This window comes from Klebsiella sp. GN_Kp190, assembly GCF_040061795.1.
GTDB classification, from domain to species: domain Bacteria; phylum Pseudomonadota; class Gammaproteobacteria; order Enterobacterales; family Enterobacteriaceae; genus Klebsiella; species Klebsiella michiganensis.
Map to the genome: position 1 here is coordinate 115,344 of NZ_JBEAFN010000012.1, position 56,968 is coordinate 172,311.

Consider the following 56,968-nt stretch of genomic DNA (forward strand, 5'->3'; position numbering starts at 1 on the left):
CAGCAGCAGGTAGAGCAGAACCCGGAAGACGCGGCGCTGGCCTCCCAGCTGGCATTACAGCTGCATCAGGTTGGGCGTAACGAAGAGGCGCTGGCGCTGCTGTTCAGCCATCTGCAAAAAGATTTAGGCGCCGGAAACGGCGAGGTTCGCAAGCTGCTGCAGGAGATCCTCTCCGCCCTCGGCACCGGTGACGCGCTGGCCGCGAAGTACCGCCGCCAGCTCTACTCTCTGCTTTATTAATCGTAAAAAACCCGGCTCGCGCTGCGCTTAGCCGGGCTACAGGTTACCCGCCGTCAGCGGGACGGTAGCCCGGACAGGCGCGTTCAGCGCCGCCTCCGGGGAAAAAACTTACGCGCGTTTTTTCAGCTGAGTCACCACCAGCTGATGGCGAGCATTAAAGAACTTCAGGTAGGTCAGATACCCGGCGATAATCGTTGACAGGCTGGCAGTCGACAGCAGCATAAACGTCACCATAATCTGGTACTTAATCGCTTTTACCGGATCAATCCCGGCGAAAATCAGCCCCGACATCATCCCCGGCAGGCTCACCAGCCCCACCGTTTTCGCCGAATCTACCGTCGGGATCAGCGCGGCGCGAATGCTATCGCGGATAAGCCTTGCGGAAGCCATCTTCGGCGTCGCGCCCAGGCTCAGCTTCTCCTGGATCTGCTGCTGCTCGCTGCTGAAACGCTGCCCCATGTTGTTGTAGCACAGCCCGACCGCCACCATCGCGTTACCGGCCACCATCCCGGCAATCGGAATCACCTGCATCGGCACAAACGCAATCGATCCGGAAAAAACCAGCACCGCCAGGGTTAATCCGGCGCCGGTGGTTATCGCGATAAACGAAGAAACAAAGGCTTTATCGATATATTTGCTGCGCTTTTTCGCATTCCACGCCGCGTTAAAGCAGATAAACAGCACCATCAGCAGCGTCAGCACGGCGTGATTAACGTTAAAGATATATTTCAGCACGTAGCCGACGATAATCAGTTGCACAATCGCCCGGCAGATACTCCAGATAATATCTTTTTCCAGCGCCAGCTTTTCCCGGTAGCTGACCACGATCGCCACCAGCACCAGAACCATGGAGAGCGCCAGCGATTCGTTAGTAATATTATGCCCGTTCATTTTTTTTCTCCTCCTGCGCTTTTCCGCCGGCAGGCTCGAGCGTGATCACTTCATCCGCATGGGCAATTTCATTGCTATCGTGAGTGACCCACAGAACGGCGATATTTTTTTCGGTCGTGTAGCGATGGATAATCTCATTCACGTTTTTTTTATTGCTCTCGTCCAGCGCGCTGGTAATTTCATCGAGCAGCAGCACCTGCGGTAAAAACTGCAGATTGCGAATCAACGAAACGCGCTGCTTTTCCCCGCCCGAAAGTTCATTGATTGACTTTTCCAGCGTATTCTCCGCCAGCCCGAAGCGCAGCAGATCGGCCACCAGCGCCTTAGGATCCGGCTGTTGATGACGGATCTGCCACGGGAAGACCAGGTTGTCATACACTGAATCGCCGAACAGCGCCGGGGTTTGCGCGCAGTAGGAAACCTGCTGACGATAGGTTTCCGGCGTTAAGTCATTAATGTTTTTACCGGCGAAGAAAATGCTTCCCGCGGTGGGGCTCAGCAGCGAAGCGATTATTTTTAATAACGTGCTTTTTCCGCAGCCGGAAGGGCCGGTAATCAGCTTAAATTCCCCTGCCCTGAGCTGAAAACTCATCTCATTAAGGATGGTCACTCCATCGGCCTGAAAACCCACATTGTCCAGGCGCAAAATAGCGTTACTTTCGGTCATTATTATTCCCAGTTTTTCGACAACGCCTCTAGTTTACTCCACTTTTCTTTCACCCGGATGCGCGGAAAGATATACTCTGGTTAAACGCGCGCCACTCTCCCGGCGCATCAACAGGCAACAAGACAGGAGGTTTTTGATGCTGATTTTTATCCCCATTCTTATTTTCGTCGCGCTGGTTATCGTCGGAGCGGCGGTAAAAATCGTTCCTCAGGGCTACCAGTGGACGGTAGAGCGCTTTGGCCGCTATACGCAAACGCTGCAGCCGGGGATGAGCCTGGTGGTGCCCTTTATGGATCGTATCGGGCGCAAAATTAATATGATGGAGCAGGTGCTCGATATCCCTTCGCAGGAGGTGATTTCGCGCGATAACGCCAACGTCACCATTGATGCGGTGTGCTTTATTCAGGTTATCGACGCGCCGAAAGCCGCCTATGAAGTCAGCAACCTCGAGCTGGCGATTATCAACCTGACTATGACCAACATTCGTACCGTGCTGGGCTCCATGGAGCTGGACGAAATGCTCTCCCAGCGCGACAGCATCAACACCCGCCTGCTGCATATTGTCGATGAAGCGACCAACCCGTGGGGCATCAAAATCACCCGCGTTGAGATCCGCGACGTACGCCCGCCGGCGGAGCTTATCGCCTCAATGAACGCCCAGATGAAAGCCGAGCGCACCAAGCGCGCCTATATTCTTGAGGCCGAAGGGATACGTCAGGCGGAAATTTTAAAAGCCGAGGGCGAGAAGCAGTCGCAGATCCTCAAAGCCGAAGGCGAGCGTCAGTCGGCGTTTTTACAGGCAGAGGCGCGCGAACGTTCCGCGGAAGCCGAAGCGCGCGCTACGCAGATGGTCTCATCCGCTATCGCTTCCGGCGACATTCAGGCCATCAACTACTTTGTCGCGCAGAAATATACCGATGCGCTGCAGCAAATTGGCGCGGCCAACAACAGTAAAGTGGTGCTGATGCCGCTCGACGCCAGCAGCCTGATGGGCTCCATCGCCGGGATCGGCGAGCTGCTTAAAGAAGGCGCTGGCGCGCAGAAAAAATCATGATCGCGCTGATTCTCGCCCACCCGCATATTTTCTGGCTCAGCCTCGGCGGGCTGCTGCTGGCGGCGGAAATGCTCGGCGGCAACGGTTATCTGCTGTGGAGCGGCATTGCCGGCGTCGTAACCGGGCTGCTGGTCTGGATGCTGCCGTTGAGCTGGGAGTGGCAGGGTACGCTGTTTGCCGTCCTGACTCTGCTGGCGGCCTGGCTGTGGTCGCGCTGGCTACGTAACCGCGTTAAGCGCCAGAAGCCGGCGGACGCTCAGCTTAATCAGCGCGGGCAGCAGCTGCTTGGCCGCCGCTTTACGCTGGAAACGGCGCTGGTTAACGGCCGCGGACACGTCCGCGTGGGCGACAGTTCATGGCCGGTTATTGCCGATGACGACCTCGCGGCGGGCAGCAAGGTTGAAGTGGTCGCCGTCGAGGGGATTACGCTGCGGATCAGGGAGCTCCCTAACGGCCGCTAGGCCTGCACCTTGCGGTGACAGCAGCCCGAGAGATTATCGATGATCGGGCAATCCGCGCTGTCATCGCCGGGACAGGAGTCCGCCAGCGCCAGCAGCTGTGCACGCATGCCCTGCAGCTCGCTGATGTGGCGCTCAATCTCCGCGACTTTCTCCAGCGTCCGGCGTTTCACGTCGGCGCTGTGCCGCGAGGGATCGTTGAACAGGAATATCAGCTCGCGACACTCTTCCAGATTAAACCCCACCTGGCGCGCCTGGCGCAGCAGGGTCAGTTCATCCAGATGCTGCTGGCTGTAGCTGCGGTAGCCGTTTTCGCTACGCAGCGGCGGCGTCACCAGCCCCTTCTCCTCGTAAAAACGGATCGCTTTGCTGGTTAAGCCGGTCTTTTTCGCCACATCGCTAATATTCATCTTTCCCCCTTGACCTTCCCCTTGCTGGAAGGTTTAACCTTGCTAATACTCGATGAAAGAGTGTGTTCGGTCAATCATTAACCGGAAATTTATTCAGGAGTTATTTATGTCTAACACTATCGACCTCGCGCTTGATGGCCTCTCCTGCGGCCACTGCGTTAAACGGGTGAAAGAGAGCCTGGAGCAGCGTCCCGACGTTGAGCAAGCGGAAGTCACCGTTACCGAAGCCCACGTCACGGGCAGCGCCAGCGCGGAAGCGCTGATTGAGACCATTAAACAGGCCGGATACGGCGCGGAGCTCAGCCACCCAAAGGCTAAACCGCTGGCAGAATCATCAATCCCGCCGGAAGCGCTGACAGCGGCCACCACTGAGCTTCCGGCAGCCCGTGACGAAGATGACAGCCAGCAGCTGTTAATCAACGGCATGAGCTGCGCCAGCTGCGTATCCCGGGTACAACACGCGCTCGCCGCGGTGCCGGGCGTCTCGCAGGCGCGGGTCAACCTGGCGGAACGCACTGCGCTGGTGATGGGCAGCGCGTCCGCCGCAGAATTAGTCCAGGCCGTAGAGAAAGCGGGCTACGGCGCGGAAGCTATCGAAGACGACCTCGAACGCCGCGAGCGCCAGCAGGAAACCGCCGTCGCCACAATGAAGCGCTTCCGCTGGCAGGCTATCGTCGCCCTGCTGGTCGGTATCCCGGTCATGGGCTGGGGAATGATCGGCGACAATATGATGGTCAGCGATGATAACCGCTCCCTGTGGCTGGCTATCGGTGTTGTCACCCTGGCGGTGATGGTCTTTGCCGGCGGCCATTTCTACCGCAGCGCGTGGAAAAGCCTGAAAAACGGCACCGCGACCATGGATACGCTGGTGGCGCTGGGTACCGGCGTCGCCTGGCTCTATTCAATGAGCGTCAACCTGTGGCCGCAGTGGTTTCCGATGGAAGCCCGCCACCTTTATTATGAAGCCAGCGCGATGATTATCGGTCTGATTAACCTGGGCCATATGCTGGAAGCCCGCGCGCGCCAGCGCTCTTCGAAAGCGCTGGAAAAACTGCTCGATTTAACCCCGCCGTCAGCGAGGGTGGTCACCGACGAAGGCGAAAAAGATCTGCCGCTGGCTGAGGTTCAGGCGGGAATGATCCTGCGTCTGACCACCGGCGATCGCGTACCGGTCGACGGCGTCATTAGCCAGGGCGAAGCCTGGTTCGATGAAGCGATGCTCACCGGCGAGCCGGTGCCGCAGCAAAAAGGCGACGGTGACGCCGTTCATGCCGGGACCGTAGTGCAGGACGGCAGCGTACTGTTTACCGCCAGCGCCGTCGGCAGTCAAACCACCCTGGCGCGCATTATCCGCATGGTGCGCCAGGCGCAGAGCAGTAAACCTGAAATCGGCCAGCTGGCGGACAAAATCTCCGCCGTGTTCGTCCCGGCGGTTGTGGCGATAGCCCTGTTCAGCGCCGCGATCTGGTACTTTTTTGGCCCGGCGCCGCAAATTGTCTATACCCTGGTGATCGCCACCACGGTGCTGATTATCGCCTGTCCGTGCGCCCTGGGGCTGGCAACGCCGATGTCGATTATCTCCGGCGTGGGCCGCGCGGCGGAGTACGGCGTACTGGTGCGCGACGCCGATGCGCTGCAGCGCGCCAGCACTCTCGATACGCTGGTCTTTGATAAAACCGGTACCCTGACCGAGGGTAAACCGCAGGTGGTGGCGATAAAAACCTTTACCGCCATGGATGAGTCCACCGCTCTACGTCTGGCGGCGTCTCTGGAGCAAGGTTCCAGCCACCCGCTGGCGCGAGCCATTCTCGACAAAGCCGCGGACCAACGCCTGCCTGCGGTAGAAAACTTCCGCACGCTGCGCGGGCTGGGGGTCAGCGGCGAAGCCGAAGGCCGCCGTCTGCTGCTCGGCAACCAGGCGCTGCTTAATGAGCACAAGATTGCAACGGCTGAAATAGAAGACGACATGACCGCCCAGGCGTCACAGGGTGCCACGCCGGTGCTGCTGGCGGTAGATGGTCAGGCGGCGGCGCTGTTCGCCATCCGCGATCCGCTGCGCGAAGATAGCGTGGCGGCATTAGCCAGGCTGCACCGCCAGGGCTATCGTCTGGTGATGCTGACCGGAGATAACCCCACCACCGCCAACGCTATCGCCAAAGAGGCGGGCATTGATGAGGTGATTGCCGGGGTGCTGCCGGACGGGAAAGCCGATGCGATTAAGCGCCTGCAAAGCGAAGGGCATCAGGTGGCGATGATCGGCGACGGTATCAACGATGCGCCCGCGCTGGCGCAGGCCGATGTGGGGATCGCCATGGGCGGCGGCAGCGATGTCGCCATTGAGACGGCGGCGATTACCCTGATGCGCCATAGCCTGAACGGCGTTGCCGATGCGCTGGACATCGCCAAAGCCACGCTGCGTAATATGAAGCAGAACCTGCTGGGGGCATTTGTTTATAACTCGCTGGGCATTCCGATTGCCGCCGGGATTCTGTGGCCGCTGACCGGAACGCTGCTCAACCCGGTGGTAGCGGGCGCGGCCATGGCGCTCTCTTCGATTACCGTCGTGAGTAACGCCAACCGCCTGCTGCGCTATAAGCCCAAAGCATAAAGCAGCCTCTGGCGAGGGCAAAACAGGCTTCCCCTCGCCCCCTTAGGGAGAGGGGAAGCCTCAGCCGATTTATCTATTCGAACTCACGGCCAGGATGCGGAACCGGATAATCAAAATCAACCTTGATCGGCGCCGCATAGCGGCTATTCCACAGCTGGCTGTAAAGCGCGTCCACGCGCGCGGCCATCGACGCATTATTCAGCACCAGCTCAAGGTTGCGTGAGTTATCGAAATAGCCTCCGCTCCAGTTGCTGGTTCCGACCCACGCCGTCGTACCGTCGATGGTCATCAGCTTACTGTGTACCACCCTGGCAAAGGGGATAAACCCTCGGCTGGCGGGAGGTATGGTCACCACTTTTAGCTGAACGTTTGGCACCAGAGAGAGACTCTTCAGCCAGAATACCTCCGGCTTTTTCAGGTTCCAGTTCGCCACCATCAGCTCCACCTGTACGCCGCGGGCCGCCGCGCTGCGCAGGGCGTTATCAATGGGCGCATAAAAGGGCCGGCTCCCCTTTTCTCCCCACGCCAGCGGCGCATAGTCCATCACCTGCACCCGGATCCGCGATTTGGCGCTCGCCAGCAGCCGCGGCAGCGCCACCTGCGAATCAATCCCCCCGCCCGGGTTATAATCGCGCGGGCTGGCAACCAGATAATTGCCCTGCGGGGCCGACGCTACCGCCTGCCTCGCCGGCTTCGGTACCGGCTTACTCTCCGCCAGCAGAGCTTGCGCCTGCCAGTCCTGATCGAAAATAGCCTGAATCTGCTGCACCGTTTGCGGATCGCTGATGCGCAGACCGGTCTCCTGGATCTGTTCCAGCGCGCGCCAGTCAAAATTCTGGCTACCGACAAAAGCCTCTTTGCCATCCACCAGCAGATACTTGGCGTGAACAATACCGCCGGTCAGCCGATGGAACGGGATCACCCGCAATTCCAGGTTGGGGATCGCTTTCAGCGCCGTCAGCGTTTCCGGCGTTGAAAGGCCCACGCCCTTCTCCTCCATCAGAAAACGAATTTTTACTCCACGCTCCCCGGCGGCCCGCAGATGTGCCAGAACCCCATCCAGCAGAGAGCCTTTTTCATTCGCCACATAAAACTGCGCCAGATCGATATGGCTGCGCGCCGCATCGAACATCTGCTGCCAGACTTCGGCGGCATGACGTAAATCGTTATCCTGTAAGGTGGTTTCCTGCGGCGCGTTATACACCAGCTCGTAGCCAGGTATAGAGAACGCCGCCCATACCGGCTGGCTTAACAGCATCCAGCTCCCCGCCAGCGCGCTCATCAGGCGGCCTGCCGGCCACCCGCATTGACCATGTTCAGGCATAGCGCTGCGCCTCGTGGCCTTCCCAGCGTTTGCCGCCCTGCTCCGGACGGCTGACCGGGCTGCCGGCGCGGATCAGCAGCACCTTCAGCAGTTCGTTGATTCGCTCCATGCGGCTTTGCAAATAGTTATTGCCCACCAGGCACAGCAGCGCAATCGCAATGCCCAGGCCGGTGGCATACAGGGCGGTCCCCATACCCGCAGAAACCATGCTGGCATCGGAGACGCCTGAGGCGGAAAGGGCCTTAAAGGTATCCATAATACCGAGGATCGTCCCCAGCAGGCCCAGCAGCGGCGCGGCGGTGACAACGGTTTCAAGCATCCACAGCCCACGCGACATCTGCGGTTTGCTGAGCAGATACTGAGCGTCGATCAGATCGCTCATCGCCTCACGGTCTTCCGCCGTCTGCTTTTTCTCCAGCACCGGCAGAATGAGGGTCAGCGGGAGGCTACTGCGGCCGGTCAGCGATTCCGGCAGATCCGACGCGCGGCGAACGTCCGGCGTCAGCGCTTTTTCAAAGCGCAAAGCCTGACGCTGGGCCCACGAAAAATAGAGGCCGCGATCAACCAGTATCACCACGGCGATCGCCAGCGCGGCGTACATAACGTAGAAAATAATATCGTGAATCAGATTGGCATCCATCAGAGTGCCCTCCGGTTAATTAAAAGGTTGCTTCCAGCGAGACGCTAAAGGTGCGCTCTTCGCCAACGTTGTAGTACGGGGTACTGGCCTTCACGCCGTCGTAAGCCGCCGCGTTAAAAGTCGTCGAGCGGACGGAGGTCAGGTACTGTTTATCGAACAGGTTATCGATGCCAAAGCGCAGGGTGGCGCTTTTGACAATCTTTTTATCCACCGGCAGATGCACGCCCGCGGCGACATCAAAGACCGTGCGCCCGCCGATTTTTTCGTCGTTGGTCAAATCGCCGTAGAACGAACTGACGTATTTGCCGCCGAAGCTGCCGTAGTAGAGACCATCGTCATAGCCCAGCGACGCGTTAAGCATGTTTTTCGGTACGTTTGGCACCGTTTTGCCCGCCGTTGGCAGCGGATGTCCGCCGTTGCTCACAATGTCGTCTTTTTGTTCGGAATGGGTGTAGGTATAAGAGGTGTAGTAGTTGAAGTTGTACGGCAGCTTACCGCTCCACTCCAGCTCCAGACCTTTACTCTCCACGCTGCCGATGTTCATCATTTCGTAGTCACCATCCGCATTGGTGGTCGAAATCTGCCGGTCGGTATAGCGCATATAGAAGAGCGTCGCGCTCAGCAGCATATCTTCGCGCTGAAAACGCCAGCCCAGCTCGTGGTTCCAGCTCAGCTCAGGTTTGGTGCTGATCGAATCGCCGACGTTGTAGAGCACGTAGTTGGGAGGCGTACGCATGTTGCGCGTCAGGTTATAGAACAGCTGATTTTCGCTATCCGGCTTATAGCTGATGCTAAAGTTCGGCAGGAATTCATGGTAGGTCGCCTGGCGTTTTTCCGCAGCGCTATACAGGCTGCCTTTATTATCGCCTTTACGTTCAACATACTGATAAGCCAGCCCGCCCACCAGCGTCCAGTCCGGCGTCACGAACCAGCTGTCCTGAAGCCATACTTTGTGCGCAGGAGTCACCGTGTACTGGTTACGCCCCTGTACCGTATTGCCGTTCGCATCTTTAACCTGATCGGAACCGCCCGGTTTGCCGGAAACGTTCGCCGGGTTGCCATCGTCCTGAATGCTAATAAACGGCTGGGTCTGCGACTGACGCGCGCGCTCGTACCAGTAGCCAATATCCAGGCTGTGTTCGTCGTTAATATCCCACTTCAATTTCGTGGTAACGCCCGGCCGCCAGGTCTGGGTCCACGAAGGCCGGTAATAGGTATTAGAAGTCAGGTTGCTGAGATCGTACTGTCCGGCGGTATCAGACGTATTGGACAGCACCGAGGCCGTTTGTCCGGTAAAGCTGCCGCCGTTACCCCAGTAGTAATAGGGCTGAACGGTCAACGCGAGGTTATCGCGCAGCTGTAAGCGCTGGGCAAAAGAGAGGGTGAAGGTTTCAAACGGATTACGGTTCAGCTTGTAATATTTGCTCAGTTGACCTTTGCTGTTGTAGACCGGGGTGGTCGAGTAGTCCTGACGCGGGTCTTCTTCGAACTGCGCTTTACTCAGGGTGTTATAGTTGCTGTTATCCTGACGGTTATACTTCATGATCAGGTTGCTGCTGTTGCCGTTGCCATCCTCGTACAGCGAGTTCATTTCGAACTTATCGGAATAATTACGCCCCTCCCCGCGCCATTTTTTGGCTTCAGTATGCGAGTACGAGAGCCAGTTGCTAAAACCGTTGTACTCCCCGGTCTCCAGACGAGCGAAAGTTTTGCTGAGGTTATGGCTGCCGAGCGTTTGTTTGACGAAGCCGCCAAACTCCTTTGAGGGACGCTTTGTCACAAGGCCAATATTACCGCCGCTGGAACCAATATGCGGGCCGTCAGCCTCGGAAGAGCCCTGGGTGACAAAGATCTGCTCAAGGTTTTCCGCGTCGCCCAGCAGGTTGGGGTAGACCGCATAGTTGCCCGAGTCGTTAATCGGGATGCCGTCCATCGACAGGCCGATCTGATCCGAGTTCATCCCGCGCATGGTGTAGTCGATACCGCTCAGGCCGCTGGCGTCATTGCTGTTGACGTTCATTCCCGGCGTATATTTCAGCATGTCGATAGCATTGCTGGCGCCGGGGGCTTTTTCCATCGCCTCTTTGGTCAGGGTGGAACGCGCTTTGCCGCTGTCTTCCTGCACCATCAGACCGCCGCCGAGCGATTGCCCCTTAACGTTAATCTCCCCCACGTCGCTGCTTTCCGCCGCCAGTGAGGCCCCCGATAACAGGGCCGACACCACGGCTAACGCAATCCCAGAATAATTAAAGTTTTTCATTTCTTTTCCTGTAAAAACAAATGATTAATTAGGCTTATGGCGCCTGGTAATTAAACGTCGCGGTAAATTTTTTGCTGCTTTGTCCGGCAAAAGCCTCTTCAGGAAAGGGCTTCAGCTGGCTGATGCTTTGCAGGGAACTAAGCGCAGCGCGATTGAGCAGCATGTTCGGCGCCCTGCTGGCAATACCGGAAGCCAGCACTCTGCCGCTGCGGTCAACCTCCAGCCAGACCTCCACGTTGCCCTGCGGACGTTCCAGCGAAGCCTGACGGCCGCTCGGGTAGCGCTTGCGCTGCTCCAGCTCCCGGCGCAGCGCCTGCAGATAGCCGTTTTCCACCGCCTGCGCGTTCGCCTTCGGCGCCGGGGGAGAAGGCGGCGGGGCCGGTTTACTCACCGGACTACGAACGGCGGCGGGCTGCGGAGCCGCGATCGCCTGCGGTTTCGGCGCTTTTTCCTTCACAACCGGTTTGGGCCTGGGTTTGGCTTTCGGTTTAACAACCGGTTTGGCCTGGATAATGGGTTCTGGCGCAGGAACGACGGGTTCAGCGACCGCCTCCGGTTCCGGCTCAGGTTGAATTTGCGGCGGTATTTCCGGCTGCGGTTCCGGGACAGGCTCCGGCTGCGGCGGTTCGGGTTCAGCCAGCGACAGTTCCATGACCGTATCGTCGTAATGCGGTTTGACCTGCAGCACTGCCTGCTGGCTGACAAACAGTAAACATCCGGCGACGACAAGGGCGGGTAGCCAGCTAACAACGTGACGTGAGCGATAAAGCAGATACATATCACTGCTTCCGTGTGGCAATGGAAATGGAGAAGAAACCACCCTGACGCAGGGTATCCATCACGGCGATCAGGCGTTCCACCGCAACCTCTTTATCGCTGTTCACGATAATGGTGGTGGTTTGGTTTTCCTGCTGCTGTTGCTTCAGGGTATTGACCAGCGCATTCAGGGGCAGCGGCTGGCCATCAAGCTGCAGCTGGTCGCCGGCGCCGAGGGTGATAATGGCTTTTTTTTGCGGTTTAAGCTGTTGGGCGCTGCCGGCCGACGGCAGCTGCGTTTTCAAGCCCAGAGCCGGGATCACATTCAGGCTAATCAGGACAAAGAAAACCAGTAGAAACATCATCACATCGATCATCGGGATCAGCTCGATATGGGCTTTATTCTTTTTAGGCTCACTCCAGTTACGCATGTCACTCCCCCCAAAAATTGAAGGGGCCAATATAGAAGCGTTTTGTTTATTTTTTGTTACAGATTTTTTATTTTATTATCACAACAGAGGAATATTTGAGAAAAAAACACCATAGTCATTCACGTTATAAATAGCCATTCCATTGTTTTTTAAGTGATAATTAATTTCAAAACGCCATTACAGAAATGACGAAAAAGAGAACATCAAATTTTTTTGTTATTTTCGTGACATTGCAAAACGCCTCTTCCGTCGCGCACGTTGAGTCCCCTTGCGCCCCAGCCCCCCGCGCGCTAGCATGGCTTCCTCACACTACGGAGCACGTATGGGCCTGTTAAACCGAATAAAAATGCTGTGGCAAGCCGCCGTCGGCTCGTCTTATTCCTGGCCCGCGCTGGATATCACGCTTCCCGGCGAGCGCTATCTGCACCTGGTCGGCAGTATTCATATGGGCACCCGCGACATGTCGCCGCCGCCCGCCAGGTTATTAAAAAAGATCCGCCAGGCCGATGCGCTGATTGTGGAAGCGGATATTAGCGGCAGCGAAACGCCGTTCAGCAACCTCCCCTCCTGTCCGCCGCTGGCGGAACGCCTGAGCGCCTCCCTGCTTGCTGAACTGCAAGAGCGGGCGGGAGAAATGGGGCTGTCCATCGCGCTGTTCGACAGCCAGCCGCTGTGGCAGGTGGCGATGGTATTGCAGGCGACACAGGCGCAAAAACTGGGCCTAAGGGCGGATTACGGCATTGATTATCAACTGCTGATGGCGGCGCGCGAGAGCAATATCCGCGTGATGGAGCTGGAGGGAGCCGACAGCCAGATAGCGCTGCTGCGGGATCTGCCCGACGGCGGCCTGGCGCTGCTGGAGGATACCCTCACCCACTGGCGCACGAATGCGCGTCTGCTGCAGGTGATGATCGGCTGGTGGCTGGAGCAGCCGCCGTCAACGGGCGCAACCTCGCTGCCGACAACGTTTAGCCAGTCGCTGTATGATGTGCTGATGCATCAGCGCAATCTCGCCTGGCGCGAAACGCTGCTGGCGCTGCCGCCGGGGCGCTACGTGGTTGCCGTAGGGGCGCTTCATTTGTACGGGGAAGGAAATCTGCCGGACATGCTGACGTAAAAAAATGGCCAATATTGCTATTGGCCCGTCAAAGAGGAATTTCATCATTATTATTATTCCGGGGTTCGCGCCCCGGATCGTCTGATTGTCGCTCAAAGTGACCATCACTGCCAATACTATTGCGCAAGATGATACTATTTTTTAGACAGCCGTCGGGCGTATGCTTATGTCACATTAAATCGGTTGGTAAGAAGGATAACGATGACTCCCGCCGTAAAATTACTCGAAAAAAACAAAATTAGTTTTCACATTCACAGCTACGATCACGATCCGAACGAAACCAATTTTGGCGATGAGGTGGTGCGTAAGCTGGGGCTCAACGCGGACCAGGTCTATAAAACGCTGCTGGTCGCCGTCAACGGCGACATGAAGCATCTGGCCGTCGCGGTGACGCCGGTAGCGGGTCAGCTGGATTTGAAAAAGGTGGCGAGGGCTTTAGGCGCTAAGAAAGTCGATATGGCAGACCCGATGGTCGCACAGCGGGTCACCGGCTATCTGGTGGGCGGGATCAGCCCGCTTGGACAGAAAAAACGCCTGCCGACGGTGATTGACGCGCCGGCCCAGTCGTTTGCCACCATCTATATTTCCGGCGGCAAACGCGGGCTGGATATTGAGCTGGCGGCCAGCGATCTGGCGAAGATCCTTGAGGCAAAATTCGCCGATATCGCGCGTCGCGATTAATTGACGGTTTTTCGTCTGAGGACACTCCCGGAGGCGGCGCTGACGCGCCTTGTCCGGGCTATAAAATCCAAAACCGCTCAGACCTGTCGCCCCGGTAAGCGCAGCGCCACCGGGGCGCTGCTCTGACGTTACTGCCAGCTTACCTCGCCTTTCGGTTCATAAGCTGCCGCGTCCAGCGGTGAGTTTTTCTGGATATACTCTTTCAGCACCTCCGCGTCGATGAAGCCGGTATTCACATAGCCGGGCCTGGTATCAATATGCGGGTAGCCATCGCCGCCGGTGGCGTTAAAGCTCAGGGTCGCCATACGGTAGGTCTTCGCCGGATCGACCGGTTCGCCTTTGATAGTCAAATTATTAAGCTTACCGTCTTTGGCCACAAAACCGACGTTGGCAAACTGCGGATAGGCGCCAGAATCGGGCTTCATCTGCGCCACGGCGGTCAGATACTCCGTCACTTCCTTACCGCTCATATCGACATACACCAGCACGTTGCCGAAAGGCTGTACCTTCATCACGTCTTTATAGGTGATATCGCCCGCTTCAATCGAATCACGCACGCCGCCGCCGCTCATCACCGCGAAATCGGCATTGCTGCGCGCCATCTGCGCCGCCAGCAGCAGACGTCCCATATTGGTTTGCACAAAACGCACTTTGCTGCGATCGCCCTCCAGGTGCGCGTTTACGCTACCGATTTTGACCTGCAGCTGCGCTTTGCCCTTATTCTGGAACGGCGTCAGCAGGGAGAGCATCTGCGGATTTTCGGCGATTTGCGGCGTATAGAGCACGCGCTCGCTCTCGCCGTTGTCGTAAGTGACCTTTTTCTTCAGGTTGACCGGGATCAGCTGATAGTGCACCAGCTTCATTTCGCCGTTGCGGAATTCGAAGTCGGCGCGGCCCACATATTTGCCCCACTCATGGGCCTGGACGATCCAGATACCGTTCTGCTTGTCCGGCGCGCACGGGCTGCCCGGAACGTAATCCACCTGTTTTTTATTCTCAGAGGCCATGCATACCGGGTCCTGCGAGTGGCCGCCGACGATCATCGCCAGCGAACCTGCCGGCAGGCTGCGCGCCATCTCGACGTCGCCCGGCGCATTCGAGCCGTGGGCGCCGTTGTCATAATGGCCCATGTGGGTGGTGGCCAGAATGACGTCCGGTTTTTCATTCTGCTGCAGCTCCTGGATAACGAGTTTGGCCTCTTCCGCCGGTTTGCGGAACTCGATATCCGTAAAAAACTCAGGGTTACCAATTTTGGCCGTATCGTCGGTCGTCAGGCCGATAACCGCAATATTCAGCCCGCCGCGTTTGAACAGCGCCCACGGCTTAAACAGACGCTCGCCGGTGCTTTTCTGGTAAATATTGGCGGAGAGGAACGGGAACTTCGCCCATTTTTCCTGCTGACGCAGTACGCTAAGGGGATTATCAAACTCGTGATTGCCCACCGCCATCGCATCATAGCCAATCAGGTTCATCCCGCGAAAATCGGGTTCCGCGTCCTGTAAGTCGGATTCCGGCACGCCGGTGTTGATATCGCCGCCGGATAACAGCAGCACGCTGCCGCCCTCTGCCGCCACCTCTTTGCGAATGCCGTCCACCAGCGTTTTTTGTGCCGACAGCCCGTATTCGCCGTAGTCGCTGCGCCAGAAGTGGCCATGATGATCGTTAGTATGCAGGATGGTAATTTTATAGGTTTTATCCTGCTCATAAGCCTGCGCAGACAGGCTCCCCAGCGATAACGCCGTGAATAGCGCCAGCGCAACGCCTTGCTTCATAAAGTGCATATTTCTCTCCCTGACGAAATGACAAGTGCCGAAAGTATAGCGAGTTAGCCGATTAGACAAATATGTTTTCAGAATTGCGACTTCCTTCAAACCTTAGGGGCAGGTATGTTAGGCAGATAATAATTCCACCTGCATCCTCTATAAAAAATACTTAAGCGAACCTATGGCAATGAATCAGACCGCACGACCCTTATCCGGCCCCGCTGCTGCGCCGCAAAAAGCACGCACCTCGTTTCGCATTCTCGGCGCTATCAGCCTCTCGCATTTGCTAAACGATATGATCCAATCGCTTATTCTGGCTATCTACCCGCTGCTGCAGGCCGAGTTTTCGCTGACCTTTGTGCAGATAGGGATGATTACCCTCACCTTCCAGCTGGCCTCATCGCTGCTGCAGCCGGTCGTCGGCTATCTGACCGACAAACACCCGATGCCGTGGTCGCTACCGATAGGCATGTGCTTTACCTTAAGCGGTCTGGTACTGCTGGCGATTTCCGGGAGCTTCGGGATGGTTCTGCTGGCTGCCGCGCTGGTCGGTACCGGCTCTTCGGTCTTTCACCCGGAGTCTTCACGCGTGGCGCGAATGGCCTCCGGCGGTCGCCATGGCCTGGCGCAGTCGATATTCCAGGTCGGCGGCAACTTTGGCAGTTCGTTAGGCCCGCTGCTTGCGGCCCTGATTATCGCGCCCTACGGCAAAGGTAACGTTGGCTGGTTTGTCCTGGCGGCGCTGCTGGCGATCGTCGTGCTGGCGCAGATCAGCCGCTGGTATGCCGCTCAGCACCGTATGAACAAAGGTAAACCCAAAGCGGTCATTGTCAATCCATTGCCGAAAAACAAAGTCATTCTGGCGGTTAGCATTCTTTTGCTGCTGATTTTCTCAAAATACTTCTATATGGCGAGCATCAGCAGCTATTACACCTTTTATCTGATGCAAAAGTTTGGATTATCGGTGCAAAACGCGCAGTTTCATCTGTTTGCTTTCCTTTTTGCCGTCGCGGCGGGAACGGTGATTGGCGGGCCTGTAGGCGATAAGATTGGGCGAAAATATGTTATTTGGGGATCTATCCTTGGCGTAGCGCCGTTTACTCTTGTTTTACCCTACGCATCGCTGGAATGGACCGGCATTTTAACGGTGATAATTGGTTTTATCCTCGCGTCGGCTTTTTCCGCCATTCTGGTCTACGCTCAGGAGCTATTGCCGGGGCGGATCGGCATGGTTTCTGGTTTGTTCTTCGGATTTGCTTTTGGCATGGGTGGCCTTGGCGCCGCGGTGCTGGGGCTATTAGCTGACCATACCAGTATCGAGCTGGTCTATAAAATCTGCGCTTTCCTGCCTCTTATCGGCATCCTGACGATATTTCTGCCTAACAACCACCAAAAGTCCTGATTCTTCGGCAGCCAAAGTGTAACTTTGGCTGCCTCAATCCCTTACTCCACCAGCATTACCCCGCATAAGCTGCTGCCATTTTGCGGTCCGTGCTTTTTTGCATGCCAATTCCATCTTTCTGCAAAATTCAACGATTATTCATAAACAAAACCGCTGAAATTGTCATAAACTATTATTCGGTTTTTTGGTTTTATACCCTAAATAATCCAAGTTGCAGGAAGGCGGCGACGCAGGGAATCCCCTGGAGCTTACTGAAGTAAGTGACTGGGGTGAGCGAGGAAAGCCAACGCCCATGCAAATTGAAGTATGACGGGTATATGCCGAAAATGGATCAGCTCACCACTGCAAGGAGACGGAATGCACCACGCAACACCGCTAATCACCACCATTGTCGGCGGCCTTGTGCTCGCCTTTATTCTCGGCATGATTGCCAATAAGCTACGTATTTCTCCTCTGGTGGGATATTTATTAGCGGGCGTGCTGGCCGGACCTTTTACCCCTGGTTTCGTTGCTGATACCAAGCTGGCGCCGGAGCTGGCAGAGCTTGGCGTGATCCTGCTGATGTTCGGCGTGGGTCTGCATTTCTCCTTAAAAGATTTGATGGCGGTCAAGGCCATCGCTATTCCGGGGGCTATCGCCCAGATCGCCGTGGCGACGCTGTTGGGTATGGCGCTCTCTGCCATGCTGGGCTGGTCGTTAATGACCGGGATCGTTTTTGGTCTGTGTCTTTCTACCGCCAGTACCGTGGTGCTGCTGCGCGCGCTGGAAGAACGACAGCTTATTGATAGCCAGCGGGGGCAAATCGCTATCGGCTGGCTGATTGTGGAAGATCTGGTGATGGTGCTGACGCTGGTGCTGCTGCCGGCGGTCGCCAGCATGACCGAGAAAGGTGACGTTGGCCTGGCTACCCTGGCCCTCGATATGGGCATAACCATCGGTAAAGTCGTTGCCTTTATCGCCATAATGATGCTGGTAGGCCGCCGCCTGGTGCCGTGGATTATGTCACGCAGCGCGGCAACCGGCTCGCGCGAGCTGTTTACGCTGTCGGTGCTGGCGTTAGCGCTCGGCATCGCCTTCGGCGCCGTTGAGCTGTTTGACGTCTCCTTCGCCCTCGGCGCCTTTTTCGCCGGTATGGTGCTCAATGAATCCGAGCTCAGCCATCGCGCGGCCCACGATACCCTGCCGCTGCGCGACGCCTTCGCCGTACTGTTCTTTGTTTCCGTGGGAATGCTGTTTGACCCAATGATCCTGATCGATCAGCCGCTGGCGGTGCTGGCGACGCTGGTCATCATTATTTTCGGTAAATCGGCCGCCGCTTTCTTTCTGGTACGAATGTTCGGCCACTCGCCGCGCACCGCGCTGACCATTGCCGCCAGCCTGGCGCAAATCGGTGAATTTGCCTTTATTCTCGCCGGGCTAGGAATGGCGCTGGATCTGCTGCCGCAGGCGGGGCAAAACCTGGTGCTTGCCGGCGCCATTATCTCCATCATGCTCAACCCGGTCCTGTTTACCCTGCTGGAAAAATATCTCGATAAAACGGAGACGCTGGACGAACAGACGCTGGAAGAAGTACTTGAAGATGAGAAACAGATCCCCGTCGATATCTGTAACCACGCGCTGCTGGTCGGTTTCGGTCGCGTCGGGAGCCTGCTCGGTGAAAAACTGATGGCGCAGGGCGTGCCGCTGGTGGTTATCGAAACCTCGCGTACCCGCGTTGACGAACTGCGCGCACGCGGTATTCGCGCGGTATTAGGCAACGCCGCCAATGAAGAGATTATGAATCTGGCGCATCTTGACTGCGCCCGCTGGCTGCTGCTGACCATCCCTAACGGCTATGAAGCCGGGGAAATCGTGGCTTCCGCGCGCGAGAAGTGCCCGAATATCGAGATCATCGCGCGCGCCCACTACGACGATGAAGTGGAGTATATCGTTGAACGCGGCGCCAACCAGGTGGTGATGGGCGAGCGGGAAATCGCCCGCGCCATGCTGCAGCTGCTCGAAACGCCGCCAGCAGGCGAGCTTATTACCGGTTAATGCTTCCGGCCCCGACTTCTCGGGGCCGGCTTTACTTACCGGCTTAGCGATCCCAGTAAGCCTCTTCCAGGCTATCTTCACGCTCCGGCAGGCCGCGGGTCAGACGCGGCGAGTGCTGGTTCAGCACCTGATAGCTCACGCGGTTAGCGTATTTACACACCTGCGCCAGCGAGGAATAGGTCAGCCACTTGCACTTGTGCTTGCTGGAGTTCGGCACGTTGTTGCGATGATAGTTATTGGCGGTGATATCGTGCAGCAGCGCCGCCAGCGCGCCGTCGCCCGCGCCGTTGGTATTCATGATCTTCTCCGGCCCGCCCATATAGGGTGCGATATGCGAATAAATACGCAGCGGATTTTCGCAATCCTGATGGCGCATCGCGCGGCTGAATTCATACTGGTTAAACTCGGCAATCGCGCCCGGCAGCAGCGGATGCTGCGTTTTGCGCTTAGCCTCATCCTCGGTAAAACTGGCCATATACAGCCCGGCAGGCCCGGCGGTGCACAGTACCAGGTCAACCCACTCCAGCGCCTTGTCGGAAGCCAGCAGCGGATCGGATAGTCCGGTCAGCGCTTCCGCCTCCTCTTCGTTCATCGCCAGAATAGAGACGTGCTCCTTGAGGAACGCCTGCCACCACGCCGGATTATCGGCGATAACGTATTTGGTCCCCAGAGTCAGGACCACCGGTACATCGTGCTTTTTCGCATATGCGATGGCCTGCATCGTCGCGTCCGGCATCGGCTCGCCCGGCTTGCAGCGCACGAGATAGGAGGTCAGCACCAGCGCGGAGGCGCCGGCGATGACGCTTTCCGGAATGCTTTCCGGACGGAGCTTGTTCATATGCCCGGGGCTGATCGCAAAGGTGCGCTCGCCGGAGTCGCTAATCAGCGTAAAGCAGCGCCCAATCGCCCCATCCACCCCCTGCAGGTAGTTCAGATCGGTACGGCTGGAGGTGTTGCACAGGTAGCGGTAGGCGTAGCCGCCGATTTCAATATTGCTGCACATGACGCCAAGCAGAACCGAACGGTCATCCGCCAGCACCGAGTAGTTGTGCATGGTGTTACCGATGGTGCCGCCGGCAAACTGGTGGGTAATCAGGTCATTGCGAACCAGTTCCTGATACAGCGCTTCGGCGACATCGTCTTCAATCACCAGCGAATGCCCGGCGCTCAGGCCGTAGCGTACGATAAACGCCTCATCCACTTTCGCTTCGATATCGACCAGGGTTTGATCGATGCCGACCACCCAGGCGACGTTAGACTCATTGTCCGGCTGAATTTGCTGCAGCAGCGGATCGCGAGCGTTGACGGGAAAATAGTGTTTGGATTTGCGTTTACCGGGAAATTTCATAGTGGCGATTTATTGACAGTGAACAAGCGGGGAATAGTAGCATACTCCCCGCCGCACGCGCGATCAGCGATATTTCGCCGTCAGGTTGACCATCATTTCAATATGCGCGGTGTCCGCATTAAGCGCCGGAATGTACTCATATTGCTGGCCGCCGGCTTCGAGGAAGATTTCCCGGTTCTGCACCGCGATCTCCTCCAGCGTCTCCAGGCAGTCGGCGGAAAAGCCGGGGCAGATAACCTGAATATGCTTCACCCCTTTCTCACCGAGCATTTTCAGCGTTTCGTCGGTGTAGGGCGTCAGCCAGGGCTCACGACCAAAGCGCGACTGGAACGTCATCATCACCCGGTCAGGCGGCAGCCCCAGGGCTGAAACCAGCTCACGGGTGGTATCGCGGCAGCGCTGAGGATAGGTATCCCCTTGCTGGGCGTACCGCTGAGGGATGCCATGATAGGAGAGCAGCAGTAAATCTGGCTCACCGTGCACCGCAAAGGACGCGCGCACGCTGGCGGCCAGCGCGTGAATATAGTCCACGTCATCGGCGTAGTCGCGAATAAAAGAGATGCCGGGGATGGCGCGCTTTTTGGCAAGGATACGCCCTAGTTCATCCCAGACCGCCGCCACGGTGGAGCAGGAGTACTGCGGATAGAGCGGTAGCACCACGATGTGATCCACGCCCTGCTCCAGCAGTTCATCAACCGCGCTCTCCAGCGACGGCGAACCGTAGCTCATCCCCAGCGCCACCGGCGTATCCGGAAGCCGCGCGGCCAGCGCCTGCCGCTGCTGCTGGCTATAGACCATCAGCGGCGAGCCGTCTTCCATCCAGATGGACTGATAGAGCTTAGCGACCCGGGGCGCTCGCAGGGGCAGTATCACGCCGCGCAGCAGCGGCCACCACAGTAGACGGGAGGTATCCACCACGCGCCGATCGCTAAGAAACTGTCGTAGATAGCGCTTTACCGCGTCGGGCGTGGGCGCATCGGGAGTGCCTAAATTGGCTAATAAGATACCTGTTTTCGTCTGATGCATTACCGCCTCTTAACCATTTGAATCGCTGACAATTGTAGCTGAAATGGCGCTAAACGGAACCAATCATAGAAAAAGGTAAAATGAGAGGAGTTCTCACCCCGCCGCGGCGGGGTGAGAACTAACGGAATTAACCGAGGATTTTTTCCAGTTCAACGCGAACGTCGGCCACCGCTTTGGTGCCATCGACTTTCGCGTACTGGGTATTGCCCGCTTCGGCTTCTTTCTGATAGTAGCCGATCAGCGGAGCCGTCATCTGATGATACTCAACCAGACGCTTACGCACGGTCTCTTCCTGGTCGTCTTTACGGGTGGTCAGCTCTTCGCCGGTCACGTCGTCTTTGCCTTCAACTTTCGGCGGATTAAATTTGATGTGGTAAACGCGGCCGGAAGCTGCGTGAACGCGACGCCCGATGATGCGGTCAACGATCAGTTCGTCAGGAACATCGAATTCCAGCACGTAATCCACGGTGATACCCGCTTCTTTCATGGCGTCAGCCTGCGGAATGGTGCGCGGGAAGCCGTCCAGCAGAAAACCGTTGCGGCAATCTTCCTGAGTAATACGCTCTTTGACCAGGGCGATAACCAGTTCGTCGGTGACCAGCTTACCGGCGTCCATAATATCTTTCGCCTGTTTGCCCAGCTCGGAGCCTGACTTCACCGCGGCACGCAGCATGTCGCCGGTGGAGATTTGCGGAATACCGTATTTCTCCATGATGAACTGAGCCTGAGTTCCTTTACCCGCGCCCGGAGCGCCAAGCAGAATAATACGCATTACGAAAATCCCCTCAAAAGTTGATTCAATTTTTCAAAAAACGCTAAACCATACCACCAGAACGCGGATGGCTCAAGGAAGGCGGGGCGGCTGAAACGGTTAATGGTGAGATATTTTACGTAGAGTGCGGTTTGATGCCCTCACCCCGGCCCTCTCCCAGCGGGAGAGGGGTAGAGTGAGGGTAAAGATTACGACGCCAGCAGCTGGTTCATGCGGCGGATAAACTGGTTCGGATCTTCCAGCGTACCGCGCTCGGCCAGCAGCGCCTGATCGAGCAGCAGCTCAACCCACTCGCCGAACTGTGCATCATCCTGGGTATCCGCCGCGCGTTTTACCAGCGGATGCAGCGGGTTCAGTTCAAAGATGTACTTCACTTCCGGCGCGGCCTGGCCCGCAGCGGCAAACAGTTTTGCCATCTGGGTGCTCATTTCATCCGCGTCGGTGGTGACGATGGCCGGCGTATCGGTCAGACGATGGGTCAGACGAACCTCTTTCACCCGGTCGCCGAGCAGCGTTTTGGCACGCTCAACGAACGGCTCCAGCGCCTTCTCGGCTTCTTTAGTGGTTTCATCCACTTCGTCCGTCAGCTTATCCAGCGACTCATCGGCTTTCGCCACCGACTGGAACGGCTTACCGTCGAACTCGGTCAGATAGCTCATCATCCACTCGTCGATGCGATCGGAAAGCAGCAGCACTTCAATGCCTTTCTTACGCAGCAGTTCCAGATGCGGGCTGCTTTTCGCGGCGGCGTAGCTGTCGGCGGTAATGTAGTAAATCTTCTCCTGCCCTTCTTTCATGCGGGAGACGTACTCTTCCAGCGACACGGTCTGCGCGGCGGAGTCGGTATGGGTGCTGGCGAAACGCAGCAGTTTGGCGATGGCCTGCTGGTTAGCCTGATCTTCCGCCGGCCCCTCTTTCAGCACGAGGCCAAACTGCTGCCAGAAGGTCTGATATTTTTCCGCGTCGTCTTTCGCCAGTTTTTCCAGCATCTGCAGGGCGCGTTTGCTCAGCGCGGTTCGCAGATTGCGGGTGACGCTGCTGTCCTGAAGGATTTCACGCGACACGTTCAGCGGCAGATCGTTAGAGTCGACCAGGCCGCGGACGAAACGCAGGTAGTTCGGCATAAACTGCTCGGCGTCATCCATGATGAAGACGCGCTGCACATACAGCTTCAGGCCGTGTTTATGATCGCGATTCCACATATCCCACGGCGCCTGCGACGGGATATACAGCAGGCTGGTGTACTCCTGCTTACCTTCAACGCGGTTGTGGCTCCAGGTCAGCGGATCGCTGTAATCGTGGGCAATGTGCTTATAAAACTCGTTGTATTCGTCGTCTTTGATTTCCGACTTATTGCGCGTCCACAGCGCCTGGGCTTTGTTAATTTTCTCCCAGCTAATGACGGTTTCGCCGTCAACGTCTTCGCGCTTTTCAATTTCCACCGGCAGCGCGATGTGATCGGAGTATTTGCTGATGATCGAACGCACGCGCCAGTCGTTGAGGAAATCGTCCTCGCCTTCGCGCAGGTGCAGCGTGATCTCGGTACCGCGATCGGCTTTGTTAATGTCGGCAACGGTATATTCGCCTTCGCCAGCGGATTCCCAGAAGACGCCGTTTTCGGCGCTGTCGCCCGCCGCGCGGGTACGGACGGTAACTTTATCGGCAACAATAAACGCCGAATAGAAGCCCACGCCGAACTGGCCAATCAGCTGGCTGTCTTTCGCCTGGTCAGAGCCCATGGACTCAAGGAACGCTTTGGTGCCGGACTTGGCGATGGTGCCGAGATGGTCGATGACCTCATCGCGATTCATACCAATGCCGTTATCGGCGATGGTCAGGGTGCGGTTGTCTTTATCAAATGAAACACGCACGCGCAGTTCGCCGTCGCCTTCGTACAGATCCGGCTGGGACAGCGCGCGGAAGCGCAGCTTGTCGGCCGCATCGGAGGCGTTGGAAATCAGCTCACGCAGGAAAATTTCTTTATTGGAATAAAGAGAATGGATCATCAGGTGCAGAAGCTGCTTGACCTCTGACTGAAAACCACGAGTTTCTTGTCCTTTCATCTAAATCAACCTCAACAATGCCATTGTTAATGGTAAAAAAACCGTTGAGGGTGAGATGGGGACAGAGGGAGAAGTTTTCAAGCGGAGGCCCCGAAAAGCGCCTCCGTTTGATTAAAAACGAATCTTATGCCGCCCGGCTAGCGAGTGGGATAGCGTCGTGCCGTCAACCATCTCCAGCTCGCCGCCGACCGGTACGCCATGGGCGATACGACTCGCGTCTACGCCATACTGCGCGCAGAGCTCGGCGATATAATTGGCCGTCGCCTCCCCTTCTACCGTTGGGTTGGTCGCGAGGATCACTTCCTGCATCGATTCGTCACGCAGACGCTGTTCCAGACGATCGAGCCCAATGTCATCCGGCCCGATACCGTCAAGCGGCGACAGGTGGCCCATCAGCACAAAGTAGCGACCGGAAAACTGCCCGGTCTGCTCGATAGCGTAGATATCCGCTGGGCTCTCTACCACGCAGATCTGGCCGTTTTCCTTGCGCCGAGGGTTGCTGCAAATATTGCACACCTCCTGCTCGGTGAAGGTACGGCAATCGGCGCAGTGGCCGATTTCCGACATCGCGCGCGTTAGCGCCTGCGCCAGGCGCATTCCGCCGCTGCGGTCGCGCTGCAGCAGGGTAAACGCCATGCGCTGCGCCGACTTCGGGCCGACGCCCGGCAGGCAGCGCAGTGCTTCCATAAGCTGCGTTAACAGCGGACTGGTCTGCATCAGAACGGCATCTTAAAGCCTGGCGGCAACTGCATACCGGCGGACACGGACGCCATTTTTTCTTTCTGCGTCTCTTCGATGCGGCGGGCGGCGTCGTTAAACGCGGCAGCCACCAGATCTTCCAGCATCTCTTTGTCGTCTTCCAGCAGGCTCGGGTCGATCTCAACGCGACGGCAGTTGTGCGCGCCGTTGATGGTGACTTTTACCAGGCCTGCGCCGGATTCACCGGTCACTTCCAGCCGGGCCACTTCTTCCTGCATCTGCTGCATTTTTTCTTGCATCTGCTGGGCCTGCTTCATCAGGTTACCCAGACCGCCTTTTCCACCAAACATAGGCTTCTCTCTCAGTAAGTCATCGTTAAGGATGCTGACCGCAAGTCAGACTTGCAATCAAATGGGGCGAATACTCTCTTCATCCAGGTCCGCATCGAAGAATCGACGCAGCGTCTGAATGTTATTATCCGCAATAATCGCTTCACGCGCCTGCGCGAGCTTTTCTTCATAAATTGCCTGCCGCCACTCAAGCGGCGTGCGCATCGCGGGATTATCATCTTCCACGATGGTCAATTCAACCGGCGTACCGTACAAAATACCGAGCGCTTCCGCCAGCTTTTGCTGCGCGCCCGCCGAATTCAGGTGACGCTGGCTCGGACGCAGATGCAGGCAGACGCGATTGCCCTCCTGCTCTTTCCAGGCGTTCAGGGCGACCTGCTCCACCAGTTTGGGTACCGCAAGCCGGCTGACTTCCGCCGCCCAGCTATCGCGCTCGACCGCTTCGACTGCCAGCTTTGCCGCCAGTTCCGGCGTTTTTTCATGCTCCAGCGCTTTTTTCAGCGCCTTCGGCGTCGCCACTTCTTCTTTTATGGCTTCAACAACCGTCGTCGATTTCCAGCGATAGGCTTCCTTTTTCGCCGGCGCTTTCTCCAGCGCAGCCGCCGCCGGACGCGCCTGTACGCGTTCGGTAATTGAACTCAGTCGTTCCAGCGCAGCGTTATTCACCGGCCGCGCGCGGGAAGCGGCTGCCGGTTCACTCTTTTTTGGGGTGGGCGCTCCCTGGCTACGCTGCAGCTGGCTGCGGGCCGCCAGCACCTGGCTGGTGGTCTGCGGCAAATTCGGCGGCGGTGACGGCGGCACGGATGCCGGGACAGCCTGCTGGGCCGGTGCGGCCTGAATAGCCTGCACCGGCGGCGCCTCCGGTTCCGGCAGCGGCATACGCGGATGGAAAGCCAGCGCACGCAGAAGCGTCATCTCGACGCCCATTCGTCTGTCCGGGGCGTACGGAAGCTCTTTGCGGCCAATCAGTAGCGTTTGATAGTACAGCTGAACATCGGTTGGCGGCACCGTCCGCGCCAGCTCGCGCATGCGCAGCTCAATCGCGGCCATATCCGTTCCCAGCGCCGACGGCGAGAGCTGAACCATCGCAATACGGTGCAGCAGGCTTTGCATTTCCACCAGCAAGGCCTCCCACTCCACGCCGCGGGCGGCAGCCTCATTGACGCCGGCCATGACCCGCTCGCCGTCGGCAGCCACCAGCGCCTCAATCAGCGAAAGCGCCTGATCGTCGTCAAGGGTGCCGAGCATGGTGCTGACGGATTCAGCCGTCAGGCGACCGTCGCCGCTGGCAATGGCCTGATCGGTCAGGCTTAACGCATCGCGCAGGCTACCGTCCGCCGCGCGCGACAGCAGCTGCAGCGCGCGCGGTTCAAAAGCGATCTGCTCGGCGCCGAGAATATGCTCCAGCTGATGGCGAATCTGCTCGACATCCAGCGCCTTAAGATGGAACTGCAGGCAGCGGGAAAGAATGGTCACCGGCAGCTTCTGCGGATCGGTCGTCGCCAGCAGAAATTTAACGTGCGCCGGCGGCTCCTCCAGCGTTTTTAACAACGCGTTGAAGCTGTGGCGCGAAAGCATATGGACTTCATCGATCAGATAGACCTTGAAGCGACCGCGGGCCGGCGCGTACTGGACGTTATCCAGCAGATCGCGGGTATCTTCGACTTTGGTGCGCGAGGCGGCATCGATCTCAATCAGATCGACAAAGCGCCCCTGTTCTATTTCACGGCAGTTATCGCAGACGCCGCACGGCGTGGCGGTAATGCCGGTTTCGCAGTTTAATCCTTTTGCCAACAGGCGCGCGATAGAGGTTTTACCGACTCCTCGGGTACCGGAAAAAAGATATGCGTGGTGAATGCGCCCTAACGACAAGCCGTTCGCCAGTGCGGTCAGCACATGTTCCTGGCCGACGACGTCAGCAAAGGTTTGTGGGCGCCATTTACGGGCTAAGACCTGATAACTCATGGGCTGGCTCTGAAACGCTGGAAGGTGAAATCACGAGGGGTCATGCTATCACAGCCCCGCTCAATCAGCGAGGCTATGTGGCGGGATTTGCTTAGTGGCCCGGGAAAGGGACCAGGCTATAGCAGTTGATTCCCAGTTTTTCCAGGCGCTGCTCGCCGCCCAGATCGAACAGATTAATAATAAAGGCCGCATCGTGCACTTCACCGCCCAGGCGACGAATAAGCTTCACGGTGGCGTCAATGGTGCCGCCGGTTGCCAGCAGATCGTCAACCACCAGGACTTTATCGCCTTCTTTGATCGCATCGACATGGATTTCCAGCTGATCGGTGCCGTACTCAAGCTCGTAGCTTTCTGCGATAGTTTCACGCGGCAGCTTACGCGGCTTGCGTACCGGAACAAAGCCTACGCCCAGCGCCAGCGCAACCGGTGCGCCAAATAAGAAGCCACGCGCCTCGGTGCCCACCACTTTGGTAATCCCCGCGTCTTTATAACGCTCGGCCAGCAGCTCAATGCTGAGCGCGTAGGCCTTCGGGTCTTCCAGCAAGCTGGTGACATCACGGAAAAGGATGCCAGGTTTCGGATAGTCCTGGATGCTTTGGATGCTGTTCTTCAGATATTCAAGCTGCTGTGCTGTTGCGGTCATAAGTGTATGCCTGATTAAAACGGTGTTACTCGCGGGCATGCCAAATGGGCCAAAGAAACTTTTGTTTAACCTTTGACCAGGCTTACCCGCGCTCGAAAACGCCAGAATTTACTGGCTGTCAGCGACAATTGCAACCATCATTATTGCGCATCAGTGCTTTTGTTGCTTTGCATCAACCACCGGAATGCGCCACATAAATATCAGCAGACAGGTCAGAATGATCAGCAGCAAGATGCGCACCCAGGTAAGATTAACCAGCCACAGCGAAATGGCAAAGGTCAGCAAAATCATCGCGACCGCCCGCGGCTTTGCGCCCGGCGGCATGGCGCGGTATTTCTGCCAGTGACGCAGGTAGCCGCCAAACCATGAGCGATACAAAAGCCAGTGGTGAAAGCGCGGCGACGAGCGCGCAAAGCACCAGGCGGCAAGCAGGATAAACGGCGTCGTCGGCAGTAGCGGTAAAAACACGCCCAGCGTTCCCAGCGCTACCGCCAGCCAGCCAATGATGATCAAAATAATACGTGGCATAATGCGAATCGTTATCACGAAGATAACGCTAATGTAGCACAGTTGCTTATCAGGGGATGGAGGAGTTATTTGAAAACCGCCCGGCTTTTACATTCACTGGAAAACCAGCTTGCGGAGCTGGCCGCTCAGGTGGCGCCCATGGCCAATCACGCGACCCTCAGCCCGCGCTTCGATCGTCAGCTGTTCCGTACCCGCAGCACGCAGATGCAGGCTTATCTCAATGAGGCCAGAGACGGCTTAACGGCGTTAAAACAGGCGGCCGAACGCCAGCAGCTTGCGCAGGTCGCCTGGCTGGCAGAACGTCTCGTTGCTCAAATCGCCGCGATTAACCGGGAAACGGCGACCTGGTCATTACGCGCCTGGGATAGCGCGTCGCCAACGCTTAGCCGCTGGCAGCGCCGACGTCTACAGCATCAGGAGTATGAACGGCGCCTGCTGGCCATGCGCAACGACCGACAGAGACGACTGGCGCAAGCCATAAGCCTTGATGACCAGCAGCGGCTGGCAAAGGAAGTTGAAGCCTATACCGGGCGTCTGGCCCGCTGTCGCGACGCGCTGGAAAAAATTGAAAACAGACTGGCCCGCTTAACGCGCTAACGGGAGGAAGAAGTATGTCGCTGGAAAATGCCCCTGACGAGGTCAAGCTGGCCGTCGATTTAATTATGCTGCTTGAGGAGAATAAAGTTCCTGCGCAAACCGTGCTAGCTGCGCTGGAAATTATCCGTCGAGACTATGAAAACAAAGTAAAAAGTGCGGAAGAGGCCTCGCAAAACGCACAGGAGTAGCCTGTTGGCGGATCTTTAGGGGTGGCAGAGTTGTCGCCTGCCCCTTACCACAACGGATAGATGCTCATGGAAAGATTCTCACGTACGCCGCACGATGCTATTTTTCGTCAAATGCTGGCCCAGAAAGAGGTCGCTCGCGATTTTTTACAGCTTTATCTTCCCGCGCAGTTTTTAAGTATCTGCGATCTCAATACGCTGCAGCTGGCTTCCGGCAGCTTTATCGAAGAAGACCTGCGATCCAGCTACTCCGACATTCTCTACTCCCTGCAAACGCAGCACGGCGCGGGATATATCTACGCGCTGATTGAACATCAAAGCTCGCCGGATAAGCTGATGGCTTTTCGCCTGATGCGCTATACGCTGGCCGCCATGCAGCGCCACCTGGATGCCGGCCACAATACGCTGCCGCTGGTGGTCCCGATTCTGTTTTATCACGGCACCGTCAGCCCCTGGCCACATACGCTCAACTGGCTCCAGCTTTTTGACCTTCCTGAGCTTGCCGGCGCGCTGTACGGCGGAGATTTTCCGCTGGTGGACCTGACCGTTATGCCAGATAATCATATCCTCCGCCACCAGCGTATGGCGATGCTGGAACTGTTGCAAAAGCATATTCGCCAGCGCGATCTGGCCGAACTGCAACCGATGCTGATTACGCTGCTGGCGCAAGGATATCTGACGGAAAACCAGATCAATACCCTCATCAGCTATATGCTGCAGGCGGGAACCACGGAAAAACCCGGGCCCCTGATTCGCGAGCTGGCGAAGCAGTCGCCCAGGCACAAGGAGCTACTGATGACAATTGCCGAATGGCTGGAAGAGAAAGGCCGTAAAAAAGGTAGAAAAGAAGGCAGACAGGAAGGTTTGCAGGAAGGTTTGCAGGAAGGTTTGCAGGAGGGCCGTAGAGAAATCTCGCGCAGCATTGCCCTGAAAATGCTCGCCTGCGGGCTGGAGCCGAAAATGGTGATGGAACTGACCGGTCTGAGCCAGGAAGAACTCTCCTCGCTCAGCCATTAACATCTGCGGGGCGGATACCCACCGCCCCGTTATGCTTAGCTTATCGCCGGGGAGGCATCGTCGCCCTTATCCCGCTTCACCTCTGTCACTTCATCGCCCTTCTCATTGCGCAGATGCACCTCCAGCTGGTTAAAGGCGATGTCAATATTGTTCTCGCGGCACAAACGATCGATAGCGCGGTTAAGCTCATCCACCGCATAGCTGCGATCGCGAAGTTCACGCACGTACAGGCGCAGTTCATGATCGAGCGTGCTGGCGCCGAAGGTGGTAAAGAAGACCGAGGGCGCGGGCTCTTGCATCACTTTCGGATGCTCATGCGCGGCCTGGAGCAGCACTTCTTTAACCTTATCCAGGTCGGAACCATAGGCCACGCCAAGGCGGATGACCACGCGGGTGACGGTGTCGGAGAGCGACCAGTTGATCAAGCGTTCCGTCACGAAGGCCTTATTCGGGATAATGACCTCTTTACGGTCAAAATCGGTGATCGTCGTGGCGCGAATGCGGATTTTGCTGACGGTACCGGAGAAGGTACCAATGGTCACCGTATCGCCAATACGCACCGGGCGCTCAAAGAGAATAATCAGACCGGAAACAAAGTTACCGAAGATTTCCTGTAAGCCAAACCCTAAACCAACCGACAGGGCGGCCGCCAGCCACTGAAGTTTGTCCCACGAAACGCCCAATGAGCCAAATACCGTCATCGCGCCAATAACAATAATGGCGTAATTAAGGATGGTCGTAATTGCATACGACGCCCCCTGGCGCATATTGAGTCTCGATAGCACCAGCACTTCCAGCAGGCCCGGCAGGTTGCGGATTAACGCCCAGGCGACCATCGACGCGACAATCGCGAACAGCAGGCTGCCCATGGTGACGCTTTTCACGGCGCTGACGCCGGCTTCCGTACCGTTGTAATGCCACAGCGTAATACTGTCGAGATAGGCGAACACGGTGATCAGATCGGACCAAATCGCCCAGAACAGCACGGCAAACAGCGCAATCATCACCAGCATCGTAATACGCAGCGTTTGCTGGTTAACCTGCTCCAGGGCAATCGTCGGCTCTTCCTGGGGTTCGGCCCCTTCAGCGCCCTCTTTAACCAAATGCTGACGACGCGCCAGCGCACGGCGCCAGGCAATACGCCGGGCGGCCACGCTCAGGCCGCGCAGAACGGTCTGGTACAGCAGGTTCCACAGCATCACCAGGTAAACGGTTTCAATCCAGCGGCCGGCCAGACGCAGCGTCGTGTAGAAGTAGCCGGTTGCCGTCAGCACCATCAGGGCGATGGGCACAATCGATAGCACGGTGACGGTGATAAGGCGCAGGCTGTGGGACTCTTTATCACGCCAGCTCTCGCGGCACATCGGCAAAACAAGCACCGCAATCAGCAGCAGGTTGAGGAAAATAACAAACTGCCCGAGCACGTCATCCATCAGGTGCAGCGGCGACAGCTCCGACATCACCGACCAGAAATTGAGCGGCAGCAGCGCAAGGCTGACGCGGACAATCTGCCGCCGCCAGTGGCTGGTCAACTGCGACGGCATATTAAAGTGGCGCACCGCCACGCCGTCTTTTTCCAGCACCTTCCAGCACAGGCCAAACACCAGCCAGAACAGCGCCAGCTTCTTACTATAGGCCCACAGCAAATCGCTGATATTCAGCTGCATGGTCAGCAGAATCAGGCCAATGGCCAGAATCACCAGCACCACAGGCAGCGCGCGGATCAGATCGATAAGAATCGCTTTCGGCGTATGAAGCTGAGTGTCATTGCGCAGTTGCCCCACCTGTGAAGCCAGCTTCGCCTGATACGCTTTCAGCCAGTTAAGGCGCCAGCGAATCAGACCGGCAATCAGCAGCAACGGCAGGCCGGCAAGGAAAGCGATAAATACCGCAGGCCAGGCTTTTTCCCAGTTTACGGTGATTTTCATCGCCTTAAACTGCCCTTTCAGCGCTTCCGGGAAGGCTTTAACCCACTCCCAGTCCATCGGACGGTTACTGTTTACCCAAAAAATCTGCTGCGTCAGAATGGCTTTCAGGTTGGTCGACACGCTCATTAACTGCTGCTGATTGATCTGCAGGTTAATGGCCATCATCAGCTGGTTACCCAGCTGTTTGTTGAACTGATCGAGCAGCTCCCGGCGCATATCAACGATTTCGAGAAGCGCGCTATGCACTTCGGCATTGACATCGCTGCTGTGCCCTTCCTCCAGCTTCGCGACGTACGCATCGCTCTGGAACAACGCATCGCGCTGCTGGTTAACCTCAAACTGTTCGAGGCGCAGGTCGGCGATGCGGTTCGTCATATCGCTCAACTCCTCCGCAGAGGGCAGCGTTTGCTGCTGCTGATAAAGGATACGCGACAGCAGCAGGCTGCCTTTCAGCACGGAAATCTGCTCTTTTATGTCACGCTCGGATTGCAAAGCGCGATCGAGCCAGGTCTTCACTTTGATGTTGCGCTGAACCAGCTGATTACCATTTTCCGTCGCCGAAATCAGTCTTTCGCTAAGCTGGTGGTTAATCTCCAGCTCTTGCTTCACCAGCGGGTTTGCCTGAATACGCGCCGTTTCGTCCGGGGAAACCGCTTCCTGAGCCGTCTTTTCCGTCAGCGTCAGGCGCTTGCTATTCACCGCTTCCTGCAATAACTGAAGCTGGTGTTCAAGACGGTTGCTGTAGGCGGTGATGTAATCACGCTGCTTTTGCAGGGTATCCTGCAGGACCGTGTTACCTTCCAGGCTTTTGCGCTGCTGGTCTATCTGTGCATTCAGCAGAGCCTGCTGAGCCAGCAGCAAACTCTGCTGGGTAGGACGCAGCGTCTCCTCGCCCGTCGAGGTGCCATTCAGGCGGTTACGGATCTGCTGCAGCTGCTGCGAAGCGGAGTACATCGCATTCTGCACACGTTCCGGCTGGGTTTGTAGGGAGACTAACTGGCTGTTATAGGTTGCCAGATCGTTCTGCGCGTTTTGCAAATCGTCCAGCGTCTGAGAGACGCGTGATTCCAGCTGACGTAGCGATAACGTGCTCAACGTTTTACGCGTCGCCTCATCATCGGGAACATCGCTTAGCGCGTTGAGGCTATCGATAGCCTGATTCATTTTCGCTGGCGCCTGAGCCACCTGCTGACGCAGCTGCGTCGTTTCCGACTTAATGCGTTCGATTTTATCGAGGGTTTCCAGGGTCTGGGTCAGGTCCTGCTGAACCAGCTTGTCCTGCGGAGTCAGCTCTTTTTGCTTATTCAGCGTCGTGAGCTGGCTTTGCACCTCGGAACGTTCAGGTAAGTCAGCCGCCAGCGCCGTGTTAACGCTAATACAGCCGATAAAAAACATCAGGGTAAGAACAAAAGCGGATATGGCGTTTCGCCAACGGATAGTATGCAGCATAGTGTTAACATGAGTGATTGCAAAAGCCGGAGAATACCGGGGATCGTCGCAGCGCGAAGAATAGCACTTCTGTTATCGCGCGAATAGCGGCGGACAGCAGGAAAAATACCCCTTTTGTCCGCGAGGATACTTAAGCTTCCGCGCCTTCAGAACTGCGCAGAGAGGGGCACAATTGATACATTTCAAGCAGCGTTTCGACGTATGCCCGCGCTTCATGCTGCAGATCGAAAGCGTTGGGCGCCAGCAGCCAGTTCTCCATCAGGCCAGAAAGATAGCTGCGCATTAAAATCGCCGCCCGCCGGGTGAGTAAATTGGCGGGCAGCATCTTCGCCGCAATGCACTCGTTTAATGTCTGCTCGATACGATCGTAGCTCTCAAGGCATAAACTTCGCTGCGCTTCTTGCAGCGTGACCATCTCTCCGACGAACTCGCATTTATGGAAAATGATTTCCATCATCAAGCGCCTGCGTTTTTCTGTCACCGTTGCTTCAAGGATATACACTAAGATCTCTCTGACAACTGACAGTGGATCGTTGGGGAATTTTGCCCGATACTCAACTTCGAGATCGTTGATGTTGGCTTCTGAAAGCACCCATATTTCATTAAATAAATCTGATTTATTTTTGAAATGCCAATAGATAGCGCCCCTCGTCACACCGGCCTCTTTTGCAATTGCGGCCAGCGAGGTGGATGATACGCCTTGCTGCGAAAACAGACGCAGAGCAACATCCAGAATATGTTGCCGGGTCTCAAGCGCCTGTTGTTTGGTTTTTCGTGCCATAGGTCGATGAGTTTACAGAGGTTACGTTTACATACATTTGTGAATGTATGTACCATAGCATGACCATAATAGAAACACAGCAGTGGGTTTGTGGTCGATTGAGCCACTGAACAATTTGAAATTGGACACTCGAGGTTTACATATGAACAAAAACAGAGGGTTAACGCCTCTGGCGGTCGTTCTGATGCTCTCAGGCAGCTTAGCGCTAACAGGATGTGACGACAAACCGGCTCAGCAAGGAGCCCAACAAATGCCGGAAGTCGGTATTGTGACGCTCAAATCCGCTCCTCTACAAATTACTACCGAACTGCCAGGCCGTACCAGCGCCTATCGCGTTGCGGAAGTTCGTCCTCAGGTCAGTGGCATTATTCTTAAACGTAACTTCACCGAAGGGAGCGATATCCAGGCAGGGGTGTCTCTTTATCAAATCGATCCGGCGACCTATCAGGCCACTTATGAAAGCGCGAAAGGCGATTTAGCCAAAGCGCAGGCCGCGGCAAATATGGATCAGCTGACGGTTAAACGTTATCAGAAACTGTTAGGCACTAAGTACATCAGTCAACAGGATTACGATACTGCCGTCGCGACCGCGCAACAGAGCAACGCTGCCGTGGTTGCCGCCAAAGCAGCGGTTGAAACCGCGCGCATTAATCTGGCCTACACCAAAGTCACCTCGCCAATCTCAGGCCGCATTGGTAAATCCGCGGTCACGGAAGGTGCTCTGGTGCAAAACGGCCAAACCACCGCCCTGGCGACCGTGCAACAGCTGGATCCTATCTATGTTGACGTGACGCAATCGAGCAACGATTTCCTGCGTCTGAAACAAGAGCTGGCCAACGGCAAGCTGCAGCAGGAAAACGGTAAAGCGAAGGTTGAGCTGGTGACGAACGACGGTCTGAAATACCCGCAGAACGGTACGCTGGAGTTTTCTGACGTCACCGTTGATCAGACCACCGGTTCTATCACGCTGCGCGCCATTTTCCCGAACCCGGATCACACTCTGCTGCCGGGGATGTTCGTCCGCGCGCGTCTGGAAGAAGGCGTCAACCCGGATGCGCTGCTGGTTCCTCAGCAGGGCGTAACCCGCACCCCGCGCGGCGATGCCAGCGCGATGGTCGTCGGCGAAGGTGATAAAGTCGAAGTTCGCCAGATTACCGCCACTCAGGCTATTGGTGATAAATGGCTGGTCACCGAAGGGCTGAAAACGGGCGATCGCGTCATCATCACCGGTCTGCAAAAAGTCAGACCAGGCGTGCAGGTAAAAGCGCAGGAAGTCGTTTCTGACGATAAACAGCAAGCCTCAGGCAACGCTCAGTCAGAACAACCCAAGTCTTAACTTAAACAGGAGCCGTTAAGACATGCCTAATTTCTTTATCGATCGCCCCATATTTGCGTGGGTGATCGCCATTATCATCATGCTGGCTGGGGGGTTATCGATCCTCAAGTTGCCGATAGCGCAATATCCGACGATTGCGCCGCCGGCAATTTCCATTACAGCCATGTACCCCGGTGCCGATGCTGAAACCGTGCAGAACACCGTGACCCAGGTTATCGAACAGAACATGAACGGTATCGATCACCTGATGTACATGTCTTCTAATGGCGACTCCACCGGTACAGCAACCATCACCCTCACCTTTGAATCCGGTACCGATCCGGATATCGCCCAGGTACAGGTTCAGAACAAGCTGGCGCTGGCAACGCCGCTGCTGCCGCAAGAAGTTCAGCAGCAGGGTATTAGCGTTGAAAAGGCATCCAGCAGCTTCCTGATGGTTGTCGGCGTTATCAATACCAACGGCACCATGAATCAGGATGACATTTCTGACTATGTTGCCGCCAACATGAAGGATTCGATTAGCCGTACCAGCGGCGTCGGTGACGTACAGCTGTTCGGTTCCCAGTACGCGATGCGTATCTGGATGGATCCGAACAAGCTTAATAACTTCCAGCTGACGCCGGTTGACGTGATCAGCGCCCTGAAAGCGCAGAACGCCCAGGTCGCAGCCGGACAGTTAGGCGGTACTCCACCGGTGAAAGGTCAGCAGCTGAACGCCTCCATCGTGGCGCAGACCCGTCTGACCAATACTGAAGAGTTCGGCAACATTCTGCTGAAGGTTAACCAGGATGGTTCCCAGGTGCGTCTGCGCGATGTCGCGAAGATTGAGCTGGGTGGCGAAAGCTACGACGTCGTTGCGAAGTTTAACGGTCAGCCCGCGTCCGGTCTGGGTATTAAGCTCGCGACCGGCGCGAACGCGCTGGATACCGCCAACGCCATTCGTGCCGAACTGAAGAAAATGGAACCTTTCTTCCCGTCAGGCCTGAAGATTGTTTACCCGTATGACACCACCCCCTTCGTGCAGATCTCCATTCACGAAGTGGTGAAAACGCTGGTTGAAGCCATCATTCTGGTGTTCCTGGTGATGTACCTGTTCCTGCAGAACTTCCGCGCAACGCTGATTCCGACTATCGCCGTGCCGGTCGTACTGCTGGGGACGTTCGCTATCCTCGCGCTGTTCGGCTTCTCGATAAACACCCTCACCATGTTTGGTATGGTGCTCGCCATAGGCCTGCTCGTGGATGATGCCATCGTTGTGGTAGAAAACGTCGAGCGTGTAATGGCCGAAGAAGGGCTACCGCCGAAGGAAGCTACGCGTAAATCAATGGGCCAGATTCAGGGCGCGCTGGTGGGTATCGCGATGGTGCTTTCCGCGGTATTTATCCCGATGGCCTTCTTCGGCGGTTCTACCGGTGCGATTTACCGTCAGTTCTCGATCACTATCGTTTCCGCGATGGCGCTGTCGGTACTGGTGGCACTGATTCTGACCCCGGCGCTCTGCGCCACGATGCTGAAACCCATCCAGAAAGGCAGCCATGGCGCCACCACCGGCTTCTTCGGTTGGTTTAACCGCATGTTCGATAAGAGCACGCATCACTACACCGATAGCGTAGGCAACATCCTGCGCAGTACCGGTCGTTATCTGGTGCTGTACCTGATCATCGTGGTAGGCATGGCCTGGCTGTTCGTTCGTCTGCCAAGTTCGTTCCTGCCGGACGAAGACCAGGGCGTCTTCCTGAGCATGGCGCAGCTGCCTGCTGGCGCAACTCAGGAGCGTACCCAGAAAGTTCTGGATGAGATGACCGACTACTATCTCACCAAAGAGAAAAACAACGTTGAGTCGGTATTCGCCGTAAACGGCTTTGGTTTCGCGGGTCGTGGGCAAAACACCGGTATCGCGTTCGTTTCTCTGAAGGACTGGAGCCAGCGTCCGGGCGAAGAGAACAAAGTTGAGGCGATTACCGGTCGCGCAATGGGGTATTTCTCGCAGATTAAAGACGCAATGGTCTTCGCCTTTAACCTGCCGGCAATTGTTGAACTGGGTACCGCAACGGGCTTTGACTTCCAGCTTATCGACCAGGCGGGACTGGGCCATGAAAAACTGACCCAGGCACGTAACCAGCTCTTTGGTATGGTCGCGCAGCATCCTGACGTCTTAACCGGCGTGCGTCCAAACGGACTGGAAGATACTCCGCAGTTTAAAGTGGATATCGATCAGGAAAAAGCGCAGGCTCTCGGCGTGTCTATCAGCGACATTAACACGACGCTTGGCGCAGCATGGGGTGGTAGCTACGTCAACGACTTCATTGACCGCGGTCGCGTGAAGAAAGTGTATATCATGTCTGAAGCGAAATACCGTATGCTGCCGGAAGATATCGGCAACTGGTACGTACGCGGCAGCGATGGACAGATGGTGCCCTTCTCCGCCTTCTCGACTTCACGCTGGGAATACGGCTCGCCGCGTCTGGAGCGTTACAACGGTCTGCCATCAATGGAAATCCTCGGCCAGGCGACACCGGGCAAGAGTACCGGTGAAGCGATGAACCTGATGGAAGAGCTGGCGGGTAAACTGCCTGCGGGTATTGGCTATGACTGGACCGGTATGTCTTATCAGGAACGGTTGTCAGGCAACCAGGCACCAGCGCTGTACGCTATCTCGCTGATTGTCGTCTTCCTGTGCCTGGCGGCGCTGTATGAAAGCTGGTCGATTCCGTTCTCGGTCATGCTGGTTGTTCCGCTGGGGGTTGTGGGTGCGCTGCTGGCGGCTACCTTCCGTGGATTAACCAACGACGTCTACTTCCAGGTTGGTCTGCTGACCACCATCGGCCTGTCGGCGAAGAACGCGATACTTATCGTTGAATTCGCCAAGGACCTGATGGATAAAGAGGGCAAAGGCCTGATCGAAGCCACGCTGGAAGCCGTTCGTATGCGTCTGCGTCCGATTCTGATGACCTCGCTGGCGTTCATCCTTGGGGTCATGCCGCTGGTTATCAGCTCCGGCGCAGGCTCCGGCGCGCAGAACGCCGTCGGTACTGGCGTAATGGGTGGGATGGTGACCGCGACGGTGCTGGCGATTTTCTTCGTGCCGGTGTTCTTCGTGGTGGTTCGCCGCCGCTTTAGTAAGAAAAATGAGGATATTGAGCACAGCCATCCGGTTGAGCATCATTAATCTCTCTCCTCTCAGGGCCGCATTTGCGGCCCTTTTCTTTTGTTCCTCGTTAAAACGCACGGATTGTTATTGTCTAATTTATAAGCTGAGATATAATATTTAATGATGAGTCGCGGTGCTTATCTCCATTTTTTTTCCACAATTTCTTTCCCGCGCCCCTAACTCAGAATATTCTTAATCACTGATTTTATGTATGGTTGTCTCTCTATAACGGCTAAACGCGTCGGCTAACCTGATGAAATATAAGGTCAGTATTCGTTTTTTCCGATCGGGGTAACGGCACGATATAATAAAGTCCGAGGCATTGAAGATAAAAGGACGCTGATAATTGTAATTTTTCGTAATAGCACGATGAAATCTTTTTAAGAGTGGATTATAGTTAAACAGCAAGATTACAATGTATGTGTCAGGTCTGTTAGTCGTGTTCATCCCACAACGGTGTCGATAATCGTCGTTTAAACCACTCAAAAGGGGATGCGTTATGGACGAATACTCGCCAAAAAGACATGATATTGCGCAGCTTAAATTTCTCTGCGAAACCCTGTATCATGACTGTCTTGCAAACCTGGAAGAGAGCAACCACGGCTGGGTTAATGACCCGACCTCGGCTGTCAATCTTCAACTTAATGAATTGATCGAGCACATTGCCGCGTTCGCACTTAATTATAAAATTAAGTATGCAGAGGATAATAAGCTGATTACCCAGATTGACGAATATCTGGATGACACTTTCGTCTTGTTCAGCAACTACGGCATTAACAGCGCAGATCTGCAGAAATGGCGTAAATCTGGCAATCGGTTATTCCGCTGCTTTGTCAACGCCTGTCGGGAAAACCCGGCCAGTCTTTCTTGTTAGTATTATTACAATCAAAAGGTGAATTTATGTCTGATAAAACATTAACCAAAATAGACTATTTGATGCGTTTACGACGCTGTCAGACAATTGATACGCTGGAGCGCGTAATTGAAAAAAATAAATATGAACTTTCCGATAATGAACTGGCGGTATTTTACTCAGCGGCCGACCATCGTCTTGCTGAGCTGACGATGAATAAACTGTATGACAAGATCCCCCCTTCAGTCTGGAAATTTATCCGCTAGTTTATTTCAAATGAAAGTCATACATCTCGTGCCGAAAACGCCCCTCTCTCGTGATGATAATAAGTGTGACAGTGCTCACAGATGTTGGCTCAATGCGGATATGAAACCGGTTTCTTTTTTATACTATGGCGGCCTAACGATAAGGAAATAAGGAAAGCCTCCATGAGCGAAGAGAAACAAAAAATGATTGCCGGCGAACTGTATCTGGCAGGTGACGCCACGTTGAAAGCCGATCGTCTGCGGGCCAGACAGCTGCTGCACCGCTACAATCATTCGGCGCCTGAAGAACGTGAATTAAGAAACGCATTACTTTCTGAACTGCTTGGGCACGCGAGTGACGCGTATATCGAACCCACATTTCGCTGTGACTATGGCTACAATATCTTCCTCGGCAAAAATTTCTACGCTAACTTTGATTGCGTCATGCTTGACGTCTGTCCAATTCATATTGGCGATAACTGCATGCTGGCGCCGGGCGTGCATATTTATACCGCTACGCATCCCCTTGACCCTGTCGACCGCAATAGTGGTCAAGAGTACGGAAAACCCGTCACCATTGGCCACAATGTGTGGCTTGGCGGCCGGGCAGTGATTAATCCAGGCGTCACTATCGGCGATAATGCCGTGGTGGCGTCGGGGGCCGTCGTAGTAAAAAATGTGCCGGCCAACGCCGTCGTCGGCGGAAACCCGGCACGGATAATCAAAATGCTGGAGAGCGAAAAACGGTAACTGTTATGCTTTTCTGCAACCAATCTGTTACTTTCCCCATGGATTTACGCAACATAAAATAGCCTTCAGGCTGAGCCCGGTTTGTCACGCCTGGATACGGGCTCATGGCAGAATTTGGGGAATAAGATGACAGAAATACAGCTGCTGCTGAAGAGCACAATTGATGAGCTAAATGTGAAAGAGAAGCGCGACAACCGTCCGCGCTTTAGCATTAGCTTTATTCGCAACCATCCATGGCTTTTTGTCGCCATGTACGCGGCTTTCCTGGCCACGCTTATTGTGATGCTACGTTCCGAAACGCTGGTAGATTCTGTCTGGCTGTTAATTGTGTTATTTGTTCTGCTAAACGGTTTCTTTTTCTTCGACGTCTACCCGCGCTATCGTTATGAAGATATTGACGTTCTTGATTTCCGCGTGTGCTACAACGGTGAGTGGTACAACACCCGATTTGTCCCTGAGCAGCTGCTTGAACGCATCCTGCAATCGCCACGCGTCGGCGGCGAACAAAAGGCTCAGCTACAAAAAATGATCGCCACCAAAGGCGAACTCTCCTTTTACGATGTGTTTTCTCTTACCCGCGTCGGTCCAGCGCAATAAGACGGCTCAGCGTCCGTACCGCAGCCATAAAATGCGAGGCGGACGTATTACCGTAGCCCAGAACAAAGCCGCTTCGCGCCGTGTTTACATCCAGGTAAAAACGGCTTAACGCCCCGGGTGCCAGCTGAAACCGCCGGGCCTGCTGCACAATCGCCAGGTCATCCACGTTGTCGATAGCAACGGTCAGGTGCAGGCCCCCCTCGCCGCCAAACAGTTCATAAGGATGCCTGAGCTCTTGAGCCAGAATCTCCCGCAGCTGCTGCTGACGTTTACGGTATAAACGGCGCATGGCGGCTAAATGACGTGCGTAGTGCCCCTCTTCAATGAACAACGCCAGCGCCCTCTGTTCGGCCCGATGGCCGCCGCGTAATAGCGAACCAATGGCGCCACGTGCGGCCTCCGCCAGCGCGGGAGGCATCACCATAAAGCCAATGCGCAGCGACGGAAATAGCGTTTTGCTGAATGTCCCCAGATAAACCACCGGCGCCTGCCTGGCCATCCCCAGCATGGCCGGAATGGGCTCACCGCTGTAGCGAAACTCACTGTCGTAATCATCTTCAATAATCCATGAATCATGCCGGCGGGTATACTCCAGTAGCGCCAGTCGCCTCCCGGCGCTCATCACTGCTCCGCAGGGATATTGATGGGAAGGTGAAGTAAAGATCAATCGCGGCGCTTCACTATCATTATGACTATCAAAACGCATCCCTTCATGATCAACCGGCACGCCCTCTATATGAAGTCCGGATTTGAGAAAGATGCTTTTTGCTCCCGGATAGCCGGGTTCTTCTACCCATGCCGTATCGCCAGCGACGCTCAGCAAATGCGTGCATAAATCGACACCTTCCAGCGCACCTTCCGTAATCACAATCTGGCTGGCTTCACAGCGGATCCCCCGCGAGAGCGCAAGGTGGCGGGCAATGGCTTTTCGCAGTACGAGCTCTCCCTGCGCATCGCCGTAGCCCAATAATGCGCTTCCCTCTTCACGCAGTACGCGATCCAGGAGCCGGCGCCAGATGGAAAGCGGAAAGTAGTTAACCGCAGGCATTCCCGGCGTAAAGAGCAGCGTGGGTGAATCACGATGGATTGCCGCTGGTAATCCCTGTAAGTATTCAGGGAGCACAATATGGCGCGCCTCAACGTCCCCCTCTCCCTGAGTTCCTAAAGGCGCGACGGACGTCCCCTGGCGGCTACGTAATAAATACCCCTCTATCGCCAGTTGCTCCAGCGCGCCGTTGACGGTGTTGCGCGACAGTCCCAGACGCTGGGCCATGGTGCGCGAGCCGGGTAAACGGCTATCACCTGCCAGCGCCCCCTGCAAAATCGCCTCGCGTAGTGTCTGATAGAGCGTACGCTGCAGGGTTCCACCTCCCCTGCCGCGCAGGGCCTGCTCCAGTAAAGCAAAAAAAGCATCATCCGGAATATTCATCATCGCTCCTCGTGGCACCCTAAAAACATACTCCTGTGGTTCTTTTTATGGAACCAACAAGCGCCTAATCTCGCAGCATTCACCTGCCAAAGGAAAACCTCATGAGCCATCTTAATCAATTCGATCAACCCGTTGGCGCAGCCCTGCCCGACTGGCTGCCCCGTCCGCATCCTGAAAGGTTGAATCTGCAGGGCCGCCTTTGCCGCCTTGAGCCATTGCGCTCCACGCACGCCGGTGCGCTGTTTGACGCCCATCGGCTGGCCCCGGACACCCGAAGCTGGACGTGGCTGCTGCGTGAGCCGGATAACAGCGTAGAGGAATACCGCGCGTGGATAGAGCACGTTTCCGGGCAGGCCGATGCCATTCACTTTGCCGTGATAGATCAACGGACAGACCAGCCCGTCGGCTCACTGGCGCTGATGAGAATCGATGCTAAAAATGGCGTTGTTGAAGTCGGCCACGTTCACTTCTCGCCTTTACTAAGCCGGACGGCGATGGCCACCGAGGCCCAATGGCTGCTGATGCATTATATTTTTGCAACGCTCGGCTATCGTCGCTACGAGTGGAAATGCAACAGTTTGAACGAGCCTTCACGCCGGGCGGCGCTGCGGCTGGGATTTCAGTATGAGGGGCGTTTTCGTCAGGCGCTGGTGATAAAGGGCCACAACCGCGATACCGACTGGTTTTCGATTATCGATTCCGAGTGGCCGCAGATTGACAAGGCAATGCAGCAGTGGCTGGCCGCCGACAACTTTAGCGCCGACGGCCGGCAGTTACGAACGCTGGAGAGCTTCCGTTAACGTCTCTTCTTGCGCCCCTGGACGGCCTTAAAGCGAGGATTACTTTTGCAGATAACGTACAGCCGCCCTTTACGCTTGACGATCTGGCAATCCGGGTGGCGCTGTTTCGCGCTACGCAATGAGTTGAGTACCTGCATTATTTACTCCTTTTCGCATCAATAAAACCGCCGAAGCGCTGGCGGAAACGTGCGGTGCTGCCTTCATTGTTGAAGGCCTTCTGTTTGCCGGTGTAATACGGATGCGATTTGGAGGAGACATCGAGCGTTACGTAGGGATACGTCTCGCCTTCCAGCTCAATTTCGCGCTCGGTACGGATCGTTGATCCGACTTTGAAGTATTCATTGGCGCTGGTATCGTGAAAAACCACCGTACGATAATGCGGATGAATATTGGGTTTCATAGCGACCTCAATCATTACGTTATAACATAACATCATGGTACGCCGGGTGAATACAAAGATCAACCCTGAGAATGGAAGGGGCTAAAGGGCGGCGCAGGCCGCCCGTTGCGGATTAAGGATTAAGGATTAAGCTGATGCGCCAGCGCTCTGAGCTGTTCGGCAATAGACTGCAGGTTTTTACCCGGCTCCGTTTTTGGCCCGGTAGAGTGGCGCACGACCAGACGAGCCGGAAGGATAGAAGAAGTATGAGATGTCTCGCGATCGCCGCTATCGAGAAGGCGCCGGACGGCCTCTTTTCCTTGTAAATCAAGATCCAGCGAAACGGTGGTGAGCGCCGGGTAAAAGAACGAACTCTCATAGGTGTCATCATAACCAATAACCGATTTTTCCCCCGGAATCGGCACCTGATGTTGGTGAAACGCGCTCAGTACGCCCAGCGCCATCTGATCGTTACCCACCAGAACGGCGGTAAAGTTTGGCGTCTCCCGCAGCATTTGCAGCGCGCCGGCATAGCCGCTCTGCGCATCCCAGTTACCGCGAATCACCGTGACCGGCTGCAGGCCATATCCCTCAAGGGTCTCAATCCAGCTTTTCAGACGCAGTTTAGCCGATACCGAGCTTTCCGGGCCGGCTAGCAGCGCGATCTCCCGATGCCCCATTTCATAGAGATATTTGACGCTGGCCCGGGTGCCGTCAGCCGGGTTAAACGAAACGTTAAACACGGAGCTGTAGGGGTCAACATCTAAAAACAGACAGACGATATCATCGTTATCAGCGGCAATTTTTTGAGCCAGTTCAGTCTCCAGCGGCACGTTGATGATGACCTTATCCACCAGCTGAGACTTAAGTTCATTAATGGAATCTTGAATACTTTGGTTGACGCTCTCATCGATCATGGAGATGAGCACCTGATAGCCTTCCACATTCGCATAGCGTTTTACCGCAGCAGCCACCTGAGAAGGCGCGTGCAATGCGAGGGAGATGGTGACCAGGCCCACGGTGCGGCTTTGCTTTCCTACCAGCTGCTGCGCCAGGCGGTTTGGGACATAGCGCAGCTCCTCAATGGATTTCTCCACCTTGCTGCGTGTGGCTTTGGATACATTAGCAGATTTATTGAGTACCCTGGACACGGTCTGATAGGAGACGCCCGCATGGCGAGCAACGTCTTCTAAGGTCGCGCTTTTAGACTTCATAGTCCGGTTCCTTATGTTGTTATCCCTGGATTGTAACAGGGGCAATGTGAAAAAACGCTCATCGCCGCGCCCCCCGAACCACAATCATCACAAAAAGTATTACGCTCACAATACAACAAATTGTGAATGGACTCACTAGTCGTAACAAAACCCGCCAATTTATTTGCAGTTAATCACACTATAGCGATCATTTAATTGCCTGAATTCGGGTTTAGGCATTTTATGACATCGGTTATGTGAACGTAATACAAAACAATAAGAGGATAGACATGAACACTACGCTGCGCACACTCTCCGCTGCGTTGGCCGCTGCGCTGATTTCACCATCCGTGTTTGCTGCTTCCGCCACGCTTCCGGGTATCGATTTTCATGGCTATATGCGCGCCGGGGTTGGGGTCTCCGGCGACGGTAGTCAGGCCGAATGGCAAAAAAACAAAATTGGCCGTCTGGGTAATGAGTCCGATACCTACGGCGAGCTGGAGCTGGGATCAGAGGTCTATAAGAAGAATGACGTTAGCTTCTATCTTGATAGCATGGTCAGCATGGTCTCTGACGGTTCTAACGATAACGAAACCACGCTCGATGATGATGCCCAATTCGGCCTGCGCCAGCTCAACCTGCAAATCAAAGGGCTGGTCCCCGGCGATCCGAACGCGGTCATTTGGGGCGGTAAACGCTACTACCAGCGCCACGATCTCCACATCATTGATACCAAATACTGGAACATTTCCGGATCCGGTGCCGGGATCGAAAACTATACGCTCGGCCCGGGGGCCGTTTCATTTGCCTGGATCCGCGGAGATGCCAATGACGTCGACTACCGCGTCGATGGCGATAGCAACGTCAACATTAACTACCTCGACCTGCGCTACGCAGGCTGGAAGCCGTGGGCCGGTTCGTGGACCGAATTTGGTATCGACTACGCGATGCCGAATACCACTAAAAAGCAGGACTCCTACGGTGGTCTATACGATGCTGAAAACGGCGTCATGCTGACCGGTGAAATCAGCCAGGATATGCTGGGTGGTTACAACAAAACGGTGCTGCAGTACGCCAACAAAGGGCTGGCGCAGAACATGGTTTCCCAGGGCGGCGGCTGGTACGACATGTGGAACTACGTCAATGACGCCACCGGATACCGCGTGATTAATACCGGTTTAATTCCGATTACCGAAAAGTTCTCCATTAACCACGTTCTCACCTGGGGCTCCGCGGACAACATCACCGATTACACGGATAAAACGCGCATGCTGTCGCTGGTGGCTCGTGGGCAGTATCAGTTCACCGAATACGTGCGCCTGATTGGCGAAGTGGGCGGCTTTTACCAAAAAGATAGCTACAAGAACAATACTGATTATAAGCAGGCCGGTGAGAAATATACCATCGCGCTGGGCCTGGCCGATGGCCCTGACTTTATGTCTCGCCCGGAACTGCGCATTTTCGCTTCGTATCTGAATGACTCTGAAAACGGTAAACCGTTCGAAGATCAAACTGCCAATAATACGTGGAACTTTGGTGTACAGGTCGAGGCCTGGTGGTAGTCGTCATTTAACTGTTTTATCTCCAGCTGTAAGGTCGTTAATTACTCTCCGGTAATCATTATTGCCATTGAATGCTTTGTTTTCTTTTCGGGATAACTCATTATTGCGTTATCCCGTTTTATTTTATTTACGGCTGGCAAAGTGTTCGTCAAGTAATTGACGCAAAGCATCCGACTGTTTACCGAAAATAGCATGCACCTGCTGCCCAAGGATAATAACGCCAAGCGCTCCCTGCTGCTGTAGCGCCTGAGAGTCAACAATCGACAGATTATTCACCGTGACGCGTAAGCGGGTGATACAGGCGTCAACGTTGACAATATTCGCCTCGCCGCCAAAAGCCTGAATTAAACGTTCAATCTGTTGTTGTTCCGCCGGGCTTAACGTTACCGCCGGACGAGACTGGGAGAAATAATTCAGAAAGGATTTTAAACTCACCATAATAGACTCCTGATAAGCAGATAAAAAAACGCCTGCTCTTGCGAGCAGGCGTGGATAGAGAAAAATTACGCGTGACGGCTGAGAATGCGGCAATCCCACGCTTTTAAGGTCAACGGCGCGTTCAGTGCCGCGCCGGTGAGGCTGTCCTGATAGCCCTGCGGTAAGGTCACCTGCTGCTGCTGCGCGCTGTAGTTTTGCAGGAACACGTAGGTGGTCTCACCGTCCGTCCGTGCGGTCGCCACCACGCCCGGCGGGAAATCGGCTGCCACCGCACGCGGCAGCGACAGCTCTTTACTTATAGCGGTGAAGAAGTCCCGCTGGAAAGCCAGATCGTTGCGCGAAGCGACGTGCCAAGCCTTACCTTTACCCACGTGATTGACGGTAACCGCCGGTCTTCCCGCGTAAAAATCATCGCGGTAGGTCGCCAGCGGCTGCGCCGTTTCGGCATGGATCAGTTCACACAGATGGCGTACCTGATACGGTCCCTGCAGGCCCCCTTCATTGCCCGCCAGCCCCTGTACCAGGTTGCGTTCGCCGTCGTTCAGGCAGTCAATCTCTTCCGCCCAAATGCCCAGCAGTTTACGCAGCGGGCCCGGGAAACCGCCGAGATGGCAAAGGTCGGATTCGTTAACAATACCCGTCCAGTATGTTGTAACTAAATGACCACCGTTAGCCACAAACGCTTCGGCGCGTTCGGCAAATCCCTCACGAACCATATACAGCATTGGCGCAATGACCAGTTGATAAGCGCTCAGGTCAACGTCAGCATCGATAACATCAACCGCAATCCCCTGCTCCCAGAACGGACGGTAATGTTCGTTGACGGTATTTTCATACTCCATGCCGAGATTTCGCGGCCCCTGTGCATCATCCAGCGCCCAGCGGTTTTGCTGGTCGAAGATAATCGCCACTTTCGCATCCGTCCGGCAGCCCACGACGCCCGGCAGCTGGCTTAACATCTCGCCGAGCGCCGTCACTTCACGACCCACGCGCGTATCCAGATGACCGACATGATCGATAATCGCGCCATGAAACTTCTCAACCGAACCGCGGCTCTTACGCCACTGGAAGTACTGCACCGAATCCGCGCCGTGCGCCACCGCCTGCAGAGAAGAGAGAATATGCATTCCCGGTTTCTTCAGCTTACTGGTCAGCTGCCAGTTGGTCGCGCTCGGGGTGGATTCCATTAACACAAACGGTTTGCCGCCCTTCAGGCTGCGCATCATGTCATGATACATAGCGGTGTAGCAGGCCAGCGTGGTTTCATCTTTATCACGGTGCCACATGGGGTAGCTGTCCCATGAGATAAAGTCCAGCACCTGCGCCAGCTGCCAGTAGTCGTAATCGTAGAAATACTCCATAAAGTTGGTTGTTACCGGCAGCGCAGCATTTGCCGCTTTCAGCGGCGCAATTTCGTGGCGGCAGAAGTCCGTCACCTGAGCGGTATTAAAGCGATGCCAGTCCAGGTTCAGACCATGAATGGAGACTTCCCCCTGCGGGGCCGGAGATTCGATCTGCGACCAGTCGCTGTAGGTGTGGCTCCAGAAGGTGCTCCACCAGGCGTGATTGAGGTTATCCAGCGTTTCATAGCGCGCTTTCAGCCAGTCGCGGAAACGCTCCTGGCACAGGCTACAGTGGCACTCTCCTCCGTATTCATTGGAGATATGCCAGCCCAGCACCGCCGGATGCTGCGAGTAGCGCTCCGCCAGCAGGGAATTTATTTTCAGGGTTTTATCACGGTAGACCGGCGACGACATACAGTGATTATGACGTCCACCGTGCAGCGCAGGCACCCGATCGCGACCGACGCGCAGGACCTGAGGATATTTCTGCGACATCCAGGCCGGGCGCGCGCCGCTTGGGGTCGCGAGAAAGACATGAATGCCGGCGGCATAGAGTTTATCCAGAATACTGTCCAACCAGCCAAACTCAAATACGCCTTCCTGAGGTTCAAGTTTCGCCCAGCTAAATATCCCTACCGACATAACATTACATTTTGCCTGCTGCATCATGGCAATATCTTTATCGATAATATCGGGATAGTTCTCCCACTGCTCCGGGTTATAGTCGGCGCCATGCAATAGCGCATTGACCTTCGGACTCAAAGGCGCAAATTTTTTCATAATAAACATCCTGAAGTGTAAAGCTGAATAATTAATTGAATACCTTCATCGACGGCAATGCTTTTCCCTGGCAATCAAACAGCGCCTGATTTTCCCGGGCATTCCCCTCTTTCCATTCATCATGGATATATTTCATTCCGGCAGGCGTCGCCCAGGTATTTCCCGGTACGGCAATCCACGTCGGCTCCCAATAAAAAATACCTTTACCGCGGTGATCCGGTACGTCCGCAACGGCCTGCATTAAGTCGTGAATATAATTATATTGCCCCTGTACGGTGGCAGGATAACCGCCATCCTTTTCCTCTTTCGCCTGGAAACTATTTTCGGCGTTGTCGCAGTTTTCCAGGGTATAGGCATAAGCGGCTTCCACCACTATCACGTCTTTGTTATAGCGCTTGCTGATATCGTCCATATTGGCTTTCAGCGCGCTAATCGGACCATTCCAGTAGGTGTACATCGACAGACCAATGATGTCGTAAGGCACGTTGCGCTTGCTGATTTCATCAAACCACCAGCGGAAGGTGTCGTTTTTCGTGCCTTCGGCCAGATGAAGCATAATTTTAATCTGCTCGCCGCCGGTGAGGTTTTCCTTCAGGCCGTCAATGGCGGCGTTTAGCAGCCCCGCCAGGCGATCGAACTCGCCGCCGCCCTGCCCCCAGCTTTTGCCCTCCGGCCACAGCATACCGCCGTTGATCTCGTTGCCGATCTGGACCATATCCGGCAGCACCCCCTCCTGCTTAAAGCGGGCAATCGTGTCGCGGGTGTAGTCGTGGATCGTGGTTTTCAGCTGCGGATAATCCATTTTCTCCCAGGCCTTCGGCTTGAACTGCTTGCCCGGATCGGTCCAGAAATCGCTGTAGTGAAAATCAAGCAGCAGCTTCATACCCTGCGCTTTTGCGCGCTTCGCCAGCGCCAGCGTCGCCGCCAGATCGTTATCGCCGCCGCCGTAACGCTGACCCTGGGCGTCTTTTGGATCCACCCACAGGCGCAGGCGAACATAGTTCACGCCGTCGGCCTTCAGAATCGCGATCGGATCCTGCGGCTGATTGTTGTGGTTAAAGAACTTCGCGCCGTGCTTTTCCGCATCCAGCAGCGTGGAGATATCCGCGCCTTTAATAAAATCAGCGGGCATATTGCTAAACGCCTTCGTTTGCAGCGCATCTGCCGCCAGCGTACCGGCGGAAAAACAGCATGCCAGAGAAACAGCAAGCCACGCGGGTGTTAATCTTTTCATGGGGTTATCCTTTTGTACTGCCTGAGGTGAGGCCGGAAACAAAGTATTTTTGTAGCGCCAGATAGAGAATTGCCACCGGGACGGCAATCAGCACCGCGCCCGCCGCGTAGGTGGTGTAGCTGGCGCCCATTTTCTGCGCCACCAGGTTATACAGGCCAATCGGCAGCGTGTATTTATCCGGGGTACGCAAAATGGTGCTGGAGAGGATGAAGTCCCCCAGCGGGCCGGTAAATGAAAACAGCGCCACCACCGCCAGAATCGGCTTCGACAGCGGCATAATGATTTCGATAAAGATGCGGAAGCTGCTGGCGCCATCCATCCGCGCGGATTCATCCAGATCTTTGGGGATCGCGTCCAGATACCCCTTCATGAGCCAGGTATTCATCGGGATCATGCCGCCAACGTAGATCAGCACCAGCGCCAGATGGCTATTGATCAACCCCAGCAGCTGAGAGAGAACAAAGATCGCAATCAGCGCCGAGAACTGCGGGATCATCTGCAGCAGCAGAAACAGCATCAGCCCGTTCTGCCGCCCTTTGAAACGAAAACGGGAGAACGCATAGGCCGTGAAGCTCACGCTGATTAAGGTCAACGCCATGGTCATGAAGCTGATTTTCATCGAGTTCCAGTACCAGGTGAGATAATTCACATTGCCGTTAAACAGATCCGCGTAATGCTGGAACGACAGGTTTTCAGGAATAATCGACGTACTCAGCAGACTGTTCCCGGCGTTCAGAGACGCCCCTACCGTCCAGACCAGCGGATATATAATGATCGTCGATACAAAGAGGACCACCAGCCAGGTGAGAGACAGGCGAATCCACTTTTCGCGTTTAATACTCGGTGATTTAGCCATGTTGCTTCCCTTACGCCATGTCGTCGTTTTTGAAGGATTTCGTGGCGCGGAACTGCCACAACGCCAGGCCGACGACAAAAATCGACAGCAGAATCGTGATGGTGGCCGCGATGGCGTATTGCGAAGACGACATCGTTAATTTGTAGATCCACGACACCAGAATATCCGTACCGCCGGCATTCGACCCGGCTACCGCCGGTCCGCCGTTATTGAACAGGTAGATGATATTGAAGTTGTTAAAATTGAAGGTGTACTGAGTGATGATGATCGGCGCAATGGAGTAGAGCACCAGCGGCAGAGTAATGGTCCGCAGGCGGGTAAACGCGCTGGCGCCATCCATGGTGGCCGCTTCATACAGATCGTCCGGGATCGCCTGCAGGACGCCGGTGGTCATGGCGAAAACAAACGGAAAGCCCAGCCAGGTTTGCATCATGATCAGCGCCGTTTTAGTCCAGAACGGGTCGGTCAGCCAGGCCTTCGGCGTGATGCCAAAGAAGGACAAAATGGCGTTGTTAATCACCCCGAATGAATCATTGAACATGCCGGCAAAAACCAGAATCGTCACGAAGCCCGGCACCGCCCACGGCAGAATGAAAATTGTGCGGATCAACGGCTTAAAGCGCAGATCTTTCTGGTTGACCAGAATCGCCAGCAGCACGCCGACGGTACATTGCAGGGTCGTCGCCAGCAGCGTCCACACCACCGTCCACTGCAGTACGTCAAAGAAGGTCGAGCGCCAGATGGATAATGTGAAGATATTGATGAAGTTTTTGAATCCCACCCAATCCACCAGCTTCGCCGGCGGCGTGTGATAAAGGTTGTAGTTAGTAAAGGCGATAGCAAAACCAAACAGGATCGGGAAGATGACCACAAACACCAGCAGTATGAAGCCGGGCGTGATCATCAGATACGGGAAACCCTCGCTGAGCAGCATCTGATACTGCTTGCGTACGCTATTCAGCGCCATGCCTTCATCGCGCCTTTTGCCGTTAACCCAGGCATCGCGCAGCGAGAGGAAATAGACCAACAAACCGAATGCGATAATCAGTACGCTGATTATCCCTTCCGCCAGCAGGAAAATAGAGTTATCCCGCGGGACTTCCTCGCCTAAGGTATATAACCCCCACAGGCCTTCGCTGAGAAAGTCATAGAAAATGCTCATAAAACTGCTCAGCAGCACCAGGAAGACAATCCCCTTCAGCCACTGGCGGTGATAAAACTGCCCAAAACCCGGCACGATAGCCAGCAACAGGCCGCACCACGCATGGCGTCCTGCGCCGCGCGCTTCGGCAATATTTTCGCTGGGATTGATAATCACACACGACTCCTTCTGAAAACGGGAGGACGGCCCTCCCGTTCTGTTACATCACCGAATTATTGATTGCTGGCCTGCATGGCTTCGATCTGCATCTTGATCTGCTTTTCAGCGTTATCGAGCGCCGCCTTCGGCTCCTGTTTACCGGTCAGGCTAAGCTCGAGCGCGGCGTTCGCCGGGCCCCATACCTCTCCCATTTCCGGGATCCCGGGCATCGCCGTCGCCCGCGCTGACTGCACCGCCACCGCGCTGGCCTTTTCGTCATTCTTAATCAGCGGATCGTCAATCATGGCCTTCAGCGGCGGGATTTCTCCGGTGGCGACATAACGCGCTTTCACGTACTGCGGCTGGTTGATGAACTCGATAAACTGCTGCGCCAGCGCTTTATCTTTACTCCACGTCGAGACGACATAGCCCTTCACGCCGAGGAAGGAGCTCATCGGTTTGCCATCCGGCAGCGTCGGCAAAGGCGCGACGCCATAATGAATGCCTGCCGCTTCATACGGCTGGAAGGCCCACGGGCCGTTAATCACCGCAGCCGCTTTCTTCTCGGTGAACAGCGAGTCGATGGCGTTCAGCCCGTTATCGCCGAGGATCCCCGCCGGGAATACCTTGTCGGTGTAGAATTTTTTCAGGAAAGTCACCGCTTCCACCGCGCCTGGCTTATTCAGGCCGACATCCTGCGGGTTGAAGCCGCCTTTGTCGTTTTTGCCAAAGATATAGCCGCCCATTGGGCCAATAGCGCCCCAGCTGTAATAGATCTGGTCAAACTTCGCCAGCAGGCCGTACTTACCCTCTTCGCGCTGCTTCTTCGAATAGTCGAACCAGTCCTGCAGGCTATCCAGCGGCTTATCGATCAAGTCTTTGTTGTAAATCAGCACCAGGGTTTCCACCGCTTTCGGTACGCCGTAAAGCACGTTATCCATATGGAACGCGTTGATTGATGCCGGCGTAAAGGCCTCCTGCTTCGCCTGGTCCAGCGTCAGGGGAGACAGCAGTCCCTGGACGACCGCACCGCCTAGCTGGTCATTAGGGATCACCAGCACGTCCGGGCCAATGCCCGCCGGGCCATCAAGGCGCAGCTTTTCCAGCTGCTGGGCGTACGGCATTTCCTGCACGTTCACCTTAACGTTGAACTGCTTTTCAAAATCGCTTACCGCGGCCTTAATGCCGTCGGATTTTTTGATGTCTTCCCAGACGTTGAGCTGTCCGGCCGCGTGCGCCTGCAGGCTAACCAGCTGCCCGGCAGCCAGAGTAGTAAGGATCAGTGCAGCAAGAATGTTCTTTTTCATTATCAACCTCATGTGAAGGTATAACAATTTAATGGTTTTTATTGGGCGATGTGACTTCCGAGAATCTTTCAGTTAACTGATAAACGGTGATTCATAAACAAATATGCCGTTATTCCTGATTTGTTATACGGTACGCTTTGAATGCTGACAAAACTACTGAAAGCTGCCAGTTGTGTGATCCTGATTGCAGAAATGAAACATCGATATAGGGCGCTAAAACTCTGGAAGTTATAGTCACTGCATGATTTTAGTGTCGTTGAGCATCGCCCGGCTGAATTGTTACACGTTATACAAATAATGCGTCACAGCCCAAATCCCAACGGCAAAAACGGCTACTAACCCGGGGAATGTTGATGTCCAATATACGACTGAGGAATGTCACCAAACGGTTCGGCAGTACAGTGACGCTGCATCAGGTAAATCTTGATATTGAAGATGGCGAGTTTGCGGTTTTCGTCGGTCCGTCAGGCTGCGGCAAATCGACGCTACTGCGAATGATTGCCGGTCTCGAAGAGGTCAGCGAAGGTGAAGTGCTTATTGGCGATGAGGTGATGAATGATGTCGTTCCTGCCCATCGCGGCGTCGCCATGGTATTCCAGTCCTATGCGCTCTACCCGCATATGACGGTAGCGGAAAATATGGGCTATGGCCTGAAGGTGAATAAAGTGCCAAAAGATGAAATTCGCCGCCAGGTTGAAATGGTGGCGAAAACGCTGCAGCTCTCTCATCTGCTGGATCGCAAACCTAAGCAGCTTTCCGGCGGCCAGCGCCAGCGCGTGGCGATCGGTCGCGCCATCGTGCGTAATCCACGGGTGTTTATGTTTGATGAACCCCTCTCCAACCTGGATGCCGAGCTGCGCGTTGAGATGCGCCTGCATATTGCTAAACTGCATCATGAACTCAAAACCACCATGGTTTATGTCACCCACGATCAGGTTGAAGCGATGACGCTGGCCGATAAAATCGTGGTAATGAACTACGGCAAAGTTGAGCAGATGGGTTCGCCGATGTCGCTGTATTACAACCCGGTCAATAAGTTCGTTGCGGGATTTATCGGTTCGCCGAAAATGAACTTCCTGCCCGCGACGGTCACCGCATGGCAGCCGGGCCAGCTTAGCGTGAAGATGGCGCAAGATCATAATCTGACGCTCAATATCACCACATCGCCGCTGCAGCCCGGCGCTGCCGTTACCCTCGGTATTCGCCCTGAACATCTCTCAACTGATGTGAATATCGGTACCGTAGTTGAGTTTCAATGTGAAGTCGTGGAGAGACTGGGTAACAACACCTATCTGTTCGGCCAGTGCTACGGCCACGATAACGTCAAAATTCTGCTGCCCGGCGACGTTCATTTCCGTCCATGGCAGAAGATAAGGGTCGCGTTTGACGATCGCTACTGCATGGTCTTCGACGAAAACGACCAGCGGATTAGCGCTGACATCGCTGCGCCGGACGCCCATTAAGCGCAACATATGACTGTCATGATTGCGCTTTAGAATATGAATCTGTGCTGACAACGCTTATTGCCAGCATACCAGCCCTCGTTTTTCTCCGCGACGCTCCAGGCCTTGGGCGTCGCGGTTCATCCACTGTTAGCCCGAATTCGTTGCTATCTTGCGGTTCGGGCCTTTTTCTACCCCGTGCTGAACCCTCTTTTATCTTTCGCGTATACTCATCGAACCCCTCAATAAAATAAGGAAATACTCATGACGACCCGGCATCAGGTGAGTCTGGTTACAGGGGTATTGATACTGGCCATTATCCTGCCGGTCGCGCTGAGCATCTGGCTGGCAATGCAGCAGGCCAAAGAGCAATTTTATAGCGAACTGGACAACTTTTCCGTCCGCGTACTGGCCCGCGTTCAGCAGGTTGCCGATCAGGCAAGAGAGGCGCTGAACGAAGCTGATGCGCATGCGGCTACCACCTGCAGTCCGCAGCATTTGCTCACGATGCGACGGATCGCCTATACCCATCGCTACGTTCAGGAAGTGCTGTGGTTACATGAGGGTATTCCGCAGTGCTCTTCCCTCGAAGATCATCAGGTTTCGGTTACCTTTCCTGCTCCCGACCACATCACGGCCGATGGCTATCGTACCTGGCTTACCTCAGTTAACGATCTGGGTCTGAAACATAAAATGACGGCCATGGGCAGCGAGCATCACGTGGTGATGATCGATCCCGAGTCGTTTATCGATGTCATTCCATTAGGCCATGAACAGATTCACACGCTCTTGTTCGGCACGCAGCGCAATCAAATCATCATTAGCAGTAAACCGCTCAACGCTGCCGTCTGGGAGAGAATTAAGCATCAGTATGCCAGGACCCTAACCCTCGATAGCACCGTTTATCGTCTTCATCGTCTCCCGGAGCTGGGGCTGGCCATTGCCACCTGGTCCTCGACGGTGCCGCTGCAGAAAAAGCTACATCAGCAGCTGATGCTGTGGCTGCCGATTGGTCTGTTCACCAGCCTTCTGGCCTCATTTCTGCTGCTTCGCCTGCTGCGGAGGCTGCGCTCACCGCGTAATGGGATGCTGGACGCGCTGAATTCTCATGCCATCCAGGTTTATTACCAGCCCATTATTTCGCTGCAGAGCGGAAAGATCGTCGGCGCGGAGGCGCTTGCTCGCTGGAGGCAGCCCGATGGCAGTTTCTTATCGCCGGATATTTTTATTCCGCTTGCCGAACAAACCGGGCTGATTACCCGCTTAACCGAAGATATTGTACGAAAAATTTTTACCGATCTCGGTACCTGGCTGCGGCAGCGCCCGGAGATACATATCTCGATAAACCTGTCGGTTGATGATTTGCGTTCGCCAAGGCTGCCGATGCTGTTACAAGAGCAGCTTCAGCGCTGGGGCATCAGCGCTCAGCAGATCATTCTGGAAATCACCGAGCGCGGTTTTGTCGACCCGCAAACCACTCTGCCAGTCATCGCCGGCTATCGTCAGGCCGGACACCGTATCTCCATCGATGACTTCGGCACCGGCTATTCCAGCCTGAGCTATTTACAAAAGCTGGACGTTGATACCCTGAAAATCGATAAAGCATTTGTCGATACGCTGGAGTGTGAATCGCTGACGCCGCACATCATTGAAATGGCGAAAGCGCTCAATCTGGCGACCGTCGCAGAAGGCGTCGAAACCGAAAGCCAACGCGACTGGCTGCGCATGCATGGCGTGCTGTATGCCCAGGGCTGGCTTTATAGTAAGGCGCTGCCAAAAGAGAAATTTATTCTGTGGGCCGAGAATAACCTTAAGGCGTATTCATCGCCGTCCGGAACACATGATGACTGAGCCTATTTCAGATAGGATTTTATCACCTGCATCAC

General features: G+C 55.5%; 53 protein-coding genes and 1 other annotated feature (2 of these 54 only partly in view). Of the genes, 21 read left to right on the forward strand and 32 right to left on the reverse strand.

Annotation, left to right across the window (positions count from 1 at the left end):
* Nucleotides 1–240, forward strand: partial view of a co-chaperone YbbN gene (locus ABLU67_RS09965; protein ID WP_014228228.1) — the 3' end only. 615 nt of this gene lie to the left of the window's left edge; 240 of the gene's 855 nt are visible here — the last part of the coding sequence; its start codon lies off the left edge, out of view; its stop codon occupies nt 238–240.
* Between the two features lie 108 nt (nt 241–348).
* Here ABLU67_RS09965 and fetB read toward each other — a convergent pair whose 3' ends face one another.
* Together fetB and fetA are read right to left on the reverse strand one after the other, a co-directional pair.
* Nucleotides 349–1,131, reverse strand: a complete 783-nt coding sequence (gene fetB / locus ABLU67_RS09970; protein WP_004129987.1) for an iron export ABC transporter permease subunit FetB — start codon at nt 1,129–1,131, stop codon at nt 349–351.
* Nucleotides 1,118–1,798, reverse strand: a complete 681-nt coding sequence (gene fetA / locus ABLU67_RS09975) for an iron ABC transporter ATP-binding protein FetA (RefSeq protein ID WP_025107131.1) — start codon at nt 1,796–1,798, stop codon at nt 1,118–1,120. Before fetA ends, fetB begins: the two co-directional genes overlap by 14 nt.
* 136 nt (nt 1,799–1,934) lie before the next feature.
* On the opposite strand from fetA, the gene ABLU67_RS09980 reads away from it, so the two are divergent.
* Both ABLU67_RS09980 and ABLU67_RS09985 read left to right on the forward strand, forming a co-directional pair.
* On the forward strand, nt 1,935–2,852 hold the full coding sequence (locus tag ABLU67_RS09980) for an SPFH domain-containing protein (RefSeq protein ID WP_004129981.1): 918 nt from the start codon (nt 1,935–1,937) through the stop codon (nt 2,850–2,852).
* Nucleotides 2,849–3,313 (forward strand): NfeD family protein, encoded by a 465-nt coding sequence (locus tag ABLU67_RS09985; protein ID WP_032748316.1) that lies wholly within the window; start codon nt 2,849–2,851, stop codon nt 3,311–3,313. Before ABLU67_RS09980 ends, ABLU67_RS09985 begins: the two co-directional genes overlap by 4 nt.
* Here the strand turns inward: ABLU67_RS09985 and cueR are convergent.
* Complete coding sequence (cueR, locus tag ABLU67_RS09990; RefSeq protein ID WP_032727891.1) at nt 3,310–3,720, reverse strand: Cu(I)-responsive transcriptional regulator; 411 nt, start codon at nt 3,718–3,720, stop codon at nt 3,310–3,312. The two genes, ABLU67_RS09985 and cueR, sit on opposite strands and share 4 nt — an antisense overlap.
* Before the next feature lie 106 nt (nt 3,721–3,826).
* Between cueR and copA the strand changes: the two genes are divergently transcribed.
* Complete coding sequence (gene copA / locus ABLU67_RS09995) at nt 3,827–6,328, forward strand: copper-exporting P-type ATPase CopA (RefSeq protein WP_348852282.1); 2,502 nt, start codon at nt 3,827–3,829, stop codon at nt 6,326–6,328.
* 73 nt (nt 6,329–6,401) lie between these two features.
* Here copA and ABLU67_RS10000 read toward each other — a convergent pair whose 3' ends face one another.
* The 5 genes from ABLU67_RS10000 to ABLU67_RS10020 are packed head-to-tail and all read right to left on the reverse strand — an operon-like array spanning nt 6,402 to nt 11,739.
* The gene (locus ABLU67_RS10000; protein WP_348852283.1) at nt 6,402–7,652 is read right to left on the reverse strand and encodes a phospholipase D-like domain-containing protein; all 1,251 of its coding nucleotides are present in this window, start codon (nt 7,650–7,652) and stop codon (nt 6,402–6,404) included.
* Nucleotides 7,645–8,292 (reverse strand): MotA/TolQ/ExbB proton channel family protein, encoded by a 648-nt coding sequence (locus ABLU67_RS10005; RefSeq protein ID WP_348852284.1) that lies wholly within the window; start codon nt 8,290–8,292, stop codon nt 7,645–7,647. The genes ABLU67_RS10000 and ABLU67_RS10005 overlap by 8 nt, the downstream gene beginning before the upstream one ends.
* Before the next feature lie 19 nt (nt 8,293–8,311).
* Nucleotides 8,312–10,552: a TonB-dependent receptor gene (locus ABLU67_RS10010; RefSeq protein WP_004848383.1), complete on the reverse strand. Its 2,241-nt coding sequence runs from the start codon at nt 10,550–10,552 to the stop codon at nt 8,312–8,314.
* Nucleotides 10,553–10,586: 34 nt separating this feature from the next.
* Nucleotides 10,587–11,330, reverse strand: a complete 744-nt coding sequence (locus tag ABLU67_RS10015; protein ID WP_064358002.1) for a TonB family protein — start codon at nt 11,328–11,330, stop codon at nt 10,587–10,589.
* 1 nt (nt 11,331) lies between these two features.
* Nucleotides 11,332–11,739 (reverse strand): biopolymer transporter ExbD, encoded by a 408-nt coding sequence (locus ABLU67_RS10020; RefSeq protein ID WP_004848379.1) that lies wholly within the window; start codon nt 11,737–11,739, stop codon nt 11,332–11,334.
* Between the two features lie 322 nt (nt 11,740–12,061).
* On the opposite strand from ABLU67_RS10020, the gene ABLU67_RS10025 reads away from it, so the two are divergent.
* Both ABLU67_RS10025 and ybaK read left to right on the forward strand, forming a co-directional pair.
* Nucleotides 12,062–12,856, forward strand: a complete 795-nt coding sequence (locus ABLU67_RS10025; protein WP_014228217.1) for a TraB/GumN family protein — start codon at nt 12,062–12,064, stop codon at nt 12,854–12,856.
* A 201-nt stretch (nt 12,857–13,057) separates the two neighbouring features.
* Complete coding sequence (gene ybaK, locus ABLU67_RS10030; RefSeq protein ID WP_025107139.1) at nt 13,058–13,537, forward strand: Cys-tRNA(Pro)/Cys-tRNA(Cys) deacylase YbaK; 480 nt, start codon at nt 13,058–13,060, stop codon at nt 13,535–13,537.
* Between the two features lie 128 nt (nt 13,538–13,665).
* Here the strand turns inward: ybaK and ushA are convergent, their stop codons facing one another.
* The gene (gene ushA / locus ABLU67_RS10035) at nt 13,666–15,318 is read right to left on the reverse strand and encodes a bifunctional UDP-sugar hydrolase/5'-nucleotidase UshA (RefSeq protein ID WP_014228215.1); all 1,653 of its coding nucleotides are present in this window, start codon (nt 15,316–15,318) and stop codon (nt 13,666–13,668) included.
* Between the two features lie 163 nt (nt 15,319–15,481).
* Here ushA and ABLU67_RS10040 point away from each other — a divergent pair, with 163 nt between their 5' ends.
* Together ABLU67_RS10040 and ybaL are read left to right on the forward strand one after the other, a co-directional pair.
* Nucleotides 15,482–16,702: an MFS transporter gene (locus tag ABLU67_RS10040; protein ID WP_064405075.1), complete on the forward strand. Its 1,221-nt coding sequence runs from the start codon at nt 15,482–15,484 to the stop codon at nt 16,700–16,702.
* 357 nt (nt 16,703–17,059) lie between these two features.
* Nucleotides 17,060–18,736 carry a YbaL family putative K(+) efflux transporter gene (gene ybaL / locus ABLU67_RS10045; RefSeq protein ID WP_109240784.1) on the forward strand — a complete coding sequence of 559 codons (1,677 nt, stop codon included), beginning with the start codon at nt 17,060–17,062 and terminating at the stop codon, nt 18,734–18,736.
* A gap of 43 nt (nt 18,737–18,779) precedes the next feature.
* Here the strand turns inward: ybaL and ABLU67_RS10050 are convergent, their stop codons facing one another.
* From ABLU67_RS10050 to ABLU67_RS10090, 9 genes are all read right to left on the reverse strand, one after another.
* Nucleotides 18,780–20,084, reverse strand: coding sequence for an inosine/guanosine kinase (locus ABLU67_RS10050; protein WP_004137947.1), 1,305 nt, complete (start codon nt 20,082–20,084; stop codon nt 18,780–18,782).
* A gap of 63 nt (nt 20,085–20,147) precedes the next feature.
* Nucleotides 20,148–21,110: a ferrochelatase gene (gene hemH, locus ABLU67_RS10055; RefSeq protein WP_004129953.1), complete on the reverse strand. Its 963-nt coding sequence runs from the start codon at nt 21,108–21,110 to the stop codon at nt 20,148–20,150.
* Nucleotides 21,111–21,237: 127 nt separating this feature from the next.
* Nucleotides 21,238–21,882, reverse strand: a complete 645-nt coding sequence (gene adk, locus ABLU67_RS10060; protein WP_004848363.1) for an adenylate kinase — start codon at nt 21,880–21,882, stop codon at nt 21,238–21,240.
* Nucleotides 21,883–22,070: 188 nt separating this feature from the next.
* Nucleotides 22,071–23,945 carry a molecular chaperone HtpG gene (gene htpG, locus ABLU67_RS10065; protein ID WP_009653565.1) on the reverse strand — a complete coding sequence of 625 codons (1,875 nt, stop codon included), beginning with the start codon at nt 23,943–23,945 and terminating at the stop codon, nt 22,071–22,073.
* Nucleotides 23,946–24,056: 111 nt separating this feature from the next.
* Complete coding sequence (recR, locus tag ABLU67_RS10070; RefSeq protein ID WP_004129946.1) at nt 24,057–24,662, reverse strand: recombination mediator RecR; 606 nt, start codon at nt 24,660–24,662, stop codon at nt 24,057–24,059.
* Nucleotides 24,662–24,994, reverse strand: coding sequence for a YbaB/EbfC family nucleoid-associated protein (locus ABLU67_RS10075; protein ID WP_004099673.1), 333 nt, complete (start codon nt 24,992–24,994; stop codon nt 24,662–24,664). The genes recR and ABLU67_RS10075 overlap by 1 nt, the downstream gene beginning before the upstream one ends.
* A gap of 57 nt (nt 24,995–25,051) precedes the next feature.
* The gene (dnaX, locus tag ABLU67_RS10080; RefSeq protein WP_348852285.1) at nt 25,052–26,959 is read right to left on the reverse strand and encodes a DNA polymerase III subunit gamma/tau; all 1,908 of its coding nucleotides are present in this window, start codon (nt 26,957–26,959) and stop codon (nt 25,052–25,054) included.
* Nucleotides 25,655–25,719, reverse strand: a sequence feature (DnaX frameshifting element). Its footprint overlaps the gene before it by 65 nt.
* A 91-nt stretch (nt 26,960–27,050) precedes the next feature.
* Nucleotides 27,051–27,602: an adenine phosphoribosyltransferase gene (gene apt, locus ABLU67_RS10085; RefSeq protein WP_004099669.1), complete on the reverse strand. Its 552-nt coding sequence runs from the start codon at nt 27,600–27,602 to the stop codon at nt 27,051–27,053.
* 150 nt (nt 27,603–27,752) lie between these two features.
* Nucleotides 27,753–28,130: a DUF454 family protein gene (locus ABLU67_RS10090; RefSeq protein ID WP_004848353.1), complete on the reverse strand. Its 378-nt coding sequence runs from the start codon at nt 28,128–28,130 to the stop codon at nt 27,753–27,755.
* A gap of 69 nt (nt 28,131–28,199) precedes the next feature.
* Here ABLU67_RS10090 and priC point away from each other — a divergent pair, with 69 nt between their 5' ends.
* The 3 genes from priC to ABLU67_RS10105 all read left to right on the forward strand — a co-directional run bounded on the left by priC (nt 28,200) and on the right by ABLU67_RS10105 (nt 29,929).
* On the forward strand, nt 28,200–28,727 hold the full coding sequence (gene priC, locus ABLU67_RS10095; RefSeq protein ID WP_025107143.1) for a primosomal replication protein N'': 528 nt from the start codon (nt 28,200–28,202) through the stop codon (nt 28,725–28,727).
* 14 nt (nt 28,728–28,741) lie between these two features.
* A complete protein-coding gene (rsmS, locus tag ABLU67_RS10100; protein WP_014228211.1) occupies nt 28,742–28,915 on the forward strand; it encodes a pleiotropic regulatory protein RsmS in 174 nt (57 codons plus the stop codon).
* Between the two features lie 66 nt (nt 28,916–28,981).
* The gene (locus tag ABLU67_RS10105) at nt 28,982–29,929 is read left to right on the forward strand and encodes an Rpn family recombination-promoting nuclease/putative transposase (RefSeq protein ID WP_207171764.1); all 948 of its coding nucleotides are present in this window, start codon (nt 28,982–28,984) and stop codon (nt 29,927–29,929) included.
* A 35-nt stretch (nt 29,930–29,964) separates the two neighbouring features.
* On the opposite strand, the gene mscK is transcribed toward ABLU67_RS10105, so the two are convergent.
* Nucleotides 29,965–33,306, reverse strand: coding sequence for a mechanosensitive channel MscK (mscK, locus tag ABLU67_RS10110; protein WP_014228209.1), 3,342 nt, complete (start codon nt 33,304–33,306; stop codon nt 29,965–29,967).
* Between the two features lie 130 nt (nt 33,307–33,436).
* Nucleotides 33,437–34,087 (reverse strand): multidrug efflux transporter transcriptional repressor AcrR, encoded by a 651-nt coding sequence (gene acrR / locus ABLU67_RS10115; RefSeq protein ID WP_014228208.1) that lies wholly within the window; start codon nt 34,085–34,087, stop codon nt 33,437–33,439.
* 142 nt (nt 34,088–34,229) lie between these two features.
* Between acrR and acrA the strand changes: the two genes are divergently transcribed.
* From acrA to maa, 5 genes are all read left to right on the forward strand, one after another.
* A complete protein-coding gene (gene acrA, locus ABLU67_RS10120) occupies nt 34,230–35,423 on the forward strand; it encodes a multidrug efflux RND transporter periplasmic adaptor subunit AcrA (RefSeq protein WP_348852286.1) in 1,194 nt (397 codons plus the stop codon).
* 22 nt (nt 35,424–35,445) lie between these two features.
* Entirely contained in the window at nt 35,446–38,592 is a 3,147-nt protein-coding gene (gene acrB, locus ABLU67_RS10125) for a multidrug efflux RND transporter permease subunit AcrB (protein WP_014228207.1), read from the forward strand.
* 481 nt (nt 38,593–39,073) lie between these two features.
* Nucleotides 39,074–39,448: an Hha toxicity modulator TomB gene (tomB, locus tag ABLU67_RS10130; RefSeq protein WP_025107145.1), complete on the forward strand. Its 375-nt coding sequence runs from the start codon at nt 39,074–39,076 to the stop codon at nt 39,446–39,448.
* 26 nt (nt 39,449–39,474) lie between these two features.
* Nucleotides 39,475–39,693 carry an HHA domain-containing protein gene (locus tag ABLU67_RS10135; RefSeq protein WP_004099646.1) on the forward strand — a complete coding sequence of 73 codons (219 nt, stop codon included), beginning with the start codon at nt 39,475–39,477 and terminating at the stop codon, nt 39,691–39,693.
* Nucleotides 39,694–39,855: 162 nt separating this feature from the next.
* Entirely contained in the window at nt 39,856–40,422 is a 567-nt protein-coding gene (maa, locus tag ABLU67_RS10140) for a maltose O-acetyltransferase (RefSeq protein WP_064357999.1), read from the forward strand.
* Here maa and ABLU67_RS10145 read toward each other — a convergent pair.
* A complete protein-coding gene (locus tag ABLU67_RS10145) occupies nt 40,394–40,528 on the reverse strand; it encodes a hypothetical protein (protein ID WP_223226764.1) in 135 nt (44 codons plus the stop codon). The genes maa and ABLU67_RS10145 overlap by 29 nt on opposite strands.
* 20 nt (nt 40,529–40,548) lie before the next feature.
* Between ABLU67_RS10145 and ABLU67_RS10150 the strand changes: the two genes are divergently transcribed.
* Nucleotides 40,549–41,019: a YlaC family protein gene (locus ABLU67_RS10150; RefSeq protein ID WP_014228205.1), complete on the forward strand. Its 471-nt coding sequence runs from the start codon at nt 40,549–40,551 to the stop codon at nt 41,017–41,019.
* Here the strand turns inward: ABLU67_RS10150 and ABLU67_RS10155 are convergent.
* The gene (locus ABLU67_RS10155) at nt 40,994–42,448 is read right to left on the reverse strand and encodes a PLP-dependent aminotransferase family protein (RefSeq protein ID WP_116280241.1); all 1,455 of its coding nucleotides are present in this window, start codon (nt 42,446–42,448) and stop codon (nt 40,994–40,996) included. The two genes, ABLU67_RS10150 and ABLU67_RS10155, sit on opposite strands and share 26 nt — an antisense overlap.
* A 101-nt stretch (nt 42,449–42,549) precedes the next feature.
* Here ABLU67_RS10155 and ABLU67_RS10160 point away from each other — a divergent pair, with 101 nt between their 5' ends.
* Complete coding sequence (locus ABLU67_RS10160; protein WP_116280242.1) at nt 42,550–43,248, forward strand: GNAT family protein; 699 nt, start codon at nt 42,550–42,552, stop codon at nt 43,246–43,248.
* On the opposite strand, the gene ykgO is transcribed toward ABLU67_RS10160, so the two are convergent.
* The 3 genes from ykgO to ABLU67_RS10175 form a co-directional block, all read right to left on the reverse strand.
* Complete coding sequence (gene ykgO / locus ABLU67_RS10165) at nt 43,245–43,385, reverse strand: type B 50S ribosomal protein L36 (RefSeq protein ID WP_003859006.1); 141 nt, start codon at nt 43,383–43,385, stop codon at nt 43,245–43,247. The two genes, ABLU67_RS10160 and ykgO, sit on opposite strands and share 4 nt — an antisense overlap.
* Nucleotides 43,385–43,648 (reverse strand): type B 50S ribosomal protein L31, encoded by a 264-nt coding sequence (locus ABLU67_RS10170; protein WP_004848323.1) that lies wholly within the window; start codon nt 43,646–43,648, stop codon nt 43,385–43,387. The genes ykgO and ABLU67_RS10170 overlap by 1 nt, the downstream gene beginning before the upstream one ends.
* Before the next feature lie 119 nt (nt 43,649–43,767).
* The gene (locus ABLU67_RS10175; RefSeq protein ID WP_009653595.1) at nt 43,768–44,841 is read right to left on the reverse strand and encodes a LacI family DNA-binding transcriptional regulator; all 1,074 of its coding nucleotides are present in this window, start codon (nt 44,839–44,841) and stop codon (nt 43,768–43,770) included.
* Nucleotides 44,842–45,110: 269 nt separating this feature from the next.
* Here ABLU67_RS10175 and ABLU67_RS10180 point away from each other — a divergent pair, with 269 nt between their 5' ends.
* Nucleotides 45,111–46,382, forward strand: a complete 1,272-nt coding sequence (locus ABLU67_RS10180) for a maltoporin (RefSeq protein ID WP_014228201.1) — start codon at nt 45,111–45,113, stop codon at nt 46,380–46,382.
* 123 nt (nt 46,383–46,505) lie between these two features.
* Here ABLU67_RS10180 and ABLU67_RS10185 read toward each other — a convergent pair whose 3' ends face one another.
* From ABLU67_RS10185 to ABLU67_RS10210, 6 genes are all read right to left on the reverse strand, one after another.
* Complete coding sequence (locus ABLU67_RS10185) at nt 46,506–46,820, reverse strand: glucose PTS transporter subunit EIIB (RefSeq protein WP_025107149.1); 315 nt, start codon at nt 46,818–46,820, stop codon at nt 46,506–46,508.
* A gap of 65 nt (nt 46,821–46,885) precedes the next feature.
* Nucleotides 46,886–48,943 (reverse strand): beta-galactosidase, encoded by a 2,058-nt coding sequence (locus ABLU67_RS10190; RefSeq protein WP_048261447.1) that lies wholly within the window; start codon nt 48,941–48,943, stop codon nt 46,886–46,888.
* Nucleotides 48,944–48,974: 31 nt separating this feature from the next.
* A complete protein-coding gene (locus tag ABLU67_RS10195) occupies nt 48,975–50,177 on the reverse strand; it encodes an arabinogalactan endo-beta-1,4-galactanase (RefSeq protein WP_032694156.1) in 1,203 nt (400 codons plus the stop codon).
* A 4-nt stretch (nt 50,178–50,181) separates the two neighbouring features.
* Nucleotides 50,182–51,033 (reverse strand): sugar ABC transporter permease, encoded by an 852-nt coding sequence (locus tag ABLU67_RS10200; protein ID WP_004848313.1) that lies wholly within the window; start codon nt 51,031–51,033, stop codon nt 50,182–50,184.
* Nucleotides 51,034–51,043: 10 nt separating this feature from the next.
* A complete protein-coding gene (locus tag ABLU67_RS10205; RefSeq protein WP_348836713.1) occupies nt 51,044–52,351 on the reverse strand; it encodes a sugar ABC transporter permease in 1,308 nt (435 codons plus the stop codon).
* Between the two features lie 56 nt (nt 52,352–52,407).
* Nucleotides 52,408–53,640 (reverse strand): maltodextrin ABC transporter substrate-binding protein, encoded by a 1,233-nt coding sequence (locus tag ABLU67_RS10210; RefSeq protein ID WP_048261441.1) that lies wholly within the window; start codon nt 53,638–53,640, stop codon nt 52,408–52,410.
* A gap of 353 nt (nt 53,641–53,993) precedes the next feature.
* On the opposite strand from ABLU67_RS10210, the gene ABLU67_RS10215 reads away from it, so the two are divergent.
* Together ABLU67_RS10215 and ABLU67_RS10220 are read left to right on the forward strand one after the other, a co-directional pair.
* The gene (locus ABLU67_RS10215) at nt 53,994–55,103 is read left to right on the forward strand and encodes an ABC transporter ATP-binding protein (protein WP_004848307.1); all 1,110 of its coding nucleotides are present in this window, start codon (nt 53,994–53,996) and stop codon (nt 55,101–55,103) included.
* A 243-nt stretch (nt 55,104–55,346) separates the two neighbouring features.
* Nucleotides 55,347–56,933 (forward strand): EAL domain-containing protein, encoded by a 1,587-nt coding sequence (locus tag ABLU67_RS10220; protein ID WP_122117332.1) that lies wholly within the window; start codon nt 55,347–55,349, stop codon nt 56,931–56,933.
* 2 nt (nt 56,934–56,935) lie between these two features.
* Here the strand turns inward: ABLU67_RS10220 and ABLU67_RS10225 are convergent, their stop codons facing one another.
* Nucleotides 56,936–56,968, reverse strand: partial view of a metal-sensing transcriptional repressor gene (locus tag ABLU67_RS10225; protein WP_004129869.1) — the 3' end only. The gene runs 240 nt beyond the window's last position; the window shows 33 of its 273 coding nt (coding positions 241–273); its start codon lies beyond the right edge, outside the window — the gene reads right to left on this strand; it ends in the stop codon at nt 56,936–56,938.

Coding starts and splice junctions, on each gene's coding strand:
- fetB (WP_004129987.1), bottom strand. CDS start 1,131: ATGAACGGGCATAATATTACTAACGAATCGCTGGCGCTCTCCATGGTT.
- fetA (WP_025107131.1), bottom strand. CDS start 1,798: ATGACCGAAAGTAACGCTATTTTGCGCCTGGACAATGTGGGTTTTCAG.
- ABLU67_RS09980 (WP_004129981.1), top strand. CDS start 1,935: ATGCTGATTTTTATCCCCATTCTTATTTTCGTCGCGCTGGTTATCGTC.
- ABLU67_RS09985 (WP_032748316.1), top strand. CDS start 2,849: ATGATCGCGCTGATTCTCGCCCACCCGCATATTTTCTGGCTCAGCCTC.
- cueR (WP_032727891.1), bottom strand. CDS start 3,720: ATGAATATTAGCGATGTGGCGAAAAAGACCGGCTTAACCAGCAAAGCG.
- copA (WP_348852282.1), top strand. CDS start 3,827: ATGTCTAACACTATCGACCTCGCGCTTGATGGCCTCTCCTGCGGCCAC.
- ABLU67_RS10000 (WP_348852283.1), bottom strand. CDS start 7,652: ATGCCTGAACATGGTCAATGCGGGTGGCCGGCAGGCCGCCTGATGAGC.
- ABLU67_RS10005 (WP_348852284.1), bottom strand. CDS start 8,292: ATGGATGCCAATCTGATTCACGATATTATTTTCTACGTTATGTACGCC.
- ABLU67_RS10010 (WP_004848383.1), bottom strand. CDS start 10,552: ATGAAAAACTTTAATTATTCTGGGATTGCGTTAGCCGTGGTGTCGGCC.
- ABLU67_RS10015 (WP_064358002.1), bottom strand. CDS start 11,330: ATGTATCTGCTTTATCGCTCACGTCACGTTGTTAGCTGGCTACCCGCC.
- ABLU67_RS10020 (WP_004848379.1), bottom strand. CDS start 11,739: ATGCGTAACTGGAGTGAGCCTAAAAAGAATAAAGCCCATATCGAGCTG.
- ABLU67_RS10025 (WP_014228217.1), top strand. CDS start 12,062: ATGGGCCTGTTAAACCGAATAAAAATGCTGTGGCAAGCCGCCGTCGGC.
- ybaK (WP_025107139.1), top strand. CDS start 13,058: ATGACTCCCGCCGTAAAATTACTCGAAAAAAACAAAATTAGTTTTCAC.
- ushA (WP_014228215.1), bottom strand. CDS start 15,318: ATGCACTTTATGAAGCAAGGCGTTGCGCTGGCGCTATTCACGGCGTTA.
- ABLU67_RS10040 (WP_064405075.1), top strand. CDS start 15,482: ATGGCAATGAATCAGACCGCACGACCCTTATCCGGCCCCGCTGCTGCG.
- ybaL (WP_109240784.1), top strand. CDS start 17,060: ATGCACCACGCAACACCGCTAATCACCACCATTGTCGGCGGCCTTGTG.
- ABLU67_RS10050 (WP_004137947.1), bottom strand. CDS start 20,084: ATGAAATTTCCCGGTAAACGCAAATCCAAACACTATTTTCCCGTCAAC.
- hemH (WP_004129953.1), bottom strand. CDS start 21,110: ATGCATCAGACGAAAACAGGTATCTTATTAGCCAATTTAGGCACTCCC.
- adk (WP_004848363.1), bottom strand. CDS start 21,882: ATGCGTATTATTCTGCTTGGCGCTCCGGGCGCGGGTAAAGGAACTCAG.
- htpG (WP_009653565.1), bottom strand. CDS start 23,945: ATGAAAGGACAAGAAACTCGTGGTTTTCAGTCAGAGGTCAAGCAGCTT.
- recR (WP_004129946.1), bottom strand. CDS start 24,662: ATGCAGACCAGTCCGCTGTTAACGCAGCTTATGGAAGCACTGCGCTGC.
- ABLU67_RS10075 (WP_004099673.1), bottom strand. CDS start 24,994: ATGTTTGGTGGAAAAGGCGGTCTGGGTAACCTGATGAAGCAGGCCCAG.
- dnaX (WP_348852285.1), bottom strand. CDS start 26,959: ATGAGTTATCAGGTCTTAGCCCGTAAATGGCGCCCACAAACCTTTGCT.
- apt (WP_004099669.1), bottom strand. CDS start 27,602: ATGACCGCAACAGCACAGCAGCTTGAATATCTGAAGAACAGCATCCAA.
- ABLU67_RS10090 (WP_004848353.1), bottom strand. CDS start 28,130: ATGCCACGTATTATTTTGATCATCATTGGCTGGCTGGCGGTAGCGCTG.
- rsmS (WP_014228211.1), top strand. CDS start 28,742: ATGTCGCTGGAAAATGCCCCTGACGAGGTCAAGCTGGCCGTCGATTTA.
- ABLU67_RS10105 (WP_207171764.1), top strand. CDS start 28,982: ATGGAAAGATTCTCACGTACGCCGCACGATGCTATTTTTCGTCAAATG.
- mscK (WP_014228209.1), bottom strand. CDS start 33,306: ATGCTGCATACTATCCGTTGGCGAAACGCCATATCCGCTTTTGTTCTT.
- acrR (WP_014228208.1), bottom strand. CDS start 34,087: ATGGCACGAAAAACCAAACAACAGGCGCTTGAGACCCGGCAACATATT.
- acrA (WP_348852286.1), top strand. CDS start 34,230: ATGAACAAAAACAGAGGGTTAACGCCTCTGGCGGTCGTTCTGATGCTC.
- acrB (WP_014228207.1), top strand. CDS start 35,446: ATGCCTAATTTCTTTATCGATCGCCCCATATTTGCGTGGGTGATCGCC.
- tomB (WP_025107145.1), top strand. CDS start 39,074: ATGGACGAATACTCGCCAAAAAGACATGATATTGCGCAGCTTAAATTT.
- ABLU67_RS10135 (WP_004099646.1), top strand. CDS start 39,475: ATGTCTGATAAAACATTAACCAAAATAGACTATTTGATGCGTTTACGA.
- maa (WP_064357999.1), top strand. CDS start 39,856: ATGAGCGAAGAGAAACAAAAAATGATTGCCGGCGAACTGTATCTGGCA.
- ABLU67_RS10145 (WP_223226764.1), bottom strand. CDS start 40,528: ATGAGCCCGTATCCAGGCGTGACAAACCGGGCTCAGCCTGAAGGCTAT.
- ABLU67_RS10150 (WP_014228205.1), top strand. CDS start 40,549: ATGACAGAAATACAGCTGCTGCTGAAGAGCACAATTGATGAGCTAAAT.
- ABLU67_RS10155 (WP_116280241.1), bottom strand. CDS start 42,448: ATGAATATTCCGGATGATGCTTTTTTTGCTTTACTGGAGCAGGCCCTG.
- ABLU67_RS10160 (WP_116280242.1), top strand. CDS start 42,550: ATGAGCCATCTTAATCAATTCGATCAACCCGTTGGCGCAGCCCTGCCC.
- ykgO (WP_003859006.1), bottom strand. CDS start 43,385: ATGCAGGTACTCAACTCATTGCGTAGCGCGAAACAGCGCCACCCGGAT.
- ABLU67_RS10170 (WP_004848323.1), bottom strand. CDS start 43,648: ATGAAACCCAATATTCATCCGCATTATCGTACGGTGGTTTTTCACGAT.
- ABLU67_RS10175 (WP_009653595.1), bottom strand. CDS start 44,841: ATGAAGTCTAAAAGCGCGACCTTAGAAGACGTTGCTCGCCATGCGGGC.
- ABLU67_RS10180 (WP_014228201.1), top strand. CDS start 45,111: ATGAACACTACGCTGCGCACACTCTCCGCTGCGTTGGCCGCTGCGCTG.
- ABLU67_RS10185 (WP_025107149.1), bottom strand. CDS start 46,820: ATGGTGAGTTTAAAATCCTTTCTGAATTATTTCTCCCAGTCTCGTCCG.
- ABLU67_RS10190 (WP_048261447.1), bottom strand. CDS start 48,943: ATGAAAAAATTTGCGCCTTTGAGTCCGAAGGTCAATGCGCTATTGCAT.
- ABLU67_RS10195 (WP_032694156.1), bottom strand. CDS start 50,177: ATGAAAAGATTAACACCCGCGTGGCTTGCTGTTTCTCTGGCATGCTGT.
- ABLU67_RS10200 (WP_004848313.1), bottom strand. CDS start 51,033: ATGGCTAAATCACCGAGTATTAAACGCGAAAAGTGGATTCGCCTGTCT.
- ABLU67_RS10210 (WP_048261441.1), bottom strand. CDS start 53,640: ATGAAAAAGAACATTCTTGCTGCACTGATCCTTACTACTCTGGCTGCC.
- ABLU67_RS10215 (WP_004848307.1), top strand. CDS start 53,994: ATGTCCAATATACGACTGAGGAATGTCACCAAACGGTTCGGCAGTACA.
- ABLU67_RS10220 (WP_122117332.1), top strand. CDS start 55,347: ATGACGACCCGGCATCAGGTGAGTCTGGTTACAGGGGTATTGATACTG.